The organism is Bradyrhizobium sp. Kon10, assembly GCF_055807395.1.
The window spans coordinates 1-53,821 of record NZ_JBVVOZ010000040.1; the positions used below are offsets into that span (position 1 = coordinate 1).

The following is a 53,821-nucleotide window of genomic DNA, read 5'->3' on the forward strand; positions in this document are numbered from 1 at the left end:
CCCGGAGCTGCCCCGCCAAATCCGTCGGAGGTGCCGCCGAAATCGTAGACCAGTGCGAAATTCCAGTCGTTGAAGAACTTGCCGGCGAGCCCGATGCGGGCGCGGCGGACGTTCTCGCCGCTGTCGAGCCTCTGCGGCACGGTGGCCGCGGTGTTGGGACGATAGTCGTAGCCGCCGACGTCCCAATGCACGCGCCCGGTGATGGCGACGCAGTTCGCTGTATCGGCGGTGCAGATCGTCGGCCGGTTGTTCGGCATCGTTACGACAACGCCGGATGCCGGTGCAGGGCCCTTGACTGGAATCGCAGCATTGGCGTTGGCGACGACGGCCTTCGCTTCGGAGCGGGCTTCGGCTTTGGCTTCAGCCTTTACCTCGGCCTTGGTCTTCGCCGTGGCCGCTGCGTTCGCAGTGGTCTGGCTTTGCAGTCTGTCGAGCTTCTGCTCGAGCATTTTCAATTGCTGCTTCAGCAGTGCGATCTCCTGCTCGCTATTGCTCGCCGATTCTGCCTGCACTTGCGAGGCCGCCAGCGCGCCCGCGAGACCAATCGCCGTGGCCATGAATCTTGCTTTGCTCACGTCATCACTCCTTCGGTTGACGAGCTTCCCCAAGTCGAAAGCGCAGAGCCTAAGAACGATCGATGACTGCTCCGCGACGGCGCATCACGGTTGCCGGGTTCCCACTGATGTAAATTCGTCGCAACCGAATCCGTCCGTCCAGAATGCAAGATGACGGGCGTCATGCCAATGCGCGGCGAGGCAAATTGTCGTCCCGCTCGCAAAGCTTGCAGCCCGAAAGGCCCCAGAAGCGGGCTGAATATTGCCGCCCGGCGGCCTTCTAATGGGGGGCGAACGCGCCTATATTCCGGCGTCTTTTCCGAGAGGTAGGAATGTTTCGATCGATCTGGACCGCCGTCGTGACGGCATCGTGCCTTGCTTTTTCGGCCAGTCTCAATCCGGCGTCCGCCCAGGACCGTCGGGTCCCGTCGTCGCCGGCAGAGCTGCGGTTGTCCTACGCGCCAATCGTCCAGCGGGTGCAGCCCGCGGTCGTCAATGTCTATGCCGCCAAGATGGTGCAGAATCGCAACCCGCTTCTGGACGACCCGATCTTCCGTCGCTTCTTCGGCGTCCCGGGCCAGCAGCCCGAGCAGATGCAGCGTTCGCTCGGCTCCGGGGTCATTGTCGACGCTTCCGGCCTCGTCGTCACCAATGTCCACGTCATCGAGGGCGCCGACCAGGTCAAGGTGTCGCTGTCGGACAAACGTGAGTTCGAGGCCGACATCGTGCTGAAGGATACCCGCAGCGATCTCGCGGTGCTGCGTCTGAAGGACACCAAGGAGAAGTTTCCGACGCTCGACTTCACCAATTCGGATGAGCTGATGGTCGGCGACGTCGTGCTGGCGATCGGCAATCCGTTCGGCGTCGGCCAGACCGTGACCCACGGCATCATCTCGGCGCTCGCGCGCACCCAGGTCGGCATCACCGACTACCAGTTCTTCATCCAGACCGATGCCCCGATCAATCCCGGCAATTCCGGCGGCGCGCTGGTCGATATGAGCGGCAAGCTCGCCGGCATCAACACCGCGATCTATTCGCGCTCCGGCGGCTCGCAGGGCATCGGCTTTGCGATTCCGGCGAATATGGTGCGTGTGGTCGTCGCCTCCGCCAAGGGCGGCGGCAAGGCGGTGAAGCGTCCTTGGCTTGGTGCACGTCTCCAGGCGGTGACACCCGACATCGCGGAAAGCCTCGGCTTGCGCTCGCCGTCCGGCGCGCTGGTCGCAAGCGTGGTCCCGAATGGGCCGGCCGCCAAGGCCGGGTTGAAATCCTCCGACCTGATCGTTGCGATCGACGGCCAGAGCGTGGATGACCCCAACGCGTTCGACTATCGCTTCGCGACGCGGCCGCTGGGCGGTACGGCGCAGATCGACGTGCAGCGCGGCGGCAAGCCGGTGAAGCTGGCGGTGGCGCTGGAGACCGCGCCGGATTCGGGCCGCAACGAGCTCGTCATCACGACACGCTCGCCGTTCCAGGGTGCGAAGGTCTCGACCATCACGCCTGCGGTTGCCGACGAGCTGCATCTCGACGCCGACACCGAAGGCGTCGTCATCACCGAGCTCGGCGACGACTCGCCGGCAGCCGGTGTCGGCTTCCAGAAGGGTGACATCATCCTCGCCGTCAACAGTCAGAAGATCGGCAAGACCGGCGATCTCGAGAAGGCGGCGGCCGCAAGCCAGCGGCTGTGGCGCATCACGCTGGTGCGCGGCGGCCAGCAGATCAACGTCACGCTGGGCGGATGAGTCCGAAGCGACCACAGGAGACGCCGACGCTGTTTGCCGCGGCGGGGCTCGATCACGAAGCTCCGCATCCGCTGCCGGACCGGCTGCGGCCGCGTGCGCTGGCGGAGGTCGTCGGTCAGGATCACATCCTCGGCCCCGATGGCGCGCTGACCCGCATGCTGGAGACGCGCACGCTGGGCTCGCTGGTGTTCTGGGGGCCGCCGGGCACTGGCAAGACCACGGTGGCGCGGCTGCTGGCGGATGCGACCGACCTGCATTTCGAGCAGATCTCCGCGGTGTTCTCCGGCGTCGCCGATCTCAAGAAAGCCTTTGAAGCCGCGCGCGCCCGCCGCGAGATGGGAAAGGGCACGCTGTTGTTCGTCGACGAGGTGCACCGCTTCAATCGTGCCCAGCAGGATTCATTCTTGCCGGTGATGGAAGACGGCACGGTCGTCATGGTCGGCGCCACCACCGAGAATCCGTCCTTCGAGCTCAACGCGGCGCTTTTGTCGCGGGCGCGTGTGCTGGTGTTTCATTCGCTCGACGCGGCTGCGATCGAGAAGCTGTTCGTGCATGCCGAGGCGGTCGAAGGCCGCAAGCTGCCGCTCGATGCGGAAGCGCGCGCCGTGCTCGTGCGCATGGCCGACGGCGATGGCCGCGCCGCGCTGACGCTCGCCGAAGAGGTCTGGCGCGCCGCCCGCAAGGACGAGATCTTTGACGCCGCCCAATTGCAGGACATCTTGCAGCGCCGCGCGCCGATCTACGACAAATCCGCCGACGGCCACTACAACCTGATCTCGGCCCTGCATAAATCGGTGCGCGGCTCCGATCCCGACGCCGCGCTGTATTATCTCGCGCGCATGCTCGATGCAGGCGAGGACCCGCTGTTTCTGGCCCGCCGCGTCGTGCGCATGGCGGTCGAGGACATCGGGCTCGCCGATCCGCAGGCGCTCGTCATCGCCAATGCCGCAAAGGATGCGTTCGACTTTCTCGGCCATCCCGAGGGCGAACTCGCCATTGCGCAAGCGGTGGTCTATCTCGCCACTGCTCCGAAATCGAACGCGGTCTACACCGCCTTCGGCGCCGCCATGCAGACGGCAAAGCAGGCTGGCTCGCTGCTGCCGCCAAAACACATCCTGAATTCACCGACCAAGCTGATGAAGTCGGAAGGCTACGGCGCGTCTTACGAATACGACCACGACACCCCGGAGGCCTTTTCGGGGCAGGACTACTTTCCAGAGGCCCTCGGCCGTCAGACCTTCTACGACCCGCCGGACCGCGGTTTCGAGCGGGAGATCCGCAAGCGGTTGGATTACTGGGCCAAGCTGCGCAAGGAGCGGGGCGGCTCGCGCTAGAAACGGCCATTTCGCCGTGACGGGGGCCGGCTTTTAGGGTACGCAGGCAACCATGAGCCGCCGCATCAAGAGAATGAACCCAAAGCCCCGTTCGCGTGACGAGCGCGACGATTCACGCCCGTTCAAGGCCCGCAGCGTGAAGAAGGCCGGGCCGCGACCGGGTGGCAAGCCGGGTGCAAAACCGCCGCGGTTTGCGGCGGAGCGCGCCGAGCGGCGTCCGCCAAAAGCCGAGCTGGAAAGGGTTGCGCCAGCCAAGCCTGTCGAGGCGCTGTTGCCGACCAAGGTGCAGAGCGTCACCGTCACCGCCGACGAGAACAACATGCGCGTCGATCGTTTCCTGGAAGCGCGCTTTCCCGGCCTGTCGTTCTCCCACATCCAGCGCGTCGTCCGCAAAGGCGAGCTGCGCGTCGACGGCAAGCGTGTCGACAGCAAGGACCGGCTGGAGGAGGGGCAGAGCGTCCGCATTCCGCCGTTGAAGCTGGATGCGCCGAAAGCGGCGCCCGGCTCGCTGTCGGAAGCCGCCCAGAAGACGCTTGCTGCGCTGAAGGAGATGACGATCTACGAGGACGACGACGTTCTCGTGCTGAACAAGCCCGCCGGGCTCGCGGTGCAGGGCGGCTCGGGCATGACACGGCACATCGACCAGATGCTCGAGGTGATGCGCGATTCCAAGGGACAGAAGCCGCGCCTTGTGCACCGGATCGACCGCGAGACCTCGGGCTGTCTGCTCGTCGCCAAGACGCGCTTCGCCGCGAGCCATCTGACCGGCGCCTTCCGCTCGCGCTCGGCGCGGAAAACCTATTGGGCGCTGGTGCCGGGCCTGCCGAAGCCGAAGCAGGGCCGCATCTCGACGTTCCTTGCCAAGGAGGAGAGCGAGGACGACACCATCATGCGCATCGCGCAGCATGGCGACGAGGGCGCGAGCCACGCGGTCACTTACTACGCGGTGGTCGAAACCGCCGGCAACAAGCTGACCTGGGTCTCCCTGAAGCCGGTGACGGGGCGCACCCACCAGCTCCGCGCGCACATGGCGCATATCGGTCATCCCATCGTCGGCGATCCCAAATATTTCAACATCGAGAATTGGCAATTGCCGGGCGGCTTGCAAAACCGGCTGCACCTGCTGGCGCGCCGCATCGTGATCCCGCATCCGCGCGGCGGCGTGATCGACGCCACCGCGCCACTGCCGCCGCATATGCAGCAGTCGTGGAATCTGCTCGGGTTGGATGCAAGCAGATTTGATCCGATCGAGAACGCGCCGGAAGAGTAGTGGTGCTATGAGGCACTGCTGCTAGCCCCGTCATTGCGAGGAGCTCTTGCGACGAAGCAATCCAGTCTGTCCCCGCGGAAAGACTCTGGATTGCTTCGCTGCGCTCGCAAATGACGGTGTGGAGACAGCGGTGGTTCGCGCCACTCACTTCCGAAACTGCTCCAGAAACATCCGCAGGCTGTCATGCGGGCTCTCGACATCCGCGATCAGCCATCCCTCCGGCCCGTTGACCAGGATGAAGTTCAGCGTCACCGGCCGGCCGTGATTGTCGAACTTCGCCGCGACATAGGTCTTGTCGTATTGCTTGCGCAGGATTGCGATCGCGACCGGACCGAGCTTCCAGCTTGGGCTCTGCACCAGGAAGTCATAGGGCTCGGCCCTCGGCGCGGACCACGCCTTGCGCAGGCTGGGATCGAAGAATTGCCGCGCGCTCGCGGCATCCCGCGGCAGGCCTTTGGACAGCTCCGGCGTGCCCTCGCCGTAATAGGCATAGACATTGCGCACCAGCGATTCCGGGCTGCGGAAGCCGGCCTGCGCGGTGGCCAGCCAAAACCCGGCGAAGAGCGCCAGAATGCCTGCAAGTTCCCTCATCCCGCCGCTCGCTTTATCGGCTGCCGGTCTTATCTTAAAGGCCTAGTATTGTGCGTCCGGGGCCAAAAACCAAATGCGTGAACTTTTCGACGAGATGGCGGGGCGATCCCCGCTCGATCCGCAGGAGGCGGTCCGCCAGGCCGCGCGCAAGCCGCAGCGCAAGCGCTTCTACAAGGAGGCTGGTGTTGCCGAGGCCGAGGGCGGTTTTGCCATCACGCTCGACGGCAAGCCAATCCGCACGCCCTCGGGCCGCCAGGTGGCGATCCCCTCGCGCGCGCTCGCCGACGCAGTTGCCGCGGAATGGGCGGCGCAGGGGGAGACGATCGCCCCCCTGAGCATGCCGCTGACCCGGATTGCCAACAGCGTGGTCGAGGGCGTCGTCGACCGCGTCGATCTCGTCACCGACGATCTCGCCAACTATCTGCAGTCCGACCTGCTGTTCTATCGTGCCGGTCATCCGGAGGGGCTGGTCGCCCGCGAGGCCGCGCATTGGGATCCCGTGCTGTTCTGGGCCGCGGAGACGCTTGGGGCCCATTTCATTCTGTCCGAAGGCATCATGCACGTGAAGCAACCGGACGAGGCCATTCAGGCTGCGCGCGCCGCACTGCCACAGGATGCGTGGTCCGTGGCAGCGCTCCACGTGATCACGACCCTGACTGGTTCGGCCCTGCTGGCGCTGGCGCTGGCGCACGGGGTGCGCGACGCGGACCAGGTCTGGGCGGCTGCTTACGCCGATGAGGACTGGAATGCCGAGAAGTGGGGCGTGGACGAGGAATCAGCTGCCCGCCGCGCCGCCCGTCTGAGGGATTTTCAGGCCGCCGTAACGGTTCTGGCGGCCATGCAGCCGACGACGGCCGAAGGTCCTTAACGACAGGTTTACGACGCAGGCGTTAGGGTGGCCCGTGCTCCTGGGCCCCTGAGATGGCAACGCCGATCAGCTCCATTACTCCGGTCAGCGCTGCCAGCCCCGTGGCTGATGCGGCGACGCCGGACCTCGTGCTTCAGGCCGGTAGCGTCGTCGACGCCAGGGTCGTGAGCCTGCTCGCCGACAATCTGGTGCGGATCGCGATCGCAAACCTGTCCCTGGACGTGATGTCCGAAGTGCCGCTGACGCCAGGGCAAAGTCTCCAGCTTGCGGTGTCGCAGAACGACGGCACCATCCGGCTCGCCGTCGTCAACGGAGCGGGCGAGGCTGCAAAAGCGGATCAGATCACGCTGACGCCGGGCGCGGCCTCGCTGGTGGAGAGCCCGTCGCTTGCGCCGTCCGCGACCACGGCTCGCAATCCTCTGACGCCATCCGAGCAGGTCGCCGTCACATGGGCCTCGGCTGACGCCGTTACCAAACAAGGTAGCCAGGCCCCCTTGTTCGCCAACCTGGCCTCCGTCGTCACGGGCAGCGATTTGCCGGCAGGACTGAAGCAGGCGGTGCTGGACGTGCTGGCGCAGCAGACACCGCTCAATACCGGCCTTGACGGAGCCGACATCCAATCCGCCTTCCAGAAGTCCGGGCTGCTCCTCGAGGCCTCACTCGCGGCGGGGGCTGCGCCATCTCCCGTGCCGGACCTGAAGGCCGCGCTGCTCGTGCTGCGCCAGACGCTGACCGCGACCTCCGGTGCGCTCGAGAGCGGCGTACCGCAGATGGCAACGCAAGGCGCCGTACTCCCCGCGAACTCCGCCGCCACGCCGCAGCTCGCAGGTCCGATCGCTCAAATTGTGCGCGAGGCCACGCAGGTGATGTCGCCGGCAGTTGACGTAGAGATCGCCCCATCGCTGCAAACGCCGCGCAGCGCCAATCTCGCGACCGCCGTGTTGACTGAGATAGCCGCGGGAGCCCAGCAGGCGCTCCCGCGCACCATGTCCGCTGGTCTGGCCGCAACCCTGCTGCAGGAGGTCACGCAAAACCTGCCGCGCATGATCGGCAACGTTCCCGGCTCGAACAAGGCCGTGCCGGATGGCCACATCTTCGAGGCGGCCGCGCGCGTCACGCCGCCGCCGTTCCGCGGCGCGCTGCCATCGCCGCAATCTATCGCGTCACCATCGCTCGCGCCGGATACGCCGCTCGCCGCAGCCGTGCACCGCCTGCTCGACGACGCCGATGCCGCGATCGCGCGGCAGACCTTGTTGCAGGTCGCCTCGCTTCCGGATCGCGTCGATGCCAGCGGCCATCGCGTCGATCCGACGGTGCCGCAGTGGAATTTCGAGATTCCCTTTGCAACCCCGCAGGGCACTGCGATGGCGCAGTTCGAGATCTCGCGCGACGGCGGCAACGAATCCGCCGATCCTGCCAGACGCGCCTGGCGCGCGCGCTTCTCGCTCAATGTCGAACCGACCGGCCCCGTGCACGCGCTGATCACGCTCAATGGCGACAAGACCTTTGTGCGGATGTGGGCGGAGCGGCCGGCGACGGCGCAGCAGCTCCGCGCCGGTATCGGCGAGCTCAGCCAGGCGATGACGAAGGCCGAGCTCAAGCCCGGCGACATCGTGGTGCGGGACGGCACTCCGCCACAGCCCGCACCGGCGCGCGCCGGGCACTTTCTGGATCGTGCCACATGAGCGACGCCTCCAAGCTCGCAATTGCGCTGCATTACGAGAAGGGCAGCGGCGCGCCGGTGGTCGTCGCCAAGGGCAAGGGCACGATCGGTGCAAAGATCGTCGAGATCGCCAAAGCTCACGACATCCCGATCGAGGAGAACGAGGTCCTGGCCGGCGCGCTGTCCAAGATCGAGCTTGGCGAGGAGATCCCGCCCGACCTCTACAAGGCCGTCGCCGAAGTGCTGGTGTTCGTGCTGCGCCTGTCGGGCCGGGTGCGGTAGAGCTTGGACGCGGACCCGTGCTGGCCCGCGCGGCGCCGGAAGCATGGAGCGGCGACCTGTCTCATGGCCAGGCAGAACTAGCAGCCACCGTTCAAACCCGGTGAACCGTAGGGCTCGTCATTGCGAGGAGCTCTTGCGACGAAGCAATCCAGACTATCTCCGCGGCGCCTTTAGGCGGGACCGGCCTGCCTCTTCACCGCCAGCGCCTGGTCGATCGCAAAGCCGCCGATCTCGCTCATCGCCTGTGAGATCACGTCGCCTTTCTGCGCAAAGCCGCCCGAGAGATAATCGAACTGCGTCCGCGCCAGCCGCAGCACCTCGATCGGTACGGAGACCGCGGTCTCGTTGAAGCTGTCGACCGAGGCGCGGAGCGTCTCGAGCTCGGTTGTCAGCTTGCCGATATGGCTTTCCGCATCCTGCATCAGGCCGAGCAGCTTGCCGCGCTCGGTGTCGAAAGCGGTCCGCTCAGCGGTGGCCGCCGCCGTCACTTCGGCGAGCTGTGTGCGCAGCGCGGCGATCTGGCCAATCATGGCGTCGGAGGCAAGCTCGGCGGCTTCGTGCCGCTCGGCGTTACGCGTGCTCTCTTCCTGCGCCTGGTGAAAGAGCCGCTCGGCCGTCATCGCCCGCTGGGTCAGGGACTCGATCAGCGCGGCGGCGCGCAGCAGCATCTCGCCGTTCCGCCCCGACACCATGCTGGCCATCCGCCGCAGGAAGCCGGTGGTTTCGGACGACGAGTTCGGCGGCAGCGAGACGACCGTGGCGGACATGGGTGATGCCAGACGTGATGACCGCCGCCGTACCGACTGAGCTTACGCAACATTCGGCGCCTGATCCTGAAGCGTGAGCAAGCCTGAATCGGCTGCGCCGGTCAACCGGGCAGGGCCGACAAAATGGCTGCAATCCCGCCGCGAAAGCGCGCGACATCAGGCGCCAGTTTGCCGCCCGATCCGCCCGAGATGGGTGAAGCCGAAGCCGGCCGAGTATTTCAGGCCGTAGCCGAGCGCCCGGTCGACTCCAATATGGGCGAGCCAGATCAAGGCGATGGACAGGGTCAAGGGCGAGGCGAAGCCGAGGCCCAGCGTCAGCAGCGTCACCGGCGCCATGTAGCTGTGGGCGGCATTGTAGACGATCGCGCCGAACCGCGCGTCGGCGAGGTACGCCAGGAAGCTGAGATCAGGGACGAAAAACAGCAGGGCGAACACCAGCCAGGAGCCGCCCCAGGCCGCGTAGAGCATCACCATGCCCACGAACAGGGTCAGCCCCTCCAGGCGAAGCAGAATCTTGACGCCGCCGGTCACCGCGCCGGTCTCGGCAGCTCGCTCGTCCATGCTCGTCTCCTCCGGCAAAACTTTGTAATCCCTCACGCTTTCGGCGCCGGCAGGGCAGCCCTGCGAGCCCGAAAGGGCGCTTTCCGGCCCGCAAAACGCCGTGTTAGAACCCCGCATCAGTTAAGACCTGGCGGGAGCAAATGAAACATATCCTGGACGCCCTTGAAGACCGTCGCGCCGGCGCCAAGCTCGGCGGCGGGGAGAAGCGCATCGAGGCGCAGCATGCCCGCGGCAAGCTGACCGCGCGCGAGCGCATCGAGCTCTTGCTCGACAAGGGATCGTTCGAGGAATTCGACATGTTCGTCGAGCACCGCTCCACCGAGTTCGGCATGGAGAAGAACAAGGTGCCGGGCGACGGCGTCGTCACCGGCTGGGGCACCGTCAACGGCCGCAAGACGTTCGTGTTCGCCAAGGATTTCACCGTGTTCGGCGGCTCGCTGTCCGAGACCCACGCGCTGAAGATCACAAAGCTCCAGGACATGGCGATGAAGGCGAGGGCGCCCATCATCGGCCTCTACGACGCGGGCGGCGCTCGCATCCAGGAAGGCGTCGCCGCGCTCGCCGGCTATTCCTACGTGTTCCGCCGCAACGTGCTCGCCTCCGGCGTGATCCCGCAGATCTCCGTCATCATGGGCCCGTGCGCCGGCGGCGACGTCTATTCGCCGGCGATGACCGACTTCATCTTCATGGTGAAGAACACCAGCTACATGTTCGTCACCGGCCCCGACGTGGTGAAGACGGTGACCAACGAAGTCGTCACTGCAGAAGAACTCGGCGGTGCCAGCGTTCACGCCACGCGCTCGTCGATCGCGGACGGCGCGTTCGAGAACGACGTCGAGACGCTGCTGCAGATGCGGCGCCTGATCGATTTCCTGCCGTCGAACAACACCGATGGCGTGCCGGAATGGCCGAGCTTCGACGACATCGGCCGCGTCGACATGTCCCTGGACACGCTGATCCCCGACAACCCGAACAAGCCTTACGACATGAAGGAGCTGATCCTGAAGGTCGTGGACGAAGGCGACTTCTTTGAGATCGCGGATGCCTTTGCCAAGAACATCGTCACCGGCTTTGGCCGCATCGCCGGCCGCACCGTCGGCTTCGTCGCCAACCAGCCGATGGTGCTGGCCGGCGTGCTCGACTCCGACGCCTCACGCAAGGCGGCGCGCTTCGTTCGTTTTTGCGATGCCTTCAACATCCCCATCGTCACCTTCGTCGACGTGCCCGGCTTCCTGCCCGGCACCGCGCAGGAATATGGCGGCCTGATCAAGCACGGCGCAAAACTTCTGTTCGCCTATTCGCAATGCACCGTGCCGCTCGTGACCATCATCACCCGCAAGGCCTATGGCGGCGCGTTCGACGTCATGGCCTCCAAGGAGATCGGCGCCGACATGAACTACGCCTGGCCCACCGCGCAGATCGCGGTGATGGGTGCCAAGGGCGCCGTCGAGATCATCTTCCGCTCGGACATCGGCGACCCCGACAAGATCGCGGCGCGCACCAAGGAATACGAAGACCGCTTCCTGTCCCCCTTCATCGCCGCCGAGCGCGGCTACATCGACGACGTCATCATGCCCCACTCGACCCGCAAGCGCATCGCGCGGGCACTGGCGATGCTCAGGGACAAGAAGGTCGAGACGCCGGCGAAGAAGCACGACAATTTGCCGTTGTGAATGAAGCGTCGGGTGGGTCAGGCGAAGCCGCAGCTCACCAGGACGCAATCGATGCAGGTAGCCGAAGACGAGCGTGATATGCCGAGTGTCTTCGACTTGCCTGAAGATCAAGCTCTGCGCGTTACGCACAACACGTGCATCGCGACGATTTGAAATCCAATGACCGAAGACGATCCGACCGACGAGATCTCAGATATAGAAGCGCGGATCGAGGCGCTGGCCGAGATCGCCGAGCGATGCCGCAAGTACATTCTGGCCTCCAAATTCGCCATCAGCGCCGGCGCAGCATTGCTGCTGGTGACGATCCTCGGCGTGTTCGGCTTCGCTCAAACCGCCGCGCTCGGATCGATCGCCCTGGTGTTGGGCGGAATTGTCTCGCTCGGCTCGAACGTCAGCACGTTGCGGCAGACGGAGGACGCGATCCGTTCCGCGGAGGCGCTTCGGGCACAACTGATCGGAAGCATCGACCTTCGCGTGGTTGCCGATACGCCGATGAAGCTGGTGTGACGCCACGTTTGCGGGCGCACAGCACGCATCACGCCGCAGCCCTGTGCGTCAGCTCCTGCAGCTCGGAGCGGCATTCGGCTGCGTAGGCCTGAAGCCGCTCCACGGTCTGCTGATCGAGGATGGCTTTCGCCAGCCGCTCGGCGCGGGCCAGTTGCTCTCTCAGGTATTCGATGCGGGCCATGTGTCACCTTCCGCTGCGATAATTTGAAGCAAATTGCTTGGTTCCGGCGGCTGTGATCCTATGGTTATCGCCGGGTTAATGATGTGCGGCTCGTCACGTTCCGGTGCGCGCTGCGTCCGCCGCGGTTCTTGTAGGATGGGAAAGGCGCGCTTGCGCCGTGCCCACCATTTTTGCGGTGGCCGAGGTGGTGGGCACGCTGCGCTTTGCCTACGCGATCGCTGGGTTTCGCTTACTGCCAAGCTTCGTTGGCGCCAAACAACAGGAGGACATCCGATGCCTGCCGCCTTCTTCGTCGTCCGTGCCATCGTCACCGATCCCGGCAGGCGCGCCGCCTTCGACACATGGTACGAGACGGAACATTTGCCCGACGCGGTGAAGGCGTTCGGCGTCACCATGGCCTGGCGGTTCTGGAGTCTCGATGATCCATCGCTGCATCAGGCGATGTATCAGTTCGACGACGAGGCCAGGCTTGCGGCCATGCTGAAAGGCGACGCGCTGAAGCAGTTGGTCGCCGATTTCAATCGGGAGTGGCCGGATGTGAAACGCACGCGCGAGACGCTGGTGCTGATGCAGGAATTTGGGACGTAGCTGCGCCAATCTGAACGTGCGATTCAGTTTCGGTTCATGTCGTCACGGCGACACTTGCCTCTGCATCACGGGCACGATGATCCAAGAGGAAGATGTTCATGGAACGCCGTAATTTTCTCAAACTGGCCATTGGTGTCGCGGCTGGCGCCGCCGCGTTCACGGCCGCCGCGCAGGCCGCGCCGCTGTCACCGCAACCGATCGACGGTCCGACCCACCTGCCGGACGCGAACACCGATCTCCGACCGGCCGTCACCAGCAGCGAGGAAGTGGCCGGCATGAAGCCGGAGCAGGTGCGCTGGCACGGCCATTGGCATCATCGTCACTGGGGTTGGCGCCACCGTCACTGGGGCTGGCGTCGCCGCTGGCATCGCCGCCACTGGCGGCACTGGTAGCCGCGTTCTGGAACGGAAAAGGGGATCGCGATTACGATCCCCTTTTTCCGCTGCGGGTCTCAACGAAATGGCCGCGCAGGCTTTCGCCGCCCGGCCATTTTGCTGTGTGAAAAAATCAGAACGGGCGGCAGCGGCCGGCGTACCAGCGGAAGCCATAGGGGCACACGCGCGCGCGCGGCACGACCACGACAGGGGCCGGCGCAACCACGATCGGACCCGGGCGGACAACGACCGGACCGCGCATCGGGCGGCAGCCGCCATAGGGGCCTCGGTACCAGCCCGGACCGCAACCGCCGGCGGCGCTGGCGGCCTCGCTGAAACCAACGACCGCGCTGGCGAGCATCACGGCGGCGAACAGATATTTCATTGATGGTCTTCCTTCTCGTGCTTGAGGGTGGATCTTGGAGGCAGGTCTAAGGGGGAGAGAGCTTGCGGCGCAGAATGAATCAAAAGACAGGATTCGACACGTTAAAATTAGTGCAACGTGCCGAGACGTCGCACCCCAAACCTGCCCACCACGACCTGAATGCGGCATGAACGCTGCCGGCATCCCGCTTGAGGCGACAGCGATGGCGTTAATGGCCGAGAAAGCCCAGCACCAACTCCTTGTACCTCTCCGGCGCCTCCAGGAAGACGAGGTGGCCGGTGTCCGGAATGACCTCCGCCCGCGCATTCGGCATCTTCGCGGCAAACGCTTTCGCGAGCTCGGCGTTCTGCCCCATCTTCGCCCGCAGCGCCTCCGGTGCGTTCGGCCGTCCCGGCGCGTTGTGGTCGTCGGCGCCCATGACGAACAGCGTCGGTGAGGTGATGAGCGCGATCTCGTGCGCGACCGGTTCGCGATAGATCATCTGGCCCGAACTGACGAAGGCCCGCAGCCAGCGCGGATAATCGGGGCTGCCCTTGATGTTGAAGCGGGCGTCGATGAACGGCGTGATCGCCTCGGGCGGCAGCTTGATCGCGTAATTGGTCTGGAGCTGCTTGCGATAGCCCTCGGCGGTGAGCTTGTCCTCGGCCTCGATGATGCTCTCGGTCCGTGTCGGCGGCACGTAGAGGCGGTAATCCTCGAGCCCAATGGGCGCGGTCAACACCAAATGCGCGACGCGATCCGGATAGGCGCGGGCGATGCGCACCCCAAGCATGCCGCCGAGTGAATGGGCGACGATCTCGGCCTTGTCGATCTTGAGATGATCGAGCAGCGCGATGGTGTTGCGCGCCAGCGTGTCGAAATGCAGCTCGCCTTGCGGCTTGGAGGATTTGCCGAACCCGATCTGGTCCGGCACGACGACGCGGTAGCCGGCCTCGGCCAGCATCTTGATAACGGGCGCCCAAGAGCTCGACGGAAAGTTGCGGCCATGCAGCAGCACCACGGTGCGGCCGTTCGGCTGCGCTGGGGCCACGTCCATATAGGCCATGCTGAGCTGCTCGCCGTCGTTGACGACCGGCAGCAGGTGCGCGGGATAGGGGTAGGCAAAACCTTCGAGCGCGATGCCGTAAGGCTCACGTAGCGCGTTGTCGGCGGCTTGTGACGCAAACGGGATAGTAACAAGAGCGACTGCAAGCGCTGCCGGGAGGATGCGATACATGGAGATTCTCATAGCTGATGGCGTCGTTCCGGGGCGGGCGGAGCGCGAACCCGGAACCTCGAGATTCCGGGTTCGATGCGTTGCATCGCCCCGGAATGACGGAGGCCATAATCCCGCGGACGGCCTAGTCAAGCCCGGCCATGGTGAGAGACCCGTTCACACGCGATTGTGTGCGGTCACGCATCTTGCGCGATCAGTCGTTGCCATTGCCGAACAGCGCCGCGAACTGCTTCTCGCCGGTGCGGGTGAAATTCACCACGCGGCTGCCGGGGGTGGCATCGCGCGCGGCCCATTTCAGCTCGGCAAAACGCTGCATCATGGCCGCACCGAGCGTGCCGGCCAGATGGTGGCGGCGTTCGCTCCAGTCGAGGCACGCCTTGCAGACCGGGCGGCGCGGATGGGCGAGCATCTCCGGTGAGATCTGCAAATGGTTGGCGAGGAAGCGTTCGCCTTCCGGCGTCAGCTCGATCTCCTGCTTCTTCTGCCTGACCAGGCGCCGTTCGCGCAAGCTGTCGAGCATCTGCACGCCGAGATCGCCGGCGAGGTGGTCGTAGCAGATCCGCGCGCGCCGCAGCGCCGGATCCTTCGGCCCGGTGCGCACGCGCATGTGGCCGGTCCGTGCGGCAAGGCCCGCAAGGCCTTCGAGAACGCCGGCAACGTCGTCGTCGGTGAGACGGTAGTAGCGGTGGCGGCCCTGCTTCTCCGGCTCGACCAGCCCGCCGGCCTCGAGCTTGGAGAGATGCGAGCTCGCAGTCTGCGGCGTGATGCCGGCCTCCTGCGCCAGCTCGCTCGCGGTGAGCGCGCGGCCGTTCATCAGCGCCGTGAGCATGTTGGCGCGGGCGGGGTCGCCAACCAGCGCGGCGACCATGGCGATGTCGGGTCCTGATTTCATGCTTCGATGATAACCGAAGCATTGAAGTCGATCAAGGGCGTAGCGTGTTGCCACAAACACGTCATTGCGAGCGAACGGCGTAGCAAAACTGAAATCTCGATCCTCACCCTGAGGAGCGCGCTCTTGCGCGCGTCTCGAAGGGCGAGGCCACCGGCGGGGCCTTCATCCTTCGAGACGCTTGCTGCGCAAGCTCCTCAGGATGAGGAACTGGCGCTTCGCTCGCGCAACAAGAAAGGGGAAACTTAGATGTCCATCACCGTCTTCATTCGTTACCAGCTCGATCCCTTCAAGCGCGCGCAGTTCGAGGACTATTCGAAGCGCTGGCTCAGCATCATCCCGAAATGCGGTGGCGACCTGATCGGCTATTTCATGCCCCATGAGGGAACCAACAACATCGCGTTCGCGCTGATCACTTTCGAAAGCCTTGCCGCTTACGAGGCCTACCGCGCAAGGCTGCGGCAGGATGCCGACGGCATGGCGAACTTCCATTTCGCCGAGGACAATAAATTCATCCTCGCGGAAGAGCGCACCTTCCTGCGCAAGGTGGTATTGTAGGCCATCAAGTTCAGGAGATGCCCATGATCGCCGTGATCTTCGAGGTCTGGCCCAAGCCCGAACACCGCCAGGATTATTTCGACCTCGCAGCAGATCTGAAGCCGATCCTGCAAACCATCGACGGTTTCATCTCGGTCGAACGTTTTGAAAGCCTGACCGAGAAGGGCAAGATCCTGTCGTTGTCATTCTGGCGCGACGACGAAGCTGTCGCCGCCTGGCGCAACACGATGGAGCACCGGCGCACCCAGGCCAGGGGCAGGGCGCAGATCTTTGCCGATTATCATCTGCGCATCGCCAGCGTCATCCGTGACTACGGCATGAATGATCGGGAGCAGGCGCCAAAGGACAGCCGCGCGGTGCACGACGCGCACTAGCGTTGTCTCGGGCGCGTGCCTATGTCTGCGCGGCTAACAAGGGAGAGAAACATGCAGGTCACCACCGCAAACAAGCGCGCGACATTCAAGAAGATGCACGAGACCGGCTGCTTCATCCTGCCCAATCCGGTCGATATCGGCAGCGCCAAGGCGTTGCAGCATCTCGGCTTCAAGGCAGTGGCGTCATCGAGCGCGGGCTTTGCCTGGACCATCGGCAAGGCCGACAATCACGTCAGCGTCGAGGAGGTCTGTCAGCATCTGGCAGCATTGTGCTCGGCGGTCGACATCCCCGTGAACGCGGATTTCGAAGGCGGCTTTGCGGTCGAGCCGGACAAGGTCGCGGATCACGTCGAGCGCGGCGTGCGCACCGGCGTCGCCGGTCTGTCGATCGAGGATTCCACCGGTGACAAGGACAAGCCGATTTATGAGCGCGCGCTCGCCGTGGAGCGCATCAAGGCGTCGCGCCAGGCGATCGGCGACAGCGGCACGCTGCTCGTCGGCCGCTGCGAGGCGTATCTGTGGGGCGTGACCGATCTCAAGCTCGTCATCGACCGGCTCACCGCTTATGCAGACGCCGGCGCCGACTGCCTCTATGCACCGGGCCTCAAGACCCGCGAGGACATCGCTGCGGTGGTGAAGGCTGTCGCACCGAAACCGTTCAACCTGCTGATCGGCGGCTCCGGCCTGTCGTTGCAGGAAGCCGCGGATCTCGGCGTGCGCCGGATCAGCGTCGGCGGCTCGCTCGCCCGCGCGGCTTGGGGCGGCTTCATGCGCGCTGCAAAAGAGATGGCGGAGAAGGGCACCTTCACTGAGCTCGGCAGCGGTTATCCCGGCGGCGAGCTCAACAAGATGTTCAGCTAGAGGTCAACGAAAAGCGGCGGGACTTTCATCCCGCCGCTCTCGTATGTCGTGATCGCCGCTACTTGGCGCCAGACGGCGGCGTCTGCGCATCCGGGGCTGGCTTGCTCGGTGCGGCACCCGTGGTCACGCCCGGCGCGGTATTGTTGCGCGGGGTCACGTCACGCATGCCCGGAGGCGCGGCCGGATTGGTGGCCGGTGCGGTCTGCTGAGCGGTCTGCGTCGACGGGGCGTTGCTGGCCTGGTTCGGCGTGCTCGAATTGTTGAGCCCGTAGAATACGGCACCCAGCACCAGGGCTATTGCGACCGCAAACAACGCGATCTTGCCGCTGGAGGCGGGGCCTTCGCCGAGTTCGGGATCGACCTGGAGGTCGGCATCCCGTCGCGCCGCACTTCGATACGCATCGTCGGCGAGATTCGGGCGATACGGATCGTTCGGAAAACGGTCGTCTGCCATCGATTGGATCTCCTCGATTATTGCGGCTGGACAACCCGGGGATGCGAGGTTCTGTTCCCCGGCCTTTATGCTTTCGTCGCATGTTGCTCCCGCCTCAGGAATCGGGAACCTGTTCATCCGGGAACTCCGGACGTAGGTTGCGCTGCGAGATGAAGGGAACAAGGCGATGTGGAGCCTGCCGCCGGGCGATAGCGTGCTGCATCTTTTGACGCTGGTCGCCTTGGCGTCCCAGGGCATGACGGCAGCGCTGGCTGCCGGCCGGCGCAGCATGGACTATGTCGGCGTCTGCATGCTCGGCAGCATCACGGCGCTCGGCGGTGGCACGCTGCGCGACCTGTTTCTCGGTCATTATCCGTTGGCCTGGGTCGCGAACCCGGTCTATCTCGTGCTGCCGGGCGCGTCGGCGCTGCTGACGATCCTGATCGCGCGGCTGGTGCATCGGTTGAGCGTCGCTTTCATCGTGCTCGATGCCATCGGCCTCGTCGTCTTCACCATGACCGGATGCGACGTCGCCTGGCAGATGGATGCTTCGCTGCCGATCGTCATCGTCTCCGGCATGGTGACGGGCTGCGCCGGCGGCGTATTGCGCGACGTGCTCTGCAATGACGTGCCGCTGCTGTTCCGCTCCGAACTCTACGCCAGCGTCTCGGTGGTGACCGGACTGTTCTATGCGACGGCGTTCGGACTTAATCTCAACGCCGAACTCTGGACTATCCTCACCTTCATTCTCGGCATCAGCTTTCGCTTGCTCGCAGTCCGCTACAAATGGGACATGCCGAAATTCGTGTTCACGGGGGACGAGGAGCGGTAACTCTTCGCGTCTCAGCAGAGGTTGGGCGCCTGTGCTCTCCACGACGTCATGGCCGGGCTTGTCCCGGCCATCCACGACCTTTGCCGCGGCGCGAAGAACGTGGATGCCCGGGACAAGCCCGGGCATGACGACCTCTTGAGTGTCGACGGGTGCTTCCTACGGCTCCTGCCCGCGCGCCTTCGCCACTTGCGCCGGTGTCACCAGCGGCGCGGCATTGCCCCAGGAGTTGCGGATGTAGTTCGTCACCGCCGCGATTTGCTCGTCGGACAATTGCCCGGCATAGCCTGGCATCTCGCCGGTGTTGGGCGCGCGCGGCGTCGTCACGGTGTGAGCGCCGTCGAGGATGACGCGGAGCGTGGAGGATGGGTTGATCGACTGCAGCAGCGCATTGGCCGGCAGCGGCGGATAGATGCGCGGCGCGCCCGAGCCGTCGGCTTCATGGCAGGCGACGCAGAGTTTTGCGTAGACGGCCTGGCCGGCCTTCATCTCGGCCTCATCCGGCGGCATCACCTTGGGCTCGCGCCGTGCCGGCGGCAGGTCTTTCAGATACACCGCGATCGCGTGCACATCGGCGTCGCTCATCTTCGACGTCGAGTTCACGATCACCTCGGCCATCGGGCCGCCGGCATGGCTCCTGGCGTTGCGGCCGCTCTGCAGATACTCGGCGATGTCCGCCGCGCTCCACGACTGCAGGCCGGTGCGGGCAGCGCCATCGAGCCGCGGCGCGAACCAGCCGCCGATCTCGCTGCCGGACAAGGCCTGGGCGGTCTTGTCCGCGCCAAAATAGTTCTTGGGGGTGTGGCAGGCGCCGCAATGGCCGAGCCCGGTGACCAGATAGCCGCCGCGATTCCATGCCGCGGTCTTGCCCTGGTCGGGCTCGAACAGGCCGGGCTTGAAGAACAGATAATCCCAGACCCGCATCAGGCCGCGATAGCCGAGCGGCCAGCGCAGCTCCGGCGGCTTGTTGCGGCTGGCGACGGGCGTGAGCGTGCCGAGATAGGCCCGGATCGCCAGCGTATCGTCCTTCGTCATCCTGGTGAAATAAGGGTAGGGGAATGCCGGGTAATAAAGCGAGCCGTCCGGCGCGGTGCCGTAGCGCAGGGCGCGGGTGAAATCGGCATCCGTCCAGGCGCCGATCCCGGTGTCGCGGTCAGGCGTCAGGTTTGGCGCATAGATCCCGCCGAACGGGGTGTCGATGCGCTTTCCGCCGGCGAACGGCTTTGCGGGATCGGCGGTATGGCAGCCCGCACAATCGCCGGCCTCGACCAGCGCCTTCCCGCTGGCGATCAGCTCCGGCGACGGCTCGGCGGCCAAGGCGGCACGCGCAACCGCACTGCACAAGAGCACCACAGCCAGAATCGTCCGCATCGACAGCCTTCTTCCCGCGACCAATCGTCGAGTGCCGGAGTATAGCGGCGTCACGTCATTGCGCGACAGCCGGGTAGGGTGACAGAAACTGAAAAGGCGTGCGCCCTTTCCGGCCACGAAATTGCGTTTTTTTCCCGTCGGCAGGTCGAGCCCAGATTTGTGGTGCGGAGCGTTAAATATCCGACATAGAGTGGCGCGGATGGTCGGCGCGCCCTAGCTAAAAACAACGGGCAGGCAACGGCTTAAGCAGCCAGGCGCTCAAAAGGGCGGAAGAGGACAACGATGGGCATCAACCAGGGTCCGATCAGTCTCGATCAGAAATATACCCAGCAGACCGGTCACGTCTTCACCACGGGCATCCAGGCGCTGGTTCGCCTGCCCATGGCCCAGATCCGGCGCGACCGTGCCAGTGGCCTCAACACCGCGGGCTTCATCTCCGGCTACCGCGGCTCACCGCTCGGCGGCTACGACCAGCAGCTCTTCGCCGCCCGCAAGCACCTCGAGCAACACAACATCAAGTTCCAGCCTGGCGTAAACGAGGATTTGGCCGCGACCGCGGTCTGGGGCTCGCAGCAGCTCAACCTCTCGCCCGGCGCCAAATACGACGGCGTGGTCGGCATCTGGTACGGCAAGGGCCCCGGCGTCGACCGCTGCGGCGACGTCTTCCGCCACGGCAATGCGGCCGGCTCGGCCAAGAACGGCGGCGTGTTGTGTCTCGCCGGCGACGACCACGGCGCAAAATCGTCCACCGTTCCGCATCAGTCCGACCATGCCTTCATGTCGGCGCTGATGCCCTATCTCTATCCGTCCAGCATCCACGAGATGATCGAGATGGGCCTGCTCGGCATCGCCATGTCGCGCTACTCCGGCTGCTGGGTCGGCATGAAGGTGATCACCGAGACGGTGGAGACCACCGCCGAGATCGACCTCACCGACGAGATGACGCCGTTCGTGATTCCCACCGATTTCGAGATGCCGGAGGGTGGCCTCAATCTGCGCTGGCCCGACGACCGCTTTGCCCAGGACCGCCGGCTCCAGGACTACAAGGGCTTTGCCGCGATCGCGTTCGCACGTGCCAACAGGGTCAACCGCGTCACGATGGATTCGCCGAACGCCCGCTACGGCATCATGGCATCCGGCAAGAGCTATGAGGACGTGCGGCAGGCGTTGCGCGAGCTCGGCATCACACCCGAGGTCGCCGCCAAGATCGGGCTTCGATTGTACAAGATCGGCATGCCGTGGCCGCTGGAGCCGGAAGGCGTCAGGCAATTCGCCGTAGGGCTCGAGGAAATCTTCATCATCGAAGAGCGCCGCGAGATCGTCGAGAACCAGGTCAAGCAGGAGCTGTTCAACTGGCGCGACGATGTCCGTCCCCGCATCATCGGCAAGATGGACGATCACGACAAGCGCTTCCTCCCCTTTGCCGAAGAACTCAGCGTCGCCTCCCTGGCCAGCTCGCTGACCGAGCGCCTGCTTCGACTTGACCTCAATCCCGAAATCGCAGCCATGCTGCGCGCCAAGGCCGACTGGTTCAACGGTCGCCAGGCCACGCAAATGCAGGCGACTGCGCCTGTCTCCCGCACTCCGTATTTCTGCTCCGGCTGCCCGCATAACACCTCGACCAAGGTGCCCGAAGGCAGCCGCGCTTTTGCCGGCATCGGCTGCCACTTCATGGCGCTGTGGATGGATCGCTCGACCGAGACCTTCACCCATATGGGCGGCGAGGGCGTGCCGTGGGTCGGCGTGGCGCCCTTCACCAAGGAAGAGCACGTGTTCGCCAACCTCGGCGACGGCACGTATTTCCACTCCGGCAGCCTTGCGATCCGCCAGGCGATCGCCTCGGGCGCCAACATCACCTACAAGATCCTCTATAACGACGCGACCGCGATGACCGGCGGCCAGCATGTCGACGGCGAATTGTCGCCGCAGCAGATCACCTTCCAGCTCCACAGCGAAGGCATCCGCGAGATCTATCTCGTTTCGGAAAATCCAGACGCCTATCCCGCCAACGAGATCGCGCCGGGCGTCAAGACCGCGCATCGCGACGAGCTCGACGCGGTCCAGAAGACGCTGCGCAAGGTCAAGGGCGCGTCCGCGATCGTGTTCGTGCAGACCTGTGCCGCCGAAAAGCGCCGCCGCCGCAAGCGCGGCACGCTGGAGGATCCGGCGCGCCGCGTGCTCATCAACCCGGCGGTGTGCGAAGGCTGCGGCGACTGCTCGGTGCAATCCAACTGCATTTCGGTCGAGCCCCTGGAAACGGAGATGGGGCGCAAGCGCGCCATCAACCAGTCGAGCTGCAACAAGGACTATTCCTGCGTCAAAGGATTTTGCCCGTCCTTCGTCACCATCGACGGCGGCCAGATGCGCAAGCGCGCGCCGGCGGGCGTCGGCGACATCGGCGATCTGCCGGAGCCGGCGTCGCGGCCGACGCTGGAGCGGCCCTACAACATCGCGGTCGGCGGCGTCGGCGGGACCGGCGTGCTGACGATCGGCGCGCTGCTGGGCATGGCCGCCCATATCGAGGGCAAGGCCTCGATGATCCTCGACATGTCGGGTCTCGCGCAGAAAGGTGGCGCGGTGCTGAGTCACGTGCGGCTGTCCGATCATCCGGCCGAAGTGACCTGCTCGCGCATCGTCACCGGCACGGCCGATGTCGTGCTCGCCGCCGACGAGGTGGTCGCGGTCGCCAAGGACACCATCTCGCTCTGCGACAGCAGCCGCACCCGCGGCATCATCAACAGCCACGTGATTCCGACCGCCGACTTCGTCCTCAATCGCGATTTCAACTTTCAGACCCGCAAGCTGGACGGGCTTTTGGAAACCGCTCTGCACAAGGATTCGGTGTTCTTCGACTTCACCAAGCCGGCCGAGCAGCTGCTCGGCGACAGCATTGCCACCAACATGATGATGATGGGCTACGCCTATCAGAAGGGTCTCTTGCCCTTGTCGGCCGACTCGATCGAGCAGGCGATCGAGGTCAACGGCGTCTCCATCAAGATGAACAAGGAGGCTTTCCGCCTCGGCCGCCTCGCGGTCGCCGACCCAGTCCGGCTCGCCGGCATGCTGAAGGGAACGGACGAGGTCGTCGCGCCCAAATCTTTGGACGCCATGACGTTGGACGAGATCATCGAGCACCGCGCAAAGCATCTCACCGCCTATCAGAACGGCCGCCTCGCAAAAAGCTATCGAAAGCTGGTCGACCAGGTCCGTGACGCCGCGGTCAAGGGCGGCTATGGCGATGCACTGCCGCGCGCGGTGGCGATCAACTACGCAAAGCTGCTGGCCTACAAGGACGAATACGAAGTCGCGCGCCTCTTCACCGACGGCGCCTTCGAAAAGCAGCTCCGGGACCAGTTTGAGGGCGACTTCAAGTTCAACTTCAATCTCGCCCCGCCGATCCTCAGCAGCGGCGTCGACGCGCTCGGTCGTCCGAAGAAGCGCGCCTTCGGGCCGTGGATGCTCGGTGTGTTCGGCGTGCTGGCCAAGCTCAAGTTCCTGCGTGGCACGCCGCTCGATATCTTCGGCTATAGCGCCGACCGCAAGCTCGAGCGCGACCTGATCGTCGGTTACGAGAAGGACGTCGCCACCGTGCTCGTCCTGCTGTCGCCGCTCACGATCGACACTGCGGTCGAACTGCTGTCGCTGCCCGACCGCATCCGCGGCTACGGCCCGGTAAAGGAGAAGGCGGTTGCGGACGCCAAGGCCCGCTACGCCCAACTCGCCGCCGATCTGGCCAACCCGCCGCCCGCACCGAGGCAGATCGCGGCGGAGTAGCCGGTCTCGTAGGGTGGGCAAAGGCGCAAAGCGCGGTGCCCACCATCTCACGAGAATTGAATCAGAAGAGGTGGGCACGCTTCGCTTTGCCCACCCTACGAATTCCTGTTTGAAATCAATCCCCGCTCTACTGTGCATGGGGTTGTTTTCACGAAATCGAGTTGCTTCGGCAAAACGAAAATCGCTTGTGTCGTCGGGCAAAACACCTTTAGGATTCTGCCCGCCGTTCCCGTCATCGCGAGCGGAGCGAAGCAATCCAGAAATGCATCCGCGGAAAGATTCCTGTCGCTGCGCTCGCAATGACGACTGCGGCAGCAGGGCCCTTCCACCGCATCTTGGGATGATGCAGCGGCGATTTGCGCCAACCCACTGCCCTCTCGCCCGACGGAATATTTCCGCGCTTGCCAACAGCGCAGCGGCGGTTCAGAAAAAACCGGAAGTGAGAAACGCCAGCGGAGACCTTATTTGACCATCAAGGGCAAGGCCTACATTGCCGGGATTTTTGAACACCCGACCCGGCATGCGGCGGACAAATCCACCGCGCAGCTCCACGCCGAGGTCGCCAAGGGCGCGATCGAGGATGCCGGGATCAGCAAGGACGACGTCGACGGCTATTTCTGCGCCGGTGATGCCCCGGGCGGCGCTTGGCCGATGGTGGATTATCTCGGGCTGAACACCAAAAAGCTCCGCCACGTCGATTCCACCGAAACCGGCGGCTGTTCCTACATCATCCATCTCGGTCATGCCGCGGAGGCGATCGCGGCGGGCAAGTGCTCGATCGCGCTGATCACGCTCGCCGGCAAGCCGCGCACCGGGGCAATGCCGCCGCGCGCCGCCGGCGCGGAAGCCGATTTCGAGACCGCTTACGGCGCGACCACCCACAATGCCTATGGCATGTGTGCCATGCGCCACATGCACGACTATGGCACCACCTCAGAGCAACTCGCCTGGATCAAGGTCGCAGCCTCGCATCACGCGCAATACAATCCGCATGCGATGCTCAAGGACGTCGTCACCGTCGAGGACGTCCTGAACTCGCCGATGATCTCCGATCCGCTGCACCGGATGGATTGCTGCGTAGTCTCCGACGGCGGCGGCGCGCTGATCGTGACCACGCCCGAGATCGCGAAGAGCCTGAAGAAGCCGCTGGTCAAGCTGATCGGCCATGGCGAGGCGATGAAGGGCCCGCGCGGCGGCAAGGACCTCGACCTTACTTACTCAGCCGGCATCTGGTCCGGGCCGCGAGCGTTCGAGGAAGCCGGCATCACGCCGAAGGACATCAAATACGCCTCGATTTACGACAGCTTCACCATCACGGTGTTGATGCAGCTCGAGGACCTCGGCTTCTGCAAGAAGGGCGAGGGCGGCAAGTTCGTCGCTGACGGCAACCTGATCTCGGGCGTCGGCAAGCTGCCGTTCAACACCGACGGTGGTGGCCTGTGCAGCAACCATCCGGTCAACCGCGGCGGCATGACCAAGATCCTCGAGGCCGTGCGGCAGTTGCGCGGCGAGGCGCATCCGAAGGTGCAGGTCAAGAACTGCGATCTCGCCATCGCCCACGGCACCGGCGGCCTTCTCGGCGTCCGCCACGCCGCCTCGACGGCCATTCTGGAGCGCGTGTGATGAGTGAAGCGAAGAAATATCCAGCTCCCGTGACGAATCCGGAGACGGCTGCGTTCTGGGAGGCCGCGAAGGCCGGCAAGTTCATGATCAAGCGCTGCACCGCCTGCGGAGAAGCGCATTACTTCCCGCGCGCGATCTGCCCGTTCTGCTACTCCGAGAAGACGGTGTGGGAGGAGAGTTCGGGCGAGGGCACGATCTACACCTATAGCCTGATGCGGAAGTCGCCGACTGGTCCTTATGCGATCGGCTACGTCACGCTGAAGGAGGGTCCTTCGCTTCAGACCAACTTTGTCGATTGCGATCTGACGGCGCTGAAGATCGGTCAGAAGGTGAAGGTGGTGTTCAAGCCGACCGATGGCGCACCGCTGCCGTTCTTCACGCCGGTGTAGTTGCTTTCTTCCTTCTCCCCTTGTGGAAGAAGGTGGCGCGAAGCGCCGGATGAGGGGTATCGCTCTGCACGAGGAGTCTCGCTGCGGAACCAACCCCTCACCCAAACGAGTTTGCCGCACGGCTCTCGCGGCCCTCTCCCACAGGGGGAGAGGGCACTTCGACTGGCAGCGGCGCAGAGACGTCCGAGAGGAAACAAACAAAATGTCCGCCAGATACGAAGAACTCAAGGCCCTCAAAAACACCGGCCAGAAATACGCCTACACCGATCGCGATGTGATGCTTTATGCCTACGGCATCGGGCTCGGCGCCGATCCGATGGACGAGAACGAGCTCGCCTTCGTCAACGAGGGCACGCTGACGCCGCGGCCGCTGAAGGTGGTGCCGACCTTCGCCTCCGTCGCGGCGTGGGGCGCAGGGCCGGGCGAGATGAACCTCAACCGCGTCATGGTGGTCGACGGTGAACGCGATATCACCTTCCACCAGCCGCTGCCGGTGGCCGCGCATATCACCGCCGACTCTTCGGTGATCGAAGTCTACGACAAGGGCAAGGACAAGGGCGTCATCATCAGCCATCAGACCGTGCTGAAGAACGAGAAGGGCGAGAAGCTGGCAACCTTAGTGGCTTCGCGCTTCGCCCGCGGCGACGGCGGCTTTGGCGGACCGAGCCTGACCCAGCCCGACCCGCACAAGATCCCGTCGCGGTCGCCTGACAAGACGATCGACATCACCACTCGTCCCGACCAGGCATTGATCTATCGCCTCTGCGGCGACCGCAACCCGCTGCACTCAGATCCCGAGTTCGCCAGGAAGGCCGGCTTCCCGCGGCCGATCCTGCACGGCATGTGCACCTACGGCATCACCTGCCGCGGCGTGCTCCAGACCTATGCCGATTACGATGCGTCGGCCTTCCGTCAGCACGTCGCGCGGTTCTCCTCGCCGGTCTATCCCGGCGAGACCGTGACCATGGACCTCTGGAAGGACGGCAACGTGATCTCGTTCGAAGCCAAGGTGAAGTCGCGCGGCGTCACCGTGATCAAGAACGGCAAGACGGTGTTGGGTTAGCCTTCGCTGTCATTCCGGGGCGCGCGAAGCGCGAACCCGGAATCTCGCGCTACACCTCTGGATTCCGGGTTCAGCGCTGCGCGCTGCCCCGGAATGACAACAACAAAAACAGGGAGAAGCCACCATGGGATTGCTCGATGGCAAGGTTGCGCTGATCACCGGCGCGGGCGGAGGGCTCGGTGAGGCCTACGCAAAACTGTTCGCGCGGGAAGGGGCATCCGTCGTGGTCAACGACCTCGGCGGCCCCCGCGATGGCTCCGGCGCCGACACCTCGATGGCCCAGCGCGTGGTCGACGCAATCAAGGCCGAAGGCGGCAAGGCGGTCGCCAACGGCGACGACATTTCCAGCATGGAGGGCGGCCAGTCCCTGTTCGACGACGCCATCAAGCACTTTGGCCGCGCCGACATCCTCGTCAACAACGCCGGCATCCTGCGCGACCAAACCTTCGCCAAGGCCTCCGAAGCCGATTGGGACAAGGTCATCAAGGTGCATCTGAAGGGCACCTTCTGTTGCACCATGCCGGTGTTTCGCTGGATGCGGGAAAACGGTGGCGGCGTCATCGTCAACACCTCCTCGACCTCGGGCCTGATCGGCAATTTCGGCCAGAGCAACTATGGCGCAGCCAAGGGAGGCATCTGGGGCCTGTCCAATGTGCTGGCGATCGAGGGCCGCAAGTACAACATCCGGATCTGGACGCTGGCCCCGGGCGCGCTGACCCGCATGACCGCAGACCTGCCCCGCTACAAGGAGAACCCAGGTGCGGCGCTGGGGCCGGACGGCATCGCGCCGGCCGTGCTATACATGGTCAGCGACTTGTCGGGCGACCAGACCGGCAAGGTGCTGGGCGTGTCCGGGCCCCGCGGCGTGCGCGAAATGCGGATGATGGAAATGGAAGGCTGGAAACCGCCGCATACGGGCTGGAAGGCCCAGGACATCGCTGATCATGCCAAAGAGATCTTCTTCTCCGAGGAACAGATCAAGATGGGCGCGCGGCGGTTTTAGGCCATGGTCGTCCCGGGGGCGCGCAGCGCGCGAACCCGGGACCTCGAGATTCCGGGTCCGATGCTAACGCATCGTCCCGGAATGACGAACAAGAGGATAGAGGACTAATGAAACTCACCGCCGACGCCAAGGGCACCTTCGCAATCGCGCCGACGCCGTTCCACGATGATGGCCGGATCGACGAGCGTTCGATCGACCGCCTCACCGAGTTCTACGAAGAGGTCGGCTGCGATGGTGTCACGGTGCTGGGCATCCTTGGCGAGGCGCCGAAGCTCGATGCCGCCGAGGCCGAGCAGGTCGCCATTCGCTTCGTCAAGCGCGCCAAGACAATGCAGGTGATCGTCGGCGTCTCCGCGCCGGGCTTTGCCACCATGCGTGCGCTGGCGCGGGCCTCGATGGATGCGGGCGCCGCCGGCGTGATGATCGCGCCGCCGCCCTCGCTCCGCACCGACGACCAGATCGTCGGCTATTACAAGCAGGCGGCGGAGGCCATCGGCCCCGACGTGCCCTGGGTGCTGCAGGACTATCCGCTGACACTCTCGGTGGTGTTCACGCCCGCAGTCATCCGCAAGATCGTCACAGACAATCCGAACTGCGTGATGCTCAAGCACGAGGACTGGCCGGGCCTCGAGAAGATCTCGACCCTGCGCGGTTTCCAGAAGGACGGCTCGCTTCGTCCGCTGTCGATCCTCTGCGGCAATGGCGGGCTGTTCCTCGACTTCGAGATGGAACGCGGGGCGGACGGCGCCATGACCGGGTACGCGTTCCCCGAGCTTCTGATCGACGTCGTGCGCCTGTCGAAGGACGGCAAGCGTGACGCCGCGCATGATCTGTTCGACGCGCATCTGCCGCTGATCCGCTACGAGCAGCAGCCAGGCGCCGGGCTTGCCGTGCGCAAATACGTGCTGCAGAAGCGCGGCGTCATCGCCTCGAGCGCGCAGCGCAAGCCCGGCGCGACGATCACGCCGGCGGCGAAGGCGGAGGTCGACTATCTGCTCTCACGCGTGGCGAAGACCGACAAACGCGCCAATCTCCAGCCGCAATCCAGCGCCGCAGGTTAGTTGCATGGCCGAGATGGCAGCATCGCGCCCAGCTTCGACGATCCTCCTGCTCCGCGACGGCGCGGATGTCGACGGCAAGAGCCGCGGCGAAATCGAGGTCTTCATGATGGTTCGCCATCATCAGATCGAGTTCAACTCGGGTGCGCTGGTGTTCCCCGGTGGCAGCGTCGATGCCGGCGATCAGGAGATCGTCAAGCGAGCCGACCTGTATTCGGGCAGCGAGGGCTTGAGCGAAGCGGACTGCGGTTTTCGTATTGCCGCGATCCGCGAGACGTTTGAGGAGAGCGGCATCCTGCTGGCGCGGTCGAAGCATTCGGGTGCGGCTGTTGATGCCAAGCGCGCCGGCGAGATTGCGGACGCGCATCGTGTCGCGCTCAACGAGCACAAGATCGGCTTCCTGGATATCCTCGCCGACAACGGCCTCCAGCTTGCGCTCGACACGCTGGTGCCTTACGCGCACTGGATCACGCCGGAGGGCATGCCGAAGCGGTTCGACACCTGGTTCTTCCTTGCCGCGGCGCCGCCCGACCAGCTCGGCGCCCATGACGGCAGGGAGTCCACCGACTCGATCTGGGTCTCGCCGCGCGAGGCGGTAGAGGGCGGCGACAGCGGCCGCTTCAAGCTGCCGTTCCCGACGACGCGCAACCTGATCCGGTTGGCCAAGCAGGGCAGCGTGAGTGCCGCGCTCGAGCACGCCCGCGGCATGTCCGTCGTGACGGTGATGCCTGTCATGACCAAGACCGAAAGCGGCCGCCAGCTCCGCATCCCGCGTGAGGCCGGCTATGACGGCGAGGTGTTCGAGGTCGGGGCGATCGGCTGACGTCGGCGTTGCTTTCCTCGAGCAGACCTTGAGCCCGACCGCCCGGATTCGGGCGGAGGAGGGCGACGGACCGCAATTTTAACGATATTCCGAGCCGGGAGGCATGTTCCCCCGGGGCCGCAATACGTCGTATATTGAGCTCCCGACAGCCCGGTCCTTAAAACAAACCAATGTCCGCCGAATTGACGCCGACCCCTGAGAAAAAGCGAATTTTTTCGCTCTCCATCGGCCAGTTGACGTTCGGCAGCTTTCTGTTGGTGCTGCTGGTGATCATGGTCACCTCGACCGCGAGCGTGATCGCGATCCGCCACATCGACACGACCTTTGCCGAGTTGCAGCGGCTCCAGAGCGTCGGCGACCTCGCCGAGGATATCGACCGCCGCATGAACGAACTGCGCCTTGCGGCGCGCGACTTCGTCACTGATCCCGGCGCCGGCATCCAGTTCAAGCAGGTCGGCGAGGCCGCCGCGACCCTCAGCGACATCCTGAAGAAAACCCGCATCGAGCTCGCGCCCGAGCAACAGGACATGATCGACGGGGTTACGGAGCGGCTTGCGACCTATCGCAGCGGGCTGGAGCGGATCTCCACTCTGATCGACCGCCGCGCGCAATTGCTCGCTGGCTTGCCGCCGCTGCGCGACCAGTTCGACGCGGCGGTCGCGGGTGCTGCGGACCGCGAGCTCGCCTCCCGCCTATCGGAAGCGCAAAGCCGGATCGCGCTGGGGCTGCTCGCGCGCAACCCGTCTGCTGCCGAGCAGGCCGCGCAGAGCATGCGGACGATGGCTACCGCCGATGCCGCGCTGAAGATCGCCGTCGACAATTACGCCGACGCCATCATTGCCGTCGCCGTCCGCGAGCGGCAGATCGCCGATATCGATCGCGAGGTCCTGGGAACCGAGGGCCGGCTGATCGGGCGCGTCACCGAATTGCTGCGCGAAGTCAGTGCGCGGCGCGGCCATGTGCTGTCGCGCGACTTCGCCCGCACGCTGACTGAGGCGCGGTGGCAGAGCATCGTGCTCGGCAGCATGGGCGTGTTGATCGGCATTCTCGCAGCCGGCTTCGTGGTGCGGCGGACGGTGCGTCCGCTGGCTCAGATCGCGCGCTCCATTCGCGCCCTTGCGGCGGGCGAGAAGGATACCTCGATTCCGTCCGCCGACGTCGACAACGAGATCGGCGACATCGCGCGCGCTGCCGAAGTGTTCCGCCGCGCGCTCGACGAGGCGGACACCGCGCGCGAGGCGGCGGTGCGCGCGCTCACCGAGCAGCGGCTGGCCGAAGAAAGCTATCGCAAGCTGTTCGAGGGCTCGGTCGACGGCATCTACGTCACGACGCCCTCGGGCGATCTCCTCAACGCCAATCCGGCGCTGGCGCGGATGATGGGCTATGACAGCCCGGAGTATTTGATCGACAGCATCAACGACATCGCCCACACCATCTACGTCGATCCCGAGGCGCGCGCCGAATACCAGCGGCTGATGCATCGCGACGGCATGGTGCGCGAGTTCGAATACCAGGTGCGTCAGCGCGGCGGCAACATCCTCTGGCTCTCCGACAGCGCGACTGGGGTGCGGGACGAGCAGGGCCAGATCGTGCGCTACGAGGGCACGCTGCGTGACATCACCGACCAGAAGCGGGCGGAAGACGCCATCGCCGAAGGCCGGCGCCTGCTCCAGCAGGTCATCGACACCGTGCCCGCCGTCATCAACGTCAAGGACCGCGAGCTGCGCTATGTGCTGATGAACCGCTACATGGCGGGTATCTTCGGCATCGAGCCGGGCGACGCGCTCGGCCGCACCACGGCGGACCTGATGTCGCGCTATGGCGCGGCCAAGACTGACGAGAACGACAAGCGCGTGCTCAGTTTCCGGAAAGGTCTCGGCTTCTATGAGGAAGAGTACAAGGACGCTTCCGGCGACATGCGGCAATGGCTCGTCAACAAGCTGCCGCTGCTCGATGCCGAAGGCGAGATCGAGCGGATCGTCACCGTGGCGCTCGACATTGGCGAGCGCAAGCGCGGCGAGCAGGAGATGCGGAAGGCGAAGGATGCCGCCGAGACGGCGTTGCGCAATTTGCGCGAGACCCAGGCCTCGCTGATCGAGGCGGAGAAGCTCGCCGCTCTCGGTCGTCTCGTCGCCGGCGTCGCGCATGAGGTCAACAATCCCGTCGGCATCAGCCTGACGGTTGCCTCCGCGCTCGAGCGCAAGACTGCGATATTCAGCGCCGAGGTCGAGCGCGGCGAACTCCGCCGCTCGACGCTCAACGACTATCTCAACACCAGCCGCGACGCATCCTCGCAGCTTGTCTCCAATCTCAACCGCGCTGCCGAGCTGATCCAGTCGTTCAAGCAGGTCGCAGCCGATCGCAACTATTCGGACCAGCGCAGTTTCGATCTCGCCGACCTTACCGAGCAGGTGGTGATGAGCCTGCGCCCGGGGCTGCGCAAGCAGAACCTGACGCTCAATGTCGATTGCCAGCCCAATCTCACCATGAACAGCTATCCCGGTCCGTATGGGCAGGTGCTGACCAATTTGTTCCTCAACTCGGTGGCGCACGCGTTCCCGGACGGGCGGCCCGGCATCATCGACATCCAGGTGCGCGAGTCCGGCAAGGACAATGTCGAGATCATCGTCGCCGACAATGGCTGCGGCATGAGCCTCGACGTGCGTCGCCGCGCGTTCGATCCGTTCTTCACGACGCGGCGCGACCAGGGCGGCACCGGTCTGGGGCTGCACATCGTTTACAGCATCGTCACCAACCGGCTGGGCGGGCGGCTCGATCTCGATTCCGAGCCGGGCCGCGGTACGCGGATCCAGATGATTCTGCCGCGCACAGCGCCGCTCGAGCAAGCGGCGGAATAGCTCGCGCTCAGTCGACGTCTGCGAGCTTGTGCAGCGTGGCGCCAAAGATCTGGCTGGCCTTGCCGACGAGCGCCGTGCCCGTCATGTCCGCGCGCGTATCGGTGAAGGTGCCGCTGACGCCGATGCCGACTGCCGCAGGCCCGCCGAACAGAGGATTGTCGTCGCCGCGCGGGGAGGTGTGCCGCTGCACCAGCACCTCACCCTTGAAGGTGTTGTCCTTCGCCGTGTAGCTGCCGGTGTAATAGAGATAGGCGTCGCCGCCGACAATCTTGCCGTCGCGGAAAACAATCACGCCGCTGCCCTTGCCGGCTCGACCATCGAGCAGGGTCACGTGAATCGAATAGAGGCCGTTCTTCATCAGGTCCCGCAGGCCGGCCGCCGCCGCCCAACGGCGTAACCGGTGAGGCTTTTATGCCAAAGCGCAATCCCTCGTGCAACGCGGCAGTTTGCCGGCCGCTAAGCCAGCACCCAATCACGCGAGCCGTAATTGTCCCGTCTTGCCTGTGGCGCGGATATGACGGTTTCATCATGTGGCGCGGCCAGTCGTTCCGAATCAGAGTTGGCCCGCGAAATGCATAACCATTGTTGCACTGGCCGCGGGGTGCTGGAGCAAGACAAACGTGACCAACTGGATCGATTCCGGCGGCCATGAGCCGCGTCTGTACAGTGCGCGTCCCACCAATTGCGAAAGACGACAACGGCGAATTCGCCACGCGACACGCAGGCGAACCATGACAAGGTTCGGCTGTACCTTGCTGCTGATTGCGCTTGCTGCCCCGTTCGGGCACGCGCGCGATCGGGGCCAGTTCGTCAACACCAGTGCCGAATTGAAGGCCTGGTTCGACAGTCTGCGCAGCGGCAAGGGGCCATGCTGCTCCGATGCCGACGGCTCGGCGATCTCGGACTCCGATTGGGAGAGCAAGGACGGGCACTATCGCGTCCGCGTCCCGCGCTATGGCTACATGCGCGAAGGCCAGCAGCAAGAGCTGGTCTGGGTCGACGTCCCCGAGGAGGCCGTGATCTCGGAGCCGAACCGGGTGGGGCGCACCATGGTTTGGCCGATCTACGGCTACATGGGCGTCGCGATCCGATGCTTTATGCCCGGAAGCATGACCTGACCGGGCAACAGCTCGCCCGGTCTCGGTGGCGCTCGATGCGGCCGTGCCGTCTCAAGTGTACTTCTTGTCGCGCTCGAGCAGCTCGATGGAGATGCCTTCGGGACCGCGGATGAAGCACACGCGGACGCCCGGCCGGAGCGTGGTCGGCTCGCGCGTGAAGACGACGCCCTTGGCCTTGATCTCGGCTGCGACGGCATCGATGTCCTTCACCGTGAGCCCGAAATGGTCGAGGCCCTGATGCGGATGCAGCGGCGGCGGGCTGACCACATTGTCGCCCTCCACCGGCGCGATGAAGATCTTTGCGCCGCCGAGCTGCACGTCGATCCGCCCCGGTGCGCGCACGATCTCGCCGCCGAGGATATCCCGCAGCCAGGCCGCCGTAGCTTCCGGATCGGGGCTGCGCAGATGGACGTGATCCCAAGTGACGGCGAACGGCATTTCAACTTCCTCCCAACGGTCTTGCCAACGGATATTGGCGGCGTTGCAGCGCATATTAGCGATCCGGACCGGTGATCGCCACCATGCGTCTTACCCGCGATTCGCTCGCCCGCGGGAACCTTAGTTCGTCCCGCGGATTGAGAAGATGCCCTGGCCGGCATTCGGTGATGCACCCATGAACGCAAGGTTTGGCCGGATCGGAATGGGAAGCCGCGTCAATAAGGGCGAGGATTTGTCACGGACCGCGCCTGCACCAAGCATCTGGCTCAAGCGCGGCCTGCTGTGGCTGCTGGCCGCGATCATCACCGGCTGCGCCGTCTCGATTCTCATGCCGCCCTCCGAAGGCAATGTCGGGCAAACCGAGCCGGTGAGTTTGGCGCTCGCAACGATTGATCCGACTGCCACGGCAACGGCGTCGGAGACTTCCGCTGCGGAGCCCGTGGGGCTCGACCGGCTCAGAATCTCCTCGCAGACCTGGCGCCGCGGCGGGCTCGGTTCGAAGGCCCTGGTGACCTTCACCGTACGAAATGACAACGACTATGCCGTAAAGGATGTCGAGATCGTCTGCGCCTTTGCGCGGCGTGACGGCAGCCATCTGACCGACCGCAGCCGCGTGCTGGCCGACACCGTGGGTATGAAGAGCCGCAAGACCTTTGCCCGCGTTCCCGTCGGCTTCGTCAATGTGAATGCCGATCAGGCCAAGTGTTCGCTGGTCACGGCGCGGCGTGCGTAAAGGCCGCGTTTCACTAGCGGAAAAGTTACCGTCCCTGCCTCTTGGTCAAAAAACTTGGCGTTGCCATTTGAACCATCGGGCAGGGGGCAGGAACAAACTAAAAGATCGCCTGTTAAGGCGAAGAGCCCGCGCGGATGCGGGGGCGGAGCGCGGTCAATGCCCATCTTTCGCTATTTCATGTTCGTCGGTGGAGCGCTGCTCGCACTGTTGTTCGCCGCGGATTTCGTTTGGCCGGCGCCGCCGGTTGCGCAGGCCGTCGCGACAGCAGGCTATGACCAGCCGTTGATCCGGATTCGGTCCGATCGCCATCTGCCTGATCGTATCGTGCTCGACACCACTCAGCCGACGATCGCAGCGCCGGTGGTGAGGACGGCTGCCGTCGCGGCGCCCGAGCCGCCGGCGCAGGCGGACAAGCTGGCCGAGATGTCGGCGAAGGCGCGGGTGCGCGAGACCTTCGCCCAGTTCACCCCTGCCGGGGGGAAGGCCGATGCGTCCTCAGCCAAGAAGGCCGACGCCAAGCCGGAACCCCAGGTCCAGGTGTCGCAGGTCCACGCTCCGGCCCAACCGAGGCGCAAGGTGGCCAGGACGCATCTGGCCCCGCAGCGCGGCCAGCCGATGATGCTGGTGGCACAGCAGCCGCATTTCGGTCTGTTCGACATGACCTGGTGAAGAAGGGGTCTGATCCGCCCCAGGAGGGCGGCTGGGGCTTTTTATTGTCCCACCTCTCTGCTAATTCGAAGCCATCCGAATGCCCCGGTGCACTGGCTTGCCAGCGATGACCCGGGGTATTTCGGTTGTGGCCCAACACGCGGTCAGGCGCTCGTAGCTCAGCTGGATAGAGCATCGGATTTCGATTCCGAGGGTCGGAGGTTCGAATCCTTCCGAGCGCGCCATTTGCGAGTATGCGCATCGGGTCCTGAAGGCTTCGACGGGCGCCCTATGCGCGAGCCGCTAGGTGGCCCGAAGGCTGGTCTGCCGGCCTCGCGCCAGCGTCTCCGAGGGGGTCTCGTGGAAGGTCGCGCGGTAAGCCGCGGCAAATTCGCCCAGATGATGAAAGCCCTGAGCACGCGCGCAAGTCGCGACCGTCGTGCCGCCGCCTCTGAGCAGGCGCGCTCGGGTGGCCCACAGCCGCTTCAAGCGGATGTACCGATGCAGGCTCATGCCACGCACCTTGGTCAAGGCGCCGCTTAGTGTCCGAATTGAAACGCCGAATTCGTTGGCGAGATTCGCCGTGTAGATCGGTGCGGTCGGATAGGCCGTCACGAAATCGTCGATCCGCTGCACGAGCCTGGCGGATCGCGCGCCCGCAATCGAGGCGCTGCGATTCGACCGCGGATCAATGTGGAACAGGTCGTCCATCGCGAGCAGCAGGCCCTCCTGGAGATGCGCGGCGACATCCGTGGCTTCGAACATGCGGGGCTCCACGGACGCGGTGCGCAGTATGTCGAGCACAAGCTGTCGCGCGTGGAGCAGAGCAGTGCCCTCGCCGATGCTGGTCCACAATGTGTCGGCCCGATCGAACCACCCGCGATCCCTCAGAGCGGGCGAGAAGATGATCAGCGCGTGATAATTGGTTTGAAACTCGACGAAATGGCAATCATCGTTACCGCGCAACGCCAGGAAAAAGCGTGAGTCGAGACTGATCCCGTTCGAACTCGCTCGCAGATCGTCGCTCATCGGCAGGATCACCATGCCGCCCGGCGCGCGATACGCGGTATCGAGGATGCGCGCAAATGATCTCGCCACCACGATCTGGCACGCCGGCAGGCTGACGATTGCCCGCGCCGCCGCGAAGTTGGTGACATCGAGAGGAATGCTCCGGGCATGTTCGATCGACTCCACCGGCCGAAACGCGTCGACGTCGGCGAACTTGATCAGCTGGAGCGCGGAAGACGGGGCGAGAGCGTCGAAGAACATTTGTCTGGCCGGAAATTGAAATGTGACAATGAAATGAGCGGCAGTGCAGTCCCATCAATGACCAAACATCGCGATTCAGTAAACGGGATACCGGTCCGTAGTATTACTGTTATCATCTCATGGGGACGTCGGATTGAGGCTACCATCAACGTTCTCGACTCATCGGTTGACCGGAGGCGAGGTCGATGAAATGGAGGCGCGTGCAGGCGGGACAGGCAAACGCCTCAAAGCTCCGCCCTTCCTGTCTTTGCTGCTTCTCGAGATGCGTCTGCACGTTCATACCCGTCTGAGGGCATTGGAAAACGATCAAATCAGCCATCGGTGCAGAATGACGGCACGACGAATTTAATCTTTGATCTAGATCAGTTTTGGACGCTCCCCGCCCACCCCTCCGACGCGCGCCCACGCAACACGCTTCTCTAAAAAGCGAAGGGGCCTCAAGGGCCCCTTCAGATCTCACCAGCGGCGATAGCCGTGATAGCCGTAATAGCGCGGACGCGGTGCGTAATAGCGCGGCGGCGCATAATATCCGGGACCATAGCCGTAGCCGTAGGCATAGTTCGGACGCCACCAGCAGCGTCCCCAGGCATTGCAGACCATCCGGACCTGCTCGACGTTGCCGGCCTGCGGTGTCGCAGGTGCAGGCGCAATAGGCATGGCGGACGCCACCGGCGATGCCGCGAGGGCACCCAACAGGGACGCGGCGACGAGGCCAATCTTCAACTTCATGATGTCTTCTTCCTCTGCTTACGCAATACAGTTATCGAAGATGTTCTGATCAAATTGTGGCGGACTCAAAATGTAACGCTGATGAACAAACCGCCAGCCATCCGCCGCAGCCCTGATCCAGCGCCGCCAAGCTATCCCGGGTTTGCGCCGATCGCCAATGCCAGGGCCAGCGCTGCAGCCTTCCGGATCGTCGCCGCCATCCTTTGATCCTGCGCAATTTACACGGCCCGCTTCCAATTTAGTCTTGTCGCGATAGGCCGCCTTTCCTGGCATTCGAAGCGCATGTCCGGCCGGCCTCACAGATTGTTTGGAGCAGTGCAATGAACAAGATGAGGATCGACAAGGGCGACTGGCTCATCGTGTGCGACGGCCGCAAGGCGCTCATCCTGGAAAATCTCGGCGACGAGATGTTTCCGAACCTTCACACCAGGGAGGTCCACGAACAGGCCAATCCCGCCACGGCCGCACAAGGGACTGATGCACCCGGCAGGCTGCATGCGGCGGTCGGCGGCGCCCGGAGCGCACTCGAGCAGACCGACTGGCATGATGAGGCCGAGCGGGCCTTCCTGCGTGGCCTCGCAGGACGGCTCGACATCGCGCTCAGCTCAGGCGAGACCTCAGCCCTGACCATGGTGGCCTCGCCGCGCGCGCTGGGCATGATCCGTATGGATTATTCGGACGCGGTGCGCAAAGCGCTTCGAGGCGAGGTCGGCAAGGACCTCGTCAAGCTGCCGGTCTACGAAATCGAGAAGCAATTGCTGCTGTCGGGGGCCGCCGGCTAAGGCGCCCGCCCGTAGGGGCACGCCGTCGGCGCCACTCAGTAACAGGGGTGCCGGCGACGGTCCTGGCCGACATAGGCGGCGGCGCTCTGGTAGCAGTGATTGGTCGAAGGGCCGTCGTAATAGGCGAAGGTGCCGGCGGTGAGCCCGGGGCCGTAATTGTGCACATAGCTGATCGGGTAGGGCAGCGGATTGGTGTAGTGGTGATGGTACCGGTGATGCACCCGTGCCTCCGCGAGGCCGGGGGCTAGGATTGCGGCCGACAGGGCAGCAACCGCGGCAACAAGTTTCAGCTTGCTCATCTCGATTCTCCGGAACCCACGCTTAGAGGTCGGTTCCTTATAGCCATTTTGGGCGGGGTGGGCACCCATCCAGAGGCCGTAAACGGGGGCTCATCCCGCGGATTCCCGGGCGGGTGTGGCCGAAATGCCGGAGCCGGGGGGCGCGATCCGCCCATTTTTGGCCTTTTCGGGATGCTTAACGAATTCCCCACACAAGTATGGCCAAAGAGAATTCGGTCAAAGATTCCTCCCGCCGGGCCTTTGGGGTGCTGTTCAGGCCGGTTCGTTCCTCGCAAGGTTTTCGCCGACACGCTGCCATGCGCATCACGCTCCTCAGCCTGCTGTTGTTCTTCGTCGCGGCCGCCACGCCAGCGCGGGCGGAGCTGCACATCACCCGCGACCACGGCGGCTACGTCGAGGAGTACAAGGCCAAGTACAAGCGCGTTCGCGAAAAAGGCGAGCGCGTCATCATCGATGGCATCTGCAACTCGGCCTGCACCCTGGTGCTCGGCATCGTGCCGATGAACAAGATCTGCGTGACGCCGCGCGCGAGCCTCGGCTTCCACCAGGCCTATTACGACAAGGCCTTCACCTTCGGCATCAAGGTCACCAGCTCGGAAGGGACGTCGGACCTGATGTCCTATTATCCTGATACGGTGAAGGACTGGATCCGCCGCAATGGCGGGCTGACCACCGACATGAAGAAGATCAAGAACGGTGTCGAGCTCTGGAAGATCATCGATCCCTGTCCGGACGAATGGTGAGCGGCTGATCCAGCCGCCGCGCGCGTGGTCGATCATGCGCCGCAACATTCAACAGCCGGAAATTCGCGTTGCCGCATCGCCCTTGGTCGGGCATTGAGGGCGGCAATGAATCAAAATCAAGACCCCTCCCTGACCGCGCGGGCGGCGCCGGTCCTGTTTGTGGTGCTCTGGAGCACCGGATTCATCGGCACCAAATACGTCGTCAACAATGCCGATCCCTTGACCTATCTCGCCATCCGCATGGCGGTGGTGGTCGGCCTGATGGCGATCATCGCAGCCATTGCCCGCCCGAAATGGCCTGATCGCACCGGCATCGCCCACAGCGCGGTCGCCGGCATTCTTGTCCACGGCTTTTATCTCGGCGGCACCGCGATCGCGATCGCGCACTCGATTCCGGCGGGCCTCTCCGCGCTCATTCCAGGGCTTCAGCCCATCCTGACCTCGACCATCGCCAATCGCTGGCTCGGCGAGAAGGTGACGCCGGTGCAATGGTCCGGGCTTCTGCTCGGCCTTGGCGGCGTGGTGATGATCCTGCACAACCGCCCCATGACCGGCGAGGCCGGGATCGGTTGGCTCGCCTCCGTGGTCTCACTGATCAGCATCACGCTCGGCACGCTTTATCAGCGGCGCTACTGCAACCAGATCGACTGGCGCGCCGGCAACCTCGTGCAATATGTGGCCGTCACCGTCTTCTTCGCGGCCGGAGCCTTCCTGTTCGAAGATCGCGTGGTGCATTGGACGCGCGAGTTCGTGCTGGCGCTCGGTTGGCTCGCCGTGGCGCTCTCGATCGGATCGATCGGGCTGCTGTATTGGCTGATCCGCCACGCCGCGGCGACCTCGGTCGCGAGCCTGTTCTATCTGGTGCCCGCCGTCACGGCGCTGATGGCCTATCTGCTTTTCGACGAGAAGCTCGACGCGCTGGCGATCGCCGGCATGGCGATCTGCGCGGCCGCGGTGTTTGTGGTGAACCGACGCTCTTAGATCGAGGTTCGGCCCTCGATATGCATCCCTGACGTGCGCGGCGCGTCGTGCTAGGCTCGTCGCATTTCAGCTTCCTTTTCGGCACGGTGACTTCCATGAAGAAGGCCAAAAAGAGCGTCGGGCGCGCACTGCTCGGCAGGTCCACCAAGCCGGTTCGGATCGCCTGCATCAACTACGCCGGGGGGGAGATCGACGACCGAACGATGGGCAAGCTCACCGCGGCGCTCCAGAAATGCTACGACGAGCATTTCCTGCCGGTGTGGGGCTATCCGGTCGAGCTCTACGTCACCCGCAAGCCGAAGCGGACCGATTGGCAGCTCGTCTATTTCGACGACGCTTCGCACAAGAACATGCTCGGACGCCATGAGCTGACACATCGGGGACAGCCGATCTCGAAGATCTTCGTCAAGGCGCTGGGTGACGAGCCGGTCAGCGTCGCGGCCTCGCACGAGCTGTTCGAGATGGTGCTCGATCCCATGGCCAATCTGTGGGCCGACAAGAATCGCCACACGCAATATGCCTATGAGGTCTGCGACGCCGTCGAGGAGGATTCCTTCGTGGTCAGCGGCTTTCCGATGTCGAACTTCGTCTATCCATCCTGGTTCGAGCCGTTCAAGCATCCCCGCGGCACCAAATTCGACCACAAGGGGACGCTAAAGGAGCCGTTCTCGATGACCGAGGGCGGCTATCTCATCAAGAAGGTCAACGGCCGGAAGGTGATCAGGGCGTTTGGGTCACCCGAGAAGCGGCGGCGCTTCGCGAAAGAAGACCGGCGCGGCCATCGCAGCGAATTTCGCGATCCGCAAGGGGTCCATCATCCGGGCCGGCGCGCATCCAAACGGGGAGCGTAGGGCCACAGCGGAGGATGATCTCCGGGCGCGCGCCGCACCCGGAGACCCGCTCGAAATTGCGGTCAGCGCTTGGCCTTGCTGGCCTTCTTTTTCGACTTGGCGGCTTTCTTCGGAGCTTTCTTCGGAGCTTTCTTGGCGCCTTTTTTGGCGGCCTTCTTCACGCTCTTCTTGGCTGTCTTCTTCGCCGACTTCTTTGCGGCTTTCTTCGTTGTCTTCTTGGCCTTCTTTTTGGAAGCCTTCGCCTTCTTCGGCGCTACTTTCTTCGCGGTCTTCTTGGTGGCCTTCCTGACCTTCTTGACGGCAGTGACTGCGGCGTCCTTGGTCGCTTCAACGGCGGTGGTGATCGTCTCCATCGCTTGTTCGGTGATCGGCTTGTCGTCGTCCATATCGTCCCCCAATGTTTGAATGGTGCGACGACGATAGCGGGTTTCAAAATTGTGTCAAAGCAGTGCTCAACCTTTGCGGATCTTGGCGTAGGCGGTCAACGCACGCTCGCGCCTCTCGGCATGATCGACGATCGGCCGCGGATAGGTTTTGCCGAGGGTAATGCCGGCACTCGCCAGCTCGATCGGCGTTGCTTGCCAGGGCTGGTGAATGAGCTTCGCCGGCAGCTCCTTGTTCCGGCACCCAGCGCCGGACATAGGCTCCATCAGGGTCGAACGTCTCACCCTGAAGCATCGGATTGAAGATGCGGAAGTAAGGCGCGGCGTCAGCGCCGCAGCCGGCGACCCACTGCCAATTGGCAGGATTGCTGCCGGCATCGACCAGCGTGTCCCAGAACCAGCTTTCACCCTCGCGCCAGGCGATCAGGAGGTGCTTGACCAGGAAGGAGGCGACGACCATCCGGACTCGTTATGCATGACGCCGGTGTGCCAGAGCTCGCGCAGGCCGGCATCGACGATCGGATAGCCTGTGCGCCCGCGCTGCCAGGCGGCGAGCGGCTGCGTGTCAGCTTTCCAGGGGAAGTCATCGAAGCTGGTTTGCAGGTTTTCGGTGGCAAGGTTCGCTTGGCGTGATCAGGAGTCTCCTCGTTTACAATCTGTAAAGCATGTCGCAGTGCGAAGGCCGTTAATGCGACCGTAAGCCGATTGCACGAATATGCACGAATTACGGGGGTCATTCCATTCATGTCCAAACTCGCGACGGCGAAATTCCTGCCGCAATTCAAGCTGGGCACCAAGGCCGTGCTGTGCGCCGTGCTGCTGATCGCCGTGAATACGGCGCTGGTGGTCGGCGCCGGCTATTGGTCGCTCACCACAGCCATCAATGATCGCGCGTTGCGCGACATCGAGGTCAATCTGCGCACGCTGGCGCTCGCGTTTGCCGAGACTGCTTCCGACGCCAGGATCACCATGAAGGATGGTGCTGTGGCGCGCGCCGAGATTCCCAAAATGCCCGACTTCAAGGATCACGCCATCGTCGATCGCGCGGTGTCCTATGTCGGCGGCACCGCGACCCTGTTTGTGTTTGACGGCGCCAGCGGCCAGTTCGTCCGCCGCTCGACCAACGTGAAAAAGGAGAATGGCGAGCGCGCGGTTGGCACCCAGTTGGCCGCCGACCATCCGGCGCAGGCCCTGCTGCGCCGTGGCGAGGCCTACAAAGGGCCGGCGACCTTGTTCGGCAAAACTTTCATGACCGCCTATCTCCCGATCGCAGATGCAAGCGGCAAGGTCGCCGGCATCCTCTATGTCGGCATCCCGATGGCGCAGTTCGAGAGCATGTTGGCCCAGGCGATCGCGAGCATGGCGGTCGCGGCAGCCGTCGCGGCGCTGCTGGTCCTGATCCTCACCATGCTGGTCGTCCGTCGTGTTACCCGGCCACTCACCTCGGTCACGCACTCGCTGACGGCGCTCGCCAATGGCGAGAGCGACGTCGCGATCGATTGCGAGGACCGCGCCGACGAGATTGGCGAGATCGCCCGCACGGTCGCGGTGTTCAAGAGCAATTCGTTGGAGCGGGCGCGCCTGCGCAGCGAACAGGCGGCGGCCTCCGCCGCCGCGGTCGAGCAGCGCAAAGCCGACTTGCGCAATTTCGTCGAGGAGTTCCGCGGCAGCGTCGGCGGCATCCTCGACGAGGTGCTGCACTCGTCCGGCGAATTCGAGCGCGTTGCGCGGCAACTGACCGACACCGCACGCTCCACCGCCGATCTGTCGGCGCAGTCGGCCGGCGCGTCCGAGACCGCCTCCGACCACGTGCGCTCGGCGGCCTCAGCTTCCGACGAGCTGTCCCAATCGATCTCCGAGATCACCCGCAGGGTTCAGGAATCAAACGCGATCTCCGCCGAGGCGGTGCAACAGGCCGAGGCCACCGATCGGCGCATCGCGCAGCTCTCGGAGGCAGGCGCGCGCATCGGCGACGTCGTCAAGCTGATCACCTCGATCGCCGAGCAGACCAACCTGCTGGCGCTCAACGCCACCATCGAGGCGGCGCGGGCGGGCGATGCAGGCCGCGGTTTCGCAGTGGTGGCCCAGGAGGTCAAGACGCTTGCCGGCCAGACCGCCAAGGCGACCGACGAGATCTCGAACCAGATCGCCAGCATGCAGCTCGCGACCGAGGAGTCGGTCACAGCCGTCAAGGCGATCGGCCAGACTATCGAGCGCATCAGCGGCATCGCGGGCTCGATCTCGGCTGCGGTCGAGCAGCAGAGGAGCGCGACTCAGAATATCGCAGCCAGCGTTCGCGCCGCGGCGTCCGGCACGGCGGATGTCGCCGTCAACGTCCGTCATGCCGCCAAGGGTGCGAGCGAGACCGGCGAGACTTCGAGCCGGATGTTTGCTTCGGCCCAGGCGCTGTCGGGCGAGAGCCTGCATTTAAAGGCCGAGGTCGACGGCTTCCTCGACCGCGTGCGTGCGGCTTGATCTAGATCGTGATGACCGCGGTCTCCTCGACCGCGGGTCTGTTGCTGGCAGACCGGTTGACGGCGTGAGCCGTCACTTTTGGCCGTTATTTGGGCTGCGGCACGATCCGGATGTACGGCTTCGGCTCTTTCCAGCCCTGCGGATAGATCGTCTTGGCCTCGTCGTTGGAGACCGAGCCCGCGATGATCACATCGTCGCCCTGCGACCAGTCGGCCGGGGTTGCGACGCGATGCTTGGCGGTGAGCTGGAGCGAATCGATGACGCGCAGAATTTCCTGGAAGTTGCGGCCCGTTGTCATCGGATAGACCAGCACCAGCTTGATCTTCTTGTCCGGCCCGATGATGAAGACGTTGCGGACGGTCTGGTTGTCGGCGGCGGTGCGGGTGAGGGGATCGCCCGAGATCGCGGCCGGCAGCATGCCGTACAGCTTGGAGACGTTGTAATCGGTGTCGCCGATCATCGGGTAGTTGGGGGCGGCACCTTGGGTCTCCTTGATGTCCTCCGACCATTTCGAATGGCGGTCGACCGGATCGACCGAGAGGCCCATCAGCTTGACGCCGCGCTTGTCGAATTCCGGCTTCAGCTTGGCGAGCGCGCCGAGCTCGGTCGTACAAACTGGCGTGAAGTCCTTGGGGTGCGAAAACAACAGCGCCCAGCTGTTGCCGATCCAATCGTGGAACTTGATCTTCCCTTCGGTTGTCTCGGCTTCGAAGTCTGGGGCGGTGGCGCCGATCGGAAGTGTCATGGTTCTACCTCATCGTATTGGATTTGCTGCGGAATCTGTGTCGGACCGTGATGGCCAGTATAGGGTCTGGGCGATCGCAAGTGAACTGCTTCAAGTAAAATGTGAATTCCTTCCCTGAAACGCCGATTTCCTAGCACCTTCGTGCTACGGCAGCGCCTGCGGCGAAACACCTCCACCAGAGCCACACGGTCTCGATTGCCCCGATAAAGCCTTTTATGACCCGCATCACGCTCGCCCGACGTTTGATGGAACCAAAATGGTCCTGACAGCGACCAATTGGCAACCATTGAGAAAAGTCGCGATCCCCGTATCGAATCATTAACCACCCCTTTACGCCCGCATGAAAATGCTGGTCGATCAGAAGAAATCTGGAAGTGAACTATGTCTGCCGTACTGCCTAAGCCAGTTGAGTCGCCGTCCCTCGAACCGTCCTGCCGCGATACCGCAGCTCATGCACTCTCCGTCGTGCGCGACGGCGTGATCACGGGCGAAGGCCCGACCACCAAGGGCCGGGTGCACTTTTCCCGCTCCATCGATGCCGATGATACCGCCTGGTGCGCGCGCATCCTGACGGCCGCGGCCGTCAACGACCAGCCGGTCAGCCGCGGCGAGGCCGAGGCGCTGTTCGAGATCAACGAGGCCGCGACCGAGCGCACCGACGGCGGCCGGTTCGATGACCTCCTGGCCAAGGCGGTGGCTCACTACGCCGCGAGCGCCTCGGGCCTCAAGGTGCCGCCACGCAGCGTCGCGCTCTCGGCCGAGTCCGACATCGAAAGCTGGGCGCCGTCCTATGCGTCCAAAGTCAACAGCGAGATGCTGGAGTGGATTGCCGGCCAGATGCGCGGCAAGCGCCACAACAACCGTCGCCTGATGGCGATGGTGGCGACCTTCCTGGGCGCCACCGCGCTGCCTCTGGCGGGCCAGTTGCCGAACGTGTTCGACATTGGCATGTAAAATTCGCGCCTGAGATTTTAGCGCGCGAGACAGCGGCGGGGTTATTTCCCCGCCGTTTTTTGTTTGCCGGCGTTCGGCTCAAGTCCCAGCGTGCGGCCAGGGAAGCCGGCAGCATCGAAATAGCGCTGGCTGCCGACGCGCTGGAGGTTGAGCACGGTCTGAAGTCCGTTTTCGGACATCTTTGATTTCTCGACGGCCTTGTAGGCCTTCGGCACGATCCCGTTCGGCAGCGCTTCCGACATCACCCGGCCGACCAGGCCGCCATTGTGCGAGCCGCGCAGGCCAAGCAGCTGGGCGGCGGTCATGCCGACATCGGCATTGCTGACCGGCAACTCGTCGACGAAGCCGGCTTTGAAGTCCGGTCCGATCGCAGCCATGAAGTTGAAGGTATCGCCGCGGCTGAAGCTGCCATGCATGCCCTGGCCCTGCCGCAGCACGGTGTCGGCGACCTCGACCGAGCAGTTGGTCGGCGCCTCGCCGCAATCGCTGGCATAGGAGCGGAAATTGACGACGATCGCCGGCGTCGGCGTCGCCGCCTTGCCGCGCAGATTGATGCTCGACAGCGGCAGCGTGCCGGGGAAGCGGCCAAGTGAATCGTCGACAAACACGCCGGAGACGTAGTCCTGGTCGAGCAGCGCCTTGATGGTCTTCGCCGCCAGTTTCTTGTCCTTGTTCGGCAGATAGATCAGGTCCGAGCCGCCATTGGTGGCGACGACGAGCTCGGGCTTGGCCGGATCCTTGCCGAGCACGCCATTGCCGGCCTTTGGATGCGCATTGCCCGTGACGGCCGCGTTCTTGTCGTTAGGGTCGAACAGCGGCAGGTCGAGCGCCTTGGCCAGATCGAGAGCGACGAAGCCCATGGGCAAGAAGTCCTTCGGCGTATCGTCATAGCTGACCTTCGCCGAGGGGCTGGTCTTGCTCTCCTTGGAAATGGTCGAGAATCCGTGGTCGGCCTGGACCATGATGTTGGTATTGGCGGCAAGCCCAAGCTCGTCCAGTGCCTTGCGGAGCTGGGCGAGGTTGTTGTCGGCGTTCTTGATACCGGCCATCGAGGTCGGGCCGTTGATGCCCGGCAGGATGTGGTTCAGGCTGTCGCCGGTGTTGTGCTGGCTGCCGTCGGGATCGCGCGACCAGAACACGAGGACGAACGGCTTGTTGCGGGCCTTGAACATCGGCAGCACGACCTTGGTGGCGACATCGGCGAAATAGGCCTGCTGCCTAACGTTGGCGACCGTGGTGCCCGGCGTCTTGGCATCGCCCGCCTTGGCATTGTCGCCACGTGACGGAGCGGCAACAGGCAGCCCGGCGTTGGTCAGCGCCGCCTTCACCTCGTCCGAGAGCGGTACCCCATTCTTACCCCCGGTGGCATCGTCGAACACGACCGAATGCAGGCCGGGCTTGTCGGCTCGGTCGGTGTGATCCCATTGATAGGTCGGACCATGCTTGCCCAGCGCGGCGGTGCTGAAGCCCTTGTCTCGGGCCAGCTTCAGGATCGTGTCCTCATTGAGATAGTCGCCCTTGAAATGCTCGTCGATGTCGCCGAGCACCGCGTCGTTCTCGATGAAGGGGACCACGGTGTCGCCGGCCGGGACGGATGTGTAGTTGGTCCAGATCGTGTTGGAGAACACGCCGGTGTCGCCGAGATAGTGGCCGGTCGACATCGCCGAGCCATTGGCCATGGTGAACGTCGGGAACAGCGAATGCGAATTCTTGAAGTTGACGCCCTTGTCGCGGACCTCGGCCATCGCCGGTGCCGTTTCGGGCGTGATCTTCAGCGCGCGCAACCCGTCAGGGATGAACAGGATCAGGTTGCGCGGGGTGTTGTTCTGGGCGGAGGCAAGCCCGCTAGGAAGTCCGGTGGACAAAACTGTCAGTCCGGCGGACAGCAACACCAGTGAGCGGCGCATCAAATCTCTCCCTGCCTGCAATGAGGCGGCTTGGCGGCCGACCCCGACCGCCGCCTTCGTTTAGTTTGGCTAAATGACAGTTTAGTTACAAGAGCCACCGGCCATGCAACAGGTGCAGGGAGAGCGACCTTGTTGCCATGGTCTCGTGAGTGCTCCCAGGGTGAAGCAGTGGATCGTTGCGCGGCGCGGTTAGGCCGCCTCTCAGCGGAACGAATCGTCGAAACCAGATTTCCAAATTCAAATCGCTAGAAAATTTTTGCTTGTTGGTATCGTCAATCAAGGCATGAGGCTGGCGGTCACTCTGGCGCGGTGAGCACTCGTGGATCTTGGGTAGGCACTGGCCCGGGCTTCGCTGTCACCGGATCGCCTTTGGAATTGGCAAGATCGCGCCGTAGCGAACGCGGCGCCGCCTGGAGCGCGAAGATGATGGCGATCTGGGTTCGGTTATGAAGGCGGTATTTGCGCATGATGTTGCCGATATGCGCCCGCACCGTGTTCTCGGAGATATTGAGCTCGAAGGCGATGTTCTTATTCTGCAATCCGCGCGCGATGAGCATCATCAGCTCGCGCTCGCGCGGCGTCGGTCTGATCAAGTCTTTTGGATCCGGGCTCATGACTGGCTCCTCCCTGGTGTTGGTTTGATGGTGTGGCCATCCCGGCCGTTCTCACTCCGTCTTGAGCGCCTCGATTGGACTGAGCTTGGACGCCTTATGTGCGGGATAGAAACCAAACAGGAGGCCGGTCGCGATCGAGAAGGCGAGGGCCAGGGCAATTGCTTCACTGTCGATTGAGGTGATCCACCCGGCCATGCGCGCGACCGTCATCGAGAGCGTGACGCCGCCGAGAACGCCGATGGCGCCGCCGAGGAGGCAGAGCACGAGTGCTTCACAGAGAAACTGGAGACGGATGTCCCGCATCCGTCCTCCGAGCGCGCGGCGGATGCCGATTTCCCGGGTGCGCTCGGTCACTGACACGATCATGACATTCATGATGCTGATGCCGCCGACAAGCAGCGAGATCGATGCGATCGCGACGAGCAGGAGCGCCACGGTCCGGATCGCGCCCTGCTGCGCTTCCATGGCGGCGGCTGGATCCTGGACCTTGAAGTCGTCCTCCTGGCCGGCGGCGATCCGATGCCGCTGCCGCAGCAGGTTCTCGATCTCGGATCTCGCCCCGGTCATCTGACCGTCGGCGGCCACCTTCGCAATGATGTAGGCGACCGAATCCCGGTTGATGTTGCTCGCGCTGCCAAGGAAGCGCAGCTTGGCCGTGGTGAGGGGGACGAACGCGACATCATCCTGGGCCGGTCCCTTGCGATCGAGCACGCCGACCACCTCGAGCGGGACCTTCATGATCCTGATCTGTGCGCCGATGGGATCATCGCCCGGCGCGAACAGTTCGCTGGCGACCGTGCTTCCGAGGATCACGACTTTTCCGGCGGCGGCCTCTTCGGCGCTGGAAAAGTAGCGTCCGGACGCGAGCTGCCAGTCGCGCACCATGAAGTGCCCGGTCGTCGTGCCATTGATCGTCGTGTTCCAGTTCTTGCTCTCGTGGATGATTTGAGCCGTTCCTGCGATCGAGCCGGCCGCGGCCTGGATCTCCGGAATTTGCTCGATGATCGCCTGTACGTCACTTTCGGTCATCGTCAGCTTGGTGCCTTCCTTCAGACGCACGCCACCCTGATAGACCGCGCCAGGCGTGATCATCAGCACGTTGGCCCCGATCGAGCGTATCTGCTCCTGGAGACGCAGTTGCGCGCCGGCGCCGATCGCGAAAACCGTCACGATCGATGCGACGCCGATCACGATGCCGAGCATGGTGAGGAAGCTGCGCAACGGATTGAGGCGCAAGGCGTGCAGAGCGATCTGGAACCCCTGGAGCATCGTCATGACACAACGCTCCGCTTCGGCACCACCGGGGCTTGCGTCTCGTCGCTGACGAGTTCGCCGTCGTGCAGGCGGATGGTGCGCCGGCACCGGGTTGCGATGGCCGGATCGTGCGTGATCATCACGATGGTCTGGCCGGTCTGGTTGAGCGCGGCGAACAGCGCCAGGATCTCGGCACCGGTGCGACTGTCGAGTGCGCCGGTTGGCTCGTCGGCGAGCACGATCAGCGGGGAGGCGATCAACGCGCGCGCGATCGCGACGCGCTGCTGCTCGCCGCCCGACAGCTGTCGCGGGAAATGATGCGCCCGGTGCAGCATGCCCACTGCTTCAAGGCTCTGTTCGGCGCGGGCAAGGCGCTCCTTGTGGCCCACGCCGCAATAGACCAGCGGCAGGGCGACGTTCTCGATCGCGTTGTGGCGCGCGAGCAAATTGTAGGACTGGAACACGAAGCCGATGCTGCGGGCGCGCAAGGTCGACCTGCGGTCTTCCGAGAGCTCGGCGACGTTGGCGCCCTCGAGATAGATCGCGCCCTCGCTCGGAAGATCGAGCAGGCCGATCATGTTCATCAGCGTAGACTTGCCGGACCCCGAAGGTCCCATCACGGCGAGGATCTCGCCCGGCTCGATGTCGAAGCTGACATTGCGCACCGCCGTCACCGCGACGCCGCCCGTGCGGTAAGTCCTGCCTACGGATCGGAGGCTGATGAGGGGCGGGAGCGCTGTCATGATCCGAACCTGATGCCGAGAAATTCCATGCCGGCCGGCCGGATCGCCTGTCCGACGGCGACCTGGCTGCCCTCGACGAGCTCTCCGCTCTTGAGCGCGACCTGTTCGGTGCCCGCGGCACCGACGGTCACGGGGATACGCTGAAGCGCGCCATTGGCGGTGCGCACCCAGACGCCGCTGCGCCCAGGAGCCGTGTCTGCCCGCGCGCCCGAGGGCTGGAAGCGCAGCGCGGCCAGCGGCACTTTCAGCACGTTGTCCTGCTGCTCGATCACGATCTTGACCAGGGCAGTCATTCCGGGGAGCAGCGCGCCGTCGAGATTGGAGGTCGCCAGCACGACGGTGTAGGTGACCACGTGCTGCTGATTCTGCGGCGCCTTGCGCACCTGGCGCACCACCGCTTCGAAGCGGCGGTCGGGGTAGGCGTCCACCGTGAAGTGCGCCCGCTGGCCGGCAGCGATGCGCCCGATATCCGCTTCGTCGACCTGTGCGTGGATTTCCATGTCTTCCAGGCGATGGGCGACCACGAAGGTGGTGCGGGACTCCAGGCCGACCGCCAGCGTCTGGCCTTCGTTGACGAACCTGCCGACCACGACCCCGTCGATCGGCGAGCGGATCACGGTGCGGTCGAGATCTGCCTGGGCCGCCGCAAGGACCGCGGCCTTCTCCGGCACCGCCATTCGGGCCTGGTCCAGCTCGGCCTCGATCCGGCGGACGTCGGCCTGCGCGCCGTCGACGGCGTAGGCATTCAGGGACATGAGGATCTCGGCCTCGCGCTCCTGGGCCATGCGCGCGGTGAACTCCGTCTGGGCGTCGTCGACCGTCGACGTCGCCACGACGTTTTGCGACTGGAGTGCCAGCTTGCGTTGCAGGGTCTTCTGCGCCGACGCTTTGACTGCCTGAGCGCTGTCGAGCTTGGCTGCGAGTACGTCCCTGCTGCCCTTGGCGTTTTGCAGGTCTATTCTGGCACGATCGAGCTTGGCCCGCTCGATGTCGACGAAGGAGTCGGCGACCGCCAGCGCGGCCTTGGCTTCGTCGACCTTGGCTGCGAAGCTGCGGGGATCAATCAACGCAAGCGGCTGGTCCTTGCTGACGCTATCGTTGAAATCGACATAGACCCTGGCGAGCTGCCCGGACAGTTGCGAGCCGACCTCGATGGTCTTGACGGGTTGCAGGGCACCCGTGACGGTCACGGATTGTTCAATGCTGCCGCGCTGAATTGCGGCGTAGCGGAACAGGGGCGCATCCGAGCCGAAGGTCGGGGTTTCGCCGCCAGGCTTCAGGAACTGCTTCGTCGACCGATAGGCACGGCTGGCGCCGTCCGCGGCGCTTCCGGCCGCGCCCGCGACGAGGTCCGGTACCGCGCCATAGATGGCGGCGAGGCCGCATGCAGTTCCAAACAGCACAATGACTGGCACAAATCGCATATCAAAAGCCGCCTTCTTGAAATAACTATGCTGGCGGAAACGTAGAACACTCGCGCAATGGTTGTATTCAGCCCGAGCTAATGCCGCTGTCTCGAGGATATGTCGTCATTGATAGTGCGACGGTCGGGTGCTCTCCATGATCCAGAAGTAAAACCAACGGTTGCGACTTTTCGTGACTTGCGCACAACCCATACTCGCCGTATCAAAAACATGCGCGCGGTATCGAACTCGACAAGCTCACTGAACGTCCCGTCTGGTCTGGCCCAATCGGCTGCCCGTCGGCGTTCAAGTCGGCGCATGAGTAGCGATGCCATGACGCAGCTGGCGATATCTCGGCCGCAACGCCTGATCACCGCATTCCGGATCGCCACATTCGTGATACGGCGCCTCGCCATGGTTCCGCGGTCGGCGGCGTCAAGTCTTTCAGATCACGAAGCCCGATATGTGAACGCATTCACTCGTCTTGGGCGCGTGCCCGCCGTAAGACCTCACATCGGCGAGTCGTCGCGACGCGACTCGACTCTGTTCTCGCCGATGCACTCAAGCACCTTGTTACCGCTTGCAAGAACAATGGTTGGCTCGTTGCTGGAACATCGAGCGCCAAGTCCGGGAGCGTATTGCTATGAGTTCAAATCAAGCCACAGTTTATGTTGTTGACGACGAAATCCAGATAAGAAACGCGCTTGGCAGCCTTTGCGAGGAGACGGGACATCAGGTGAGGCTTTTCGCCTCGACGGACGAGTTCCTCACCGAGAGTCTTTCCGGCGGACCGTCATGCCTCGTGCTCGACGTCCGCTTTCCCGGCACGTCGCCGACCGGGATCGAGCTTCAACGCAGGCTCGCTGAATCGGGCGTGCCGATCCCGATCGTCTTCATCAGCGGCCATTCGGACGTCCGTATCACCGTCGAGGCAATGAAGCGCGGCGCCGTCGAATTTCTGCCGAAACCCTTCCGTGAACAGGAGATCCTCGATGCTATCAGGCACGGTATCGAGCGCGATCGCAGACGGATGGAGCGCGAAGACTCGGTGCGCGAGGCCCGTCAGCGCGTCGAAACTCTGACCGCCCGAGAACGGGAGATCATGCTGCTGATGGCGGAAGGACTCGTCGCCAAGCAGATCGCGGCAAGACTCGGGGTCAGCGAGGTGACCGCCAAGGTCCATCGCGCCAGGATGATGCGAAAGCTCGAGCTGCGTTCGCCGATCGAAGTGGTGAGGTTGATCGACAGCATGGGTCGCGAGATGCCGCACAACGTCTAGTCCGTACCGATTAGCATGAACTGCAGTCTGTCGCGCAGTCCGCGATCGGTTCAGAGTGATCCCACGATGTCGACCTCCTCCAAGACCGGCATCTTTAACTTGGTCAGATCACTTGAACAGAAAGGGATTACTCCATGCGCAAATTTCTCCTCGCTTCCGTTGCCGTGTTCGCTCTGTCTTCCGCGGCGCAGGCCGCCAACACCTCGACCACGGTACAGCTCGGCATCGTCAATGGTTCGAGCACCACGCAGAACGGGCTCACCAATGACAGCTCGTCCACCACGCAGGTCGGCCTCCTGAACGGTCAGACCACGATGCAGGGCGCAAGCTCGCCCTCGCTCAACAACGCCAGCACGGTGAACCAGATTGGCATCCAGAACTCGTCGAGCACTGGCCAGGTGGCCTTCGGCAACAACGGCAGCTCCGTCACCCAGAATTCGTTCGGGCCTGCTGCCCTCCAGAACAATGCCGCCGGCATCGCGCAGATCAGCGCCTTCGGCGTCAACTCCAGCACCGTCTCGCAGACGGCGCACTGAACCAGCCCCGTTTGGCCGGGCGCGCCACAGCGCGGCGCGTCCGGGCCATTCTCGAAAGCACCGCAATCGGGCCGGTCGACCCAATGAGGCGTCGCTCGCCGGCTTTCGCGGAGGAAAATGACATGAGAACCAAATTTATTGTCGCGACAGCCGTCGCAATCAGCTTGATGACCGCTGTCGATGCCCAGGCCGGCAACTCGGCCAGCGTGTTGCAATTCGGCGCAACCAACAACTCCTTCATCTCCCAGAGCGGCGGGACCAGCAACAGCGCCACGACGTTGCAGTTCGGTGCAACCAACACCGCGACGACCTTGCAGATCGGCTCGCTCGCCACCGTCAACAATTCGGTGATCGGGCAGGGCGGCACCACGGCGACCGCGACCAACACGGCGCTGACCGGCCAGGCCGGCGGCTCCAACACGAGCTTGATCGGGCAGATCGGCGCGAACAATGCGGCCGGCGTCGCCCAGCTCGGTAT

The 53,821-nt window shown here is 64.2% G+C and carries 56 protein-coding genes, 1 tRNA gene and 1 pseudogene (1 of these 58 cut by a window edge); 35 read left to right on the forward strand and 23 right to left on the reverse strand.

Annotated elements, in window-relative coordinates; all coding sequences use genetic code 11:
- The coding region (locus tag AC0L2O_RS32110; protein ID WP_473372630.1) for a porin at positions 1-557 on the reverse strand (557 nt) is incomplete at its 3' end.
- Between the two features lie 329 nt (positions 558-886).
- On the opposite strand from AC0L2O_RS32110, the gene AC0L2O_RS32115 reads away from it, so the two are divergent.
- From AC0L2O_RS32115 to AC0L2O_RS32125, 3 genes are read left to right on the forward strand one after another with little or no spacing between them, the layout of a single operon-like run.
- Positions 887-2,293, forward strand: coding sequence for a DegQ family serine endoprotease (locus AC0L2O_RS32115; RefSeq protein ID WP_409188262.1), 1,407 nt, complete (start codon positions 887-889; stop codon positions 2,291-2,293).
- Positions 2,290-3,627, forward strand: coding sequence for a replication-associated recombination protein A (locus tag AC0L2O_RS32120; RefSeq protein WP_369723124.1), 1,338 nt, complete (start codon positions 2,290-2,292; stop codon positions 3,625-3,627). Before AC0L2O_RS32115 ends, AC0L2O_RS32120 begins: the two co-directional genes overlap by 4 nt.
- 52 nt (positions 3,628-3,679) lie before the next feature.
- Positions 3,680-4,897, forward strand: a complete 1,218-nt coding sequence (locus AC0L2O_RS32125; RefSeq protein ID WP_473372598.1) for an RluA family pseudouridine synthase — start codon at positions 3,680-3,682, stop codon at positions 4,895-4,897.
- A 144-nt stretch (positions 4,898-5,041) separates the two neighbouring features.
- On the opposite strand, the gene AC0L2O_RS32130 is transcribed toward AC0L2O_RS32125, so the two are convergent.
- Entirely contained in the window at positions 5,042-5,488 is a 447-nt protein-coding gene (locus AC0L2O_RS32130; RefSeq protein WP_473372599.1) for a hypothetical protein, read from the reverse strand.
- A gap of 73 nt (positions 5,489-5,561) precedes the next feature.
- Here AC0L2O_RS32130 and AC0L2O_RS32135 point away from each other — a divergent pair, with 73 nt between their 5' ends.
- Genes AC0L2O_RS32135 through AC0L2O_RS32145 form a run of 3 tightly spaced genes read left to right on the forward strand, consistent with a single transcriptional unit; the run spans position 5,562 to position 8,301 of the window.
- Entirely contained in the window at positions 5,562-6,356 is a 795-nt protein-coding gene (locus AC0L2O_RS32135; RefSeq protein WP_473372600.1) for an ATP12 family chaperone protein, read from the forward strand.
- 53 nt (positions 6,357-6,409) lie between these two features.
- A complete protein-coding gene (gene fliK / locus AC0L2O_RS32140) occupies positions 6,410-8,041 on the forward strand; it encodes a flagellar hook-length control protein FliK (RefSeq protein WP_473372601.1) in 1,632 nt (543 codons plus the stop codon).
- The gene (locus tag AC0L2O_RS32145) at positions 8,038-8,301 is read left to right on the forward strand and encodes an EscU/YscU/HrcU family type III secretion system export apparatus switch protein (protein WP_473372602.1); all 264 of its coding nucleotides are present in this window, start codon (positions 8,038-8,040) and stop codon (positions 8,299-8,301) included. The genes fliK and AC0L2O_RS32145 overlap by 4 nt, the downstream gene beginning before the upstream one ends.
- A 170-nt stretch (positions 8,302-8,471) precedes the next feature.
- Here the strand turns inward: AC0L2O_RS32145 and AC0L2O_RS32150 are convergent, their stop codons facing one another.
- Together AC0L2O_RS32150 and AC0L2O_RS32155 are read right to left on the reverse strand one after the other, a co-directional pair.
- Positions 8,472-9,068 (reverse strand): hypothetical protein, encoded by a 597-nt coding sequence (locus tag AC0L2O_RS32150; RefSeq protein ID WP_473372603.1) that lies wholly within the window; start codon positions 9,066-9,068, stop codon positions 8,472-8,474.
- 156 nt (positions 9,069-9,224) lie between these two features.
- A complete protein-coding gene (locus AC0L2O_RS32155; protein WP_473372604.1) occupies positions 9,225-9,629 on the reverse strand; it encodes a DUF4260 domain-containing protein in 405 nt (134 codons plus the stop codon).
- A 140-nt stretch (positions 9,630-9,769) separates the two neighbouring features.
- On the opposite strand from AC0L2O_RS32155, the gene AC0L2O_RS32160 reads away from it, so the two are divergent.
- Both AC0L2O_RS32160 and AC0L2O_RS32165 read left to right on the forward strand, forming a co-directional pair.
- Complete coding sequence (locus AC0L2O_RS32160) at positions 9,770-11,302, forward strand: acyl-CoA carboxylase subunit beta (RefSeq protein ID WP_369723133.1); 1,533 nt, start codon at positions 9,770-9,772, stop codon at positions 11,300-11,302.
- A gap of 159 nt (positions 11,303-11,461) precedes the next feature.
- On the forward strand, positions 11,462-11,809 hold the full coding sequence (locus tag AC0L2O_RS32165) for a hypothetical protein (protein WP_473372605.1): 348 nt from the start codon (positions 11,462-11,464) through the stop codon (positions 11,807-11,809).
- 28 nt (positions 11,810-11,837) lie between these two features.
- On the opposite strand, the gene AC0L2O_RS32170 is transcribed toward AC0L2O_RS32165, so the two are convergent.
- Complete coding sequence (locus tag AC0L2O_RS32170; RefSeq protein ID WP_473372606.1) at positions 11,838-11,990, reverse strand: hypothetical protein; 153 nt, start codon at positions 11,988-11,990, stop codon at positions 11,838-11,840.
- 273 nt (positions 11,991-12,263) lie between these two features.
- On the opposite strand from AC0L2O_RS32170, the gene AC0L2O_RS32175 reads away from it, so the two are divergent.
- A complete protein-coding gene (locus AC0L2O_RS32175) occupies positions 12,264-12,578 on the forward strand; it encodes a hypothetical protein (protein WP_473372607.1) in 315 nt (104 codons plus the stop codon).
- Positions 12,579-12,676: 98 nt separating this feature from the next.
- Positions 12,677-12,970: a twin-arginine translocation signal domain-containing protein gene (locus AC0L2O_RS32180; RefSeq protein ID WP_369723136.1), complete on the forward strand. Its 294-nt coding sequence runs from the start codon at positions 12,677-12,679 to the stop codon at positions 12,968-12,970.
- A gap of 115 nt (positions 12,971-13,085) precedes the next feature.
- Here AC0L2O_RS32180 and AC0L2O_RS32185 read toward each other — a convergent pair whose 3' ends face one another.
- From AC0L2O_RS32185 to AC0L2O_RS32195, 3 genes are all read right to left on the reverse strand, one after another.
- Entirely contained in the window at positions 13,086-13,337 is a 252-nt protein-coding gene (locus AC0L2O_RS32185; RefSeq protein WP_249756523.1) for a GCG_CRPN prefix-to-repeats domain-containing protein, read from the reverse strand.
- 208 nt (positions 13,338-13,545) lie between these two features.
- Positions 13,546-14,553, reverse strand: coding sequence for an alpha/beta fold hydrolase (locus tag AC0L2O_RS32190; RefSeq protein WP_473372608.1), 1,008 nt, complete (start codon positions 14,551-14,553; stop codon positions 13,546-13,548).
- Between the two features lie 193 nt (positions 14,554-14,746).
- On the reverse strand, positions 14,747-15,445 hold the full coding sequence (locus tag AC0L2O_RS32195) for a metalloregulator ArsR/SmtB family transcription factor (protein WP_369723138.1): 699 nt from the start codon (positions 15,443-15,445) through the stop codon (positions 14,747-14,749).
- A gap of 246 nt (positions 15,446-15,691) precedes the next feature.
- On the opposite strand from AC0L2O_RS32195, the gene AC0L2O_RS32200 reads away from it, so the two are divergent.
- Genes AC0L2O_RS32200 through AC0L2O_RS32210 form a run of 3 tightly spaced genes read left to right on the forward strand, consistent with a single transcriptional unit; the run spans position 15,692 to position 17,235 of the window.
- Entirely contained in the window at positions 15,692-16,000 is a 309-nt protein-coding gene (locus AC0L2O_RS32200) for an NIPSNAP family protein (RefSeq protein ID WP_369723139.1), read from the forward strand.
- A gap of 23 nt (positions 16,001-16,023) precedes the next feature.
- Positions 16,024-16,374 carry an antibiotic biosynthesis monooxygenase family protein gene (locus AC0L2O_RS32205; protein ID WP_473372609.1) on the forward strand — a complete coding sequence of 117 codons (351 nt, stop codon included), beginning with the start codon at positions 16,024-16,026 and terminating at the stop codon, positions 16,372-16,374.
- A gap of 51 nt (positions 16,375-16,425) precedes the next feature.
- The gene (locus tag AC0L2O_RS32210) at positions 16,426-17,235 is read left to right on the forward strand and encodes an isocitrate lyase/PEP mutase family protein (protein WP_473372610.1); all 810 of its coding nucleotides are present in this window, start codon (positions 16,426-16,428) and stop codon (positions 17,233-17,235) included.
- Between the two features lie 58 nt (positions 17,236-17,293).
- Here AC0L2O_RS32210 and AC0L2O_RS32215 read toward each other — a convergent pair whose 3' ends face one another.
- Positions 17,294-17,689, reverse strand: coding sequence for a hypothetical protein (locus AC0L2O_RS32215; protein WP_473372611.1), 396 nt, complete (start codon positions 17,687-17,689; stop codon positions 17,294-17,296).
- Between the two features lie 166 nt (positions 17,690-17,855).
- Between AC0L2O_RS32215 and AC0L2O_RS32220 the strand changes: the two genes are divergently transcribed.
- A complete protein-coding gene (locus AC0L2O_RS32220; protein WP_369723143.1) occupies positions 17,856-18,500 on the forward strand; it encodes a trimeric intracellular cation channel family protein in 645 nt (214 codons plus the stop codon).
- 156 nt (positions 18,501-18,656) lie between these two features.
- On the opposite strand, the gene AC0L2O_RS32225 is transcribed toward AC0L2O_RS32220, so the two are convergent.
- The gene (locus AC0L2O_RS32225) at positions 18,657-19,868 is read right to left on the reverse strand and encodes a cytochrome c (RefSeq protein ID WP_473372612.1); all 1,212 of its coding nucleotides are present in this window, start codon (positions 19,866-19,868) and stop codon (positions 18,657-18,659) included.
- A 282-nt stretch (positions 19,869-20,150) separates the two neighbouring features.
- Between AC0L2O_RS32225 and AC0L2O_RS32230 the strand changes: the two genes are divergently transcribed.
- The 8 genes from AC0L2O_RS32230 (at position 20,151) to AC0L2O_RS32265 (ending at position 32,459) form a co-directional block, all read left to right on the forward strand.
- Positions 20,151-23,642: an indolepyruvate ferredoxin oxidoreductase family protein gene (locus tag AC0L2O_RS32230; RefSeq protein ID WP_369723145.1), complete on the forward strand. Its 3,492-nt coding sequence runs from the start codon at positions 20,151-20,153 to the stop codon at positions 23,640-23,642.
- Positions 23,643-24,107: 465 nt separating this feature from the next.
- Positions 24,108-25,265, forward strand: coding sequence for a thiolase domain-containing protein (locus AC0L2O_RS32235; protein ID WP_473372613.1), 1,158 nt, complete (start codon positions 24,108-24,110; stop codon positions 25,263-25,265).
- On the forward strand, positions 25,265-25,654 hold the full coding sequence (locus AC0L2O_RS32240) for a Zn-ribbon domain-containing OB-fold protein (protein WP_473372614.1): 390 nt from the start codon (positions 25,265-25,267) through the stop codon (positions 25,652-25,654). The genes AC0L2O_RS32235 and AC0L2O_RS32240 overlap by 1 nt, the downstream gene beginning before the upstream one ends.
- A 202-nt stretch (positions 25,655-25,856) precedes the next feature.
- The gene (locus AC0L2O_RS32245; RefSeq protein ID WP_369723148.1) at positions 25,857-26,717 is read left to right on the forward strand and encodes a MaoC family dehydratase; all 861 of its coding nucleotides are present in this window, start codon (positions 25,857-25,859) and stop codon (positions 26,715-26,717) included.
- A gap of 124 nt (positions 26,718-26,841) precedes the next feature.
- Complete coding sequence (locus AC0L2O_RS32250) at positions 26,842-27,720, forward strand: SDR family oxidoreductase (protein ID WP_409188284.1); 879 nt, start codon at positions 26,842-26,844, stop codon at positions 27,718-27,720.
- Positions 27,721-27,827: 107 nt separating this feature from the next.
- Entirely contained in the window at positions 27,828-28,781 is a 954-nt protein-coding gene (locus AC0L2O_RS32255) for a dihydrodipicolinate synthase family protein (protein WP_473372615.1), read from the forward strand.
- A 4-nt stretch (positions 28,782-28,785) separates the two neighbouring features.
- Positions 28,786-29,601, forward strand: coding sequence for an NUDIX hydrolase (locus AC0L2O_RS32260; RefSeq protein ID WP_473372616.1), 816 nt, complete (start codon positions 28,786-28,788; stop codon positions 29,599-29,601).
- A 170-nt stretch (positions 29,602-29,771) separates the two neighbouring features.
- Positions 29,772-32,459 carry a PAS domain S-box protein gene (locus tag AC0L2O_RS32265; protein WP_473372617.1) on the forward strand — a complete coding sequence of 896 codons (2,688 nt, stop codon included), beginning with the start codon at positions 29,772-29,774 and terminating at the stop codon, positions 32,457-32,459.
- Positions 32,460-32,466: 7 nt separating this feature from the next.
- Here the strand turns inward: AC0L2O_RS32265 and AC0L2O_RS32270 are convergent, their stop codons facing one another.
- Positions 32,467-32,817 (reverse strand): GrlR family regulatory protein, encoded by a 351-nt coding sequence (locus AC0L2O_RS32270; RefSeq protein ID WP_369723152.1) that lies wholly within the window; start codon positions 32,815-32,817, stop codon positions 32,467-32,469.
- Positions 32,818-33,079: 262 nt separating this feature from the next.
- On the opposite strand from AC0L2O_RS32270, the gene AC0L2O_RS32275 reads away from it, so the two are divergent.
- Positions 33,080-33,577: a hypothetical protein gene (locus tag AC0L2O_RS32275; RefSeq protein ID WP_409188286.1), complete on the forward strand. Its 498-nt coding sequence runs from the start codon at positions 33,080-33,082 to the stop codon at positions 33,575-33,577.
- Between the two features lie 51 nt (positions 33,578-33,628).
- Here the strand turns inward: AC0L2O_RS32275 and AC0L2O_RS32280 are convergent, their stop codons facing one another.
- Positions 33,629-34,015: a VOC family protein gene (locus AC0L2O_RS32280; protein ID WP_409192855.1), complete on the reverse strand. Its 387-nt coding sequence runs from the start codon at positions 34,013-34,015 to the stop codon at positions 33,629-33,631.
- Between the two features lie 175 nt (positions 34,016-34,190).
- On the opposite strand from AC0L2O_RS32280, the gene AC0L2O_RS32285 reads away from it, so the two are divergent.
- The 3 genes from AC0L2O_RS32285 to AC0L2O_RS32295 all read left to right on the forward strand — a co-directional run bounded on the left by AC0L2O_RS32285 (position 34,191) and on the right by AC0L2O_RS32295 (position 35,641).
- Positions 34,191-34,748 (forward strand): hypothetical protein, encoded by a 558-nt coding sequence (locus AC0L2O_RS32285; protein ID WP_473372618.1) that lies wholly within the window; start codon positions 34,191-34,193, stop codon positions 34,746-34,748.
- Between the two features lie 156 nt (positions 34,749-34,904).
- Entirely contained in the window at positions 34,905-35,417 is a 513-nt protein-coding gene (locus AC0L2O_RS32290; protein ID WP_369723156.1) for a hypothetical protein, read from the forward strand.
- A gap of 147 nt (positions 35,418-35,564) precedes the next feature.
- Positions 35,565-35,641 (forward strand) — tRNA-Arg (locus AC0L2O_RS32295).
- 58 nt (positions 35,642-35,699) lie between these two features.
- On the opposite strand, the gene AC0L2O_RS32300 is transcribed toward AC0L2O_RS32295, so the two are convergent.
- A complete protein-coding gene (locus AC0L2O_RS32300; RefSeq protein WP_409188288.1) occupies positions 35,700-36,665 on the reverse strand; it encodes an AraC family transcriptional regulator in 966 nt (321 codons plus the stop codon).
- A gap of 456 nt (positions 36,666-37,121) precedes the next feature.
- Positions 37,122-37,394 (reverse strand): hypothetical protein, encoded by a 273-nt coding sequence (locus AC0L2O_RS32305; RefSeq protein WP_473372619.1) that lies wholly within the window; start codon positions 37,392-37,394, stop codon positions 37,122-37,124.
- Positions 37,395-37,714: 320 nt separating this feature from the next.
- Between AC0L2O_RS32305 and AC0L2O_RS32310 the strand changes: the two genes are divergently transcribed.
- A complete protein-coding gene (locus AC0L2O_RS32310) occupies positions 37,715-38,176 on the forward strand; it encodes a host attachment protein (RefSeq protein WP_369723159.1) in 462 nt (153 codons plus the stop codon).
- Positions 38,177-38,211: 35 nt separating this feature from the next.
- Here the strand turns inward: AC0L2O_RS32310 and AC0L2O_RS32315 are convergent, their stop codons facing one another.
- A complete protein-coding gene (locus AC0L2O_RS32315) occupies positions 38,212-38,475 on the reverse strand; it encodes a hypothetical protein (protein ID WP_409188290.1) in 264 nt (87 codons plus the stop codon).
- Positions 38,476-38,771: 296 nt separating this feature from the next.
- Between AC0L2O_RS32315 and AC0L2O_RS32320 the strand changes: the two genes are divergently transcribed.
- The 3 genes from AC0L2O_RS32320 to AC0L2O_RS32330 all read left to right on the forward strand — a co-directional run bounded on the left by AC0L2O_RS32320 (position 38,772) and on the right by AC0L2O_RS32330 (position 41,050).
- Positions 38,772-39,218 (forward strand): hypothetical protein, encoded by a 447-nt coding sequence (locus AC0L2O_RS32320; RefSeq protein WP_369723161.1) that lies wholly within the window; start codon positions 38,772-38,774, stop codon positions 39,216-39,218.
- A gap of 105 nt (positions 39,219-39,323) precedes the next feature.
- On the forward strand, positions 39,324-40,199 hold the full coding sequence (locus AC0L2O_RS32325) for a DMT family transporter (RefSeq protein WP_473372620.1): 876 nt from the start codon (positions 39,324-39,326) through the stop codon (positions 40,197-40,199).
- A 95-nt stretch (positions 40,200-40,294) separates the two neighbouring features.
- Positions 40,295-41,050, forward strand: coding sequence for a hypothetical protein (locus tag AC0L2O_RS32330; RefSeq protein ID WP_473372621.1), 756 nt, complete (start codon positions 40,295-40,297; stop codon positions 41,048-41,050).
- A 62-nt stretch (positions 41,051-41,112) separates the two neighbouring features.
- Here AC0L2O_RS32330 and AC0L2O_RS32335 read toward each other — a convergent pair whose 3' ends face one another.
- Both AC0L2O_RS32335 and AC0L2O_RS32340 read right to left on the reverse strand, forming a co-directional pair.
- On the reverse strand, positions 41,113-41,436 hold the full coding sequence (locus tag AC0L2O_RS32335; RefSeq protein WP_409188291.1) for a histone: 324 nt from the start codon (positions 41,434-41,436) through the stop codon (positions 41,113-41,115).
- 43 nt (positions 41,437-41,479) lie between these two features.
- Positions 41,480-42,036, reverse strand: a pseudogene (locus AC0L2O_RS32340) (FAD-binding domain-containing protein).
- Between the two features lie 141 nt (positions 42,037-42,177).
- Here AC0L2O_RS32340 and AC0L2O_RS32345 point away from each other — a divergent pair.
- Entirely contained in the window at positions 42,178-43,908 is a 1,731-nt protein-coding gene (locus AC0L2O_RS32345; RefSeq protein ID WP_473372622.1) for a methyl-accepting chemotaxis protein, read from the forward strand.
- Positions 43,909-43,993: 85 nt separating this feature from the next.
- Here the strand turns inward: AC0L2O_RS32345 and AC0L2O_RS32350 are convergent, their stop codons facing one another.
- The gene (locus AC0L2O_RS32350) at positions 43,994-44,653 is read right to left on the reverse strand and encodes a peroxiredoxin (protein WP_409188293.1); all 660 of its coding nucleotides are present in this window, start codon (positions 44,651-44,653) and stop codon (positions 43,994-43,996) included.
- Between the two features lie 381 nt (positions 44,654-45,034).
- Between AC0L2O_RS32350 and AC0L2O_RS32355 the strand changes: the two genes are divergently transcribed.
- The gene (locus tag AC0L2O_RS32355) at positions 45,035-45,607 is read left to right on the forward strand and encodes a hypothetical protein (RefSeq protein WP_473372623.1); all 573 of its coding nucleotides are present in this window, start codon (positions 45,035-45,037) and stop codon (positions 45,605-45,607) included.
- 41 nt (positions 45,608-45,648) lie between these two features.
- Here AC0L2O_RS32355 and AC0L2O_RS32360 read toward each other — a convergent pair whose 3' ends face one another.
- The 5 genes from AC0L2O_RS32360 to AC0L2O_RS32380 all read right to left on the reverse strand — a co-directional run bounded on the left by AC0L2O_RS32360 (position 45,649) and on the right by AC0L2O_RS32380 (position 51,549).
- The gene (locus AC0L2O_RS32360; protein WP_473372624.1) at positions 45,649-47,514 is read right to left on the reverse strand and encodes an alkaline phosphatase family protein; all 1,866 of its coding nucleotides are present in this window, start codon (positions 47,512-47,514) and stop codon (positions 45,649-45,651) included.
- A gap of 296 nt (positions 47,515-47,810) precedes the next feature.
- Entirely contained in the window at positions 47,811-48,128 is a 318-nt protein-coding gene (locus AC0L2O_RS32365; protein WP_409188294.1) for a response regulator transcription factor, read from the reverse strand.
- Positions 48,129-48,179: 51 nt separating this feature from the next.
- Positions 48,180-49,403: an ABC transporter permease gene (locus tag AC0L2O_RS32370; RefSeq protein ID WP_473372625.1), complete on the reverse strand. Its 1,224-nt coding sequence runs from the start codon at positions 49,401-49,403 to the stop codon at positions 48,180-48,182.
- Positions 49,400-50,125, reverse strand: coding sequence for an ABC transporter ATP-binding protein (locus tag AC0L2O_RS32375; RefSeq protein WP_369723169.1), 726 nt, complete (start codon positions 50,123-50,125; stop codon positions 49,400-49,402). The genes AC0L2O_RS32370 and AC0L2O_RS32375 overlap by 4 nt, the downstream gene beginning before the upstream one ends.
- The gene (locus AC0L2O_RS32380; protein ID WP_473372626.1) at positions 50,122-51,549 is read right to left on the reverse strand and encodes an efflux RND transporter periplasmic adaptor subunit; all 1,428 of its coding nucleotides are present in this window, start codon (positions 51,547-51,549) and stop codon (positions 50,122-50,124) included. Before AC0L2O_RS32380 ends, AC0L2O_RS32375 begins: the two co-directional genes overlap by 4 nt.
- Positions 51,550-52,171: 622 nt before the next feature.
- On the opposite strand from AC0L2O_RS32380, the gene AC0L2O_RS32385 reads away from it, so the two are divergent.
- From AC0L2O_RS32385 to AC0L2O_RS32395, 3 genes are all read left to right on the forward strand, one after another.
- Positions 52,172-52,807 (forward strand): response regulator transcription factor, encoded by a 636-nt coding sequence (locus tag AC0L2O_RS32385; RefSeq protein ID WP_369723171.1) that lies wholly within the window; start codon positions 52,172-52,174, stop codon positions 52,805-52,807.
- Between the two features lie 134 nt (positions 52,808-52,941).
- Positions 52,942-53,343, forward strand: coding sequence for a curlin subunit CsgB (locus AC0L2O_RS32390; protein WP_369723172.1), 402 nt, complete (start codon positions 52,942-52,944; stop codon positions 53,341-53,343).
- 122 nt (positions 53,344-53,465) lie between these two features.
- On the forward strand, positions 53,466-53,821 hold the 5' portion of the coding sequence (locus tag AC0L2O_RS32395) for a curlin (RefSeq protein WP_473372627.1). Its footprint extends 37 nt past the window's final position; 356 of the gene's 393 nt are visible here — the first part of the coding sequence; it begins with the start codon at positions 53,466-53,468; the stop codon falls past the right edge of the window.

Excerpts from the sequence above, each read along its gene's own strand:
- AC0L2O_RS32345 (WP_473372622.1), top strand. The coding sequence starts at position 42,178 with ATGTCCAAACTCGCGACGGCGAAATTCCTGCCGCAATTCAAGCTGGGC.
- AC0L2O_RS32290 (WP_369723156.1), top strand. The coding sequence starts at position 34,905 with ATGCCCATCTTTCGCTATTTCATGTTCGTCGGTGGAGCGCTGCTCGCA.
- AC0L2O_RS32230 (WP_369723145.1), top strand. The coding sequence starts at position 20,151 with ATGGGCATCAACCAGGGTCCGATCAGTCTCGATCAGAAATATACCCAG.
- AC0L2O_RS32145 (WP_473372602.1), top strand. The coding sequence starts at position 8,038 with ATGAGCGACGCCTCCAAGCTCGCAATTGCGCTGCATTACGAGAAGGGC.
- AC0L2O_RS32200 (WP_369723139.1), top strand. The coding sequence starts at position 15,692 with ATGTCCATCACCGTCTTCATTCGTTACCAGCTCGATCCCTTCAAGCGC.
- AC0L2O_RS32390 (WP_369723172.1), top strand. The coding sequence starts at position 52,942 with ATGCGCAAATTTCTCCTCGCTTCCGTTGCCGTGTTCGCTCTGTCTTCC.
- AC0L2O_RS32305 (WP_473372619.1), bottom strand. The coding sequence starts at position 37,394 with ATGAAGTTGAAGATTGGCCTCGTCGCCGCGTCCCTGTTGGGTGCCCTC.
- AC0L2O_RS32380 (WP_473372626.1), bottom strand. The coding sequence starts at position 51,549 with ATGCGATTTGTGCCAGTCATTGTGCTGTTTGGAACTGCATGCGGCCTC.
- AC0L2O_RS32325 (WP_473372620.1), top strand. The coding sequence starts at position 39,324 with ATGAATCAAAATCAAGACCCCTCCCTGACCGCGCGGGCGGCGCCGGTC.
- AC0L2O_RS32205 (WP_473372609.1), top strand. The coding sequence starts at position 16,024 with ATGATCGCCGTGATCTTCGAGGTCTGGCCCAAGCCCGAACACCGCCAG.
- AC0L2O_RS32135 (WP_473372600.1), top strand. The coding sequence starts at position 5,562 with ATGCGTGAACTTTTCGACGAGATGGCGGGGCGATCCCCGCTCGATCCG.
- AC0L2O_RS32155 (WP_473372604.1), bottom strand. The coding sequence starts at position 9,629 with ATGGACGAGCGAGCTGCCGAGACCGGCGCGGTGACCGGCGGCGTCAAG.
- AC0L2O_RS32160 (WP_369723133.1), top strand. The coding sequence starts at position 9,770 with ATGAAACATATCCTGGACGCCCTTGAAGACCGTCGCGCCGGCGCCAAG.
- AC0L2O_RS32260 (WP_473372616.1), top strand. The coding sequence starts at position 28,786 with ATGGCCGAGATGGCAGCATCGCGCCCAGCTTCGACGATCCTCCTGCTC.
- AC0L2O_RS32125 (WP_473372598.1), top strand. The coding sequence starts at position 3,680 with ATGAGCCGCCGCATCAAGAGAATGAACCCAAAGCCCCGTTCGCGTGAC.
- AC0L2O_RS32245 (WP_369723148.1), top strand. The coding sequence starts at position 25,857 with ATGTCCGCCAGATACGAAGAACTCAAGGCCCTCAAAAACACCGGCCAG.
- AC0L2O_RS32350 (WP_409188293.1), bottom strand. The coding sequence starts at position 44,653 with ATGACACTTCCGATCGGCGCCACCGCCCCAGACTTCGAAGCCGAGACA.
- AC0L2O_RS32280 (WP_409192855.1), bottom strand. The coding sequence starts at position 34,015 with ATGCCGTTCGCCGTCACTTGGGATCACGTCCATCTGCGCAGCCCCGAT.
- AC0L2O_RS32365 (WP_409188294.1), bottom strand. The coding sequence starts at position 48,128 with ATGAGCCCGGATCCAAAAGACTTGATCAGACCGACGCCGCGCGAGCGC.
- AC0L2O_RS32210 (WP_473372610.1), top strand. The coding sequence starts at position 16,426 with ATGCAGGTCACCACCGCAAACAAGCGCGCGACATTCAAGAAGATGCAC.
- AC0L2O_RS32330 (WP_473372621.1), top strand. The coding sequence starts at position 40,295 with ATGAAGAAGGCCAAAAAGAGCGTCGGGCGCGCACTGCTCGGCAGGTCC.
- AC0L2O_RS32250 (WP_409188284.1), top strand. The coding sequence starts at position 26,842 with ATGGGATTGCTCGATGGCAAGGTTGCGCTGATCACCGGCGCGGGCGGA.
- AC0L2O_RS32370 (WP_473372625.1), bottom strand. The coding sequence starts at position 49,403 with ATGACGATGCTCCAGGGGTTCCAGATCGCTCTGCACGCCTTGCGCCTC.
- AC0L2O_RS32265 (WP_473372617.1), top strand. The coding sequence starts at position 29,772 with ATGTCCGCCGAATTGACGCCGACCCCTGAGAAAAAGCGAATTTTTTCG.
- AC0L2O_RS32375 (WP_369723169.1), bottom strand. The coding sequence starts at position 50,125 with ATGACAGCGCTCCCGCCCCTCATCAGCCTCCGATCCGTAGGCAGGACT.
- AC0L2O_RS32180 (WP_369723136.1), top strand. The coding sequence starts at position 12,677 with ATGGAACGCCGTAATTTTCTCAAACTGGCCATTGGTGTCGCGGCTGGC.
- AC0L2O_RS32175 (WP_473372607.1), top strand. The coding sequence starts at position 12,264 with ATGCCTGCCGCCTTCTTCGTCGTCCGTGCCATCGTCACCGATCCCGGC.
- AC0L2O_RS32120 (WP_369723124.1), top strand. The coding sequence starts at position 2,290 with ATGAGTCCGAAGCGACCACAGGAGACGCCGACGCTGTTTGCCGCGGCG.
- AC0L2O_RS32150 (WP_473372603.1), bottom strand. The coding sequence starts at position 9,068 with ATGTCCGCCACGGTCGTCTCGCTGCCGCCGAACTCGTCGTCCGAAACC.
- AC0L2O_RS32360 (WP_473372624.1), bottom strand. The coding sequence starts at position 47,514 with ATGCGCCGCTCACTGGTGTTGCTGTCCGCCGGACTGACAGTTTTGTCC.
- AC0L2O_RS32315 (WP_409188290.1), bottom strand. The coding sequence starts at position 38,475 with ATGAGCAAGCTGAAACTTGTTGCCGCGGTTGCTGCCCTGTCGGCCGCA.
- AC0L2O_RS32165 (WP_473372605.1), top strand. The coding sequence starts at position 11,462 with ATGACCGAAGACGATCCGACCGACGAGATCTCAGATATAGAAGCGCGG.
- AC0L2O_RS32220 (WP_369723143.1), top strand. The coding sequence starts at position 17,856 with ATGTGGAGCCTGCCGCCGGGCGATAGCGTGCTGCATCTTTTGACGCTG.
- AC0L2O_RS32300 (WP_409188288.1), bottom strand. The coding sequence starts at position 36,665 with ATGTTCTTCGACGCTCTCGCCCCGTCTTCCGCGCTCCAGCTGATCAAG.
- AC0L2O_RS32270 (WP_369723152.1), bottom strand. The coding sequence starts at position 32,817 with ATGAAGAACGGCCTCTATTCGATTCACGTGACCCTGCTCGATGGTCGA.
- AC0L2O_RS32195 (WP_369723138.1), bottom strand. The coding sequence starts at position 15,445 with ATGAAATCAGGACCCGACATCGCCATGGTCGCCGCGCTGGTTGGCGAC.
- AC0L2O_RS32215 (WP_473372611.1), bottom strand. The coding sequence starts at position 17,689 with ATGGCAGACGACCGTTTTCCGAACGATCCGTATCGCCCGAATCTCGCC.
- AC0L2O_RS32170 (WP_473372606.1), bottom strand. The coding sequence starts at position 11,990 with ATGGCCCGCATCGAATACCTGAGAGAGCAACTGGCCCGCGCCGAGCGG.
- AC0L2O_RS32320 (WP_369723161.1), top strand. The coding sequence starts at position 38,772 with ATGCGCATCACGCTCCTCAGCCTGCTGTTGTTCTTCGTCGCGGCCGCC.
- AC0L2O_RS32225 (WP_473372612.1), bottom strand. The coding sequence starts at position 19,868 with ATGCGGACGATTCTGGCTGTGGTGCTCTTGTGCAGTGCGGTTGCGCGT.
- AC0L2O_RS32255 (WP_473372615.1), top strand. The coding sequence starts at position 27,828 with ATGAAACTCACCGCCGACGCCAAGGGCACCTTCGCAATCGCGCCGACG.
- AC0L2O_RS32385 (WP_369723171.1), top strand. The coding sequence starts at position 52,172 with ATGAGTTCAAATCAAGCCACAGTTTATGTTGTTGACGACGAAATCCAG.
- AC0L2O_RS32310 (WP_369723159.1), top strand. The coding sequence starts at position 37,715 with ATGAACAAGATGAGGATCGACAAGGGCGACTGGCTCATCGTGTGCGAC.
- AC0L2O_RS32185 (WP_249756523.1), bottom strand. The coding sequence starts at position 13,337 with ATGAAATATCTGTTCGCCGCCGTGATGCTCGCCAGCGCGGTCGTTGGT.
- AC0L2O_RS32335 (WP_409188291.1), bottom strand. The coding sequence starts at position 41,436 with ATGGACGACGACAAGCCGATCACCGAACAAGCGATGGAGACGATCACC.
- AC0L2O_RS32285 (WP_473372618.1), top strand. The coding sequence starts at position 34,191 with ATGAACGCAAGGTTTGGCCGGATCGGAATGGGAAGCCGCGTCAATAAG.
- AC0L2O_RS32355 (WP_473372623.1), top strand. The coding sequence starts at position 45,035 with ATGTCTGCCGTACTGCCTAAGCCAGTTGAGTCGCCGTCCCTCGAACCG.
- AC0L2O_RS32130 (WP_473372599.1), bottom strand. The coding sequence starts at position 5,488 with ATGAGGGAACTTGCAGGCATTCTGGCGCTCTTCGCCGGGTTTTGGCTG.
- AC0L2O_RS32190 (WP_473372608.1), bottom strand. The coding sequence starts at position 14,553 with ATGTATCGCATCCTCCCGGCAGCGCTTGCAGTCGCTCTTGTTACTATC.
- AC0L2O_RS32240 (WP_473372614.1), top strand. The coding sequence starts at position 25,265 with ATGAGTGAAGCGAAGAAATATCCAGCTCCCGTGACGAATCCGGAGACG.
- AC0L2O_RS32115 (WP_409188262.1), top strand. The coding sequence starts at position 887 with ATGTTTCGATCGATCTGGACCGCCGTCGTGACGGCATCGTGCCTTGCT.
- fliK (WP_473372601.1), top strand. The coding sequence starts at position 6,410 with ATGGCAACGCCGATCAGCTCCATTACTCCGGTCAGCGCTGCCAGCCCC.